Annotated in this window: 37 protein-coding genes, 1 rRNA gene and 1 pseudogene; 7 read left to right on the top strand and 32 right to left on the bottom strand. The window is 73.6% G+C overall.

Going from position 1 to position 41163, the window contains the following annotated elements; all coding sequences use genetic code 11:
* Positions 1 to 31 precede the first annotated feature (31 nt).
* The 5 genes from der to aroH all read right to left on the bottom strand — a co-directional run bounded on the left by der (position 32) and on the right by aroH (position 4452).
* Complete coding sequence (der, locus tag A4V12_RS27045; RefSeq protein WP_064072055.1) at positions 32 to 1480, bottom strand: ribosome biogenesis GTPase Der; 1449 nt, start codon at positions 1478 to 1480, stop codon at positions 32 to 34.
* A gap of 70 nt (positions 1481 to 1550) precedes the next feature.
* On the bottom strand, positions 1551 to 2195 hold the full coding sequence (locus A4V12_RS27040) for a lysophospholipid acyltransferase family protein (protein ID WP_064072054.1): 645 nt from the start codon (positions 2193 to 2195) through the stop codon (positions 1551 to 1553).
* The gene (cmk, locus tag A4V12_RS27035) at positions 2192 to 2854 is read right to left on the bottom strand and encodes a (d)CMP kinase (protein WP_064072076.1); all 663 of its coding nucleotides are present in this window, start codon (positions 2852 to 2854) and stop codon (positions 2192 to 2194) included. The genes A4V12_RS27040 and cmk overlap by 4 nt, the downstream gene beginning before the upstream one ends.
* Before the next feature lie 153 nt (positions 2855 to 3007).
* Positions 3008 to 4093, bottom strand: coding sequence for a prephenate dehydrogenase (locus tag A4V12_RS27030; protein ID WP_064072053.1), 1086 nt, complete (start codon positions 4091 to 4093; stop codon positions 3008 to 3010).
* On the bottom strand, positions 4090 to 4452 hold the full coding sequence (aroH, locus tag A4V12_RS27025; RefSeq protein ID WP_064072052.1) for a chorismate mutase: 363 nt from the start codon (positions 4450 to 4452) through the stop codon (positions 4090 to 4092). The genes A4V12_RS27030 and aroH overlap by 4 nt, the downstream gene beginning before the upstream one ends.
* A 106-nt stretch (positions 4453 to 4558) precedes the next feature.
* On the opposite strand from aroH, the gene A4V12_RS27020 reads away from it, so the two are divergent.
* From A4V12_RS27020 to A4V12_RS27010, 3 genes are read left to right on the top strand one after another with little or no spacing between them, the layout of a single operon-like run.
* The gene (locus tag A4V12_RS27020) at positions 4559 to 4891 is read left to right on the top strand and encodes a DUF952 domain-containing protein (RefSeq protein WP_064072051.1); all 333 of its coding nucleotides are present in this window, start codon (positions 4559 to 4561) and stop codon (positions 4889 to 4891) included.
* A gap of 52 nt (positions 4892 to 4943) precedes the next feature.
* Entirely contained in the window at positions 4944 to 5414 is a 471-nt protein-coding gene (locus A4V12_RS27015) for a Rieske (2Fe-2S) protein (protein WP_064072050.1), read from the top strand.
* A 10-nt stretch (positions 5415 to 5424) separates the two neighbouring features.
* Entirely contained in the window at positions 5425 to 6171 is a 747-nt protein-coding gene (locus A4V12_RS27010) for a nucleotidyltransferase domain-containing protein (RefSeq protein WP_064072049.1), read from the top strand.
* Here the strand turns inward: A4V12_RS27010 and A4V12_RS27005 are convergent.
* The 12 genes from A4V12_RS27005 to A4V12_RS26950 form a co-directional block, all read right to left on the bottom strand.
* On the bottom strand, positions 6097 to 6858 hold the full coding sequence (locus tag A4V12_RS27005; protein ID WP_064072048.1) for a nucleotidyltransferase domain-containing protein: 762 nt from the start codon (positions 6856 to 6858) through the stop codon (positions 6097 to 6099). The two genes, A4V12_RS27010 and A4V12_RS27005, sit on opposite strands and share 75 nt — an antisense overlap.
* A 4-nt stretch (positions 6859 to 6862) precedes the next feature.
* Positions 6863 to 7891, bottom strand: coding sequence for an ADP-ribosylglycohydrolase family protein (locus A4V12_RS27000; protein ID WP_064072047.1), 1029 nt, complete (start codon positions 7889 to 7891; stop codon positions 6863 to 6865).
* Positions 7888 to 8637, bottom strand: coding sequence for an NUDIX hydrolase (locus A4V12_RS26995; protein WP_064072046.1), 750 nt, complete (start codon positions 8635 to 8637; stop codon positions 7888 to 7890). The genes A4V12_RS27000 and A4V12_RS26995 overlap by 4 nt, the downstream gene beginning before the upstream one ends.
* Positions 8638 to 8882: 245 nt before the next feature.
* Positions 8883 to 10004, bottom strand: a complete 1122-nt coding sequence (locus A4V12_RS26990) for a pseudouridine synthase (RefSeq protein ID WP_064072045.1) — start codon at positions 10002 to 10004, stop codon at positions 8883 to 8885.
* Complete coding sequence (gene scpB, locus A4V12_RS26985) at positions 10004 to 10606, bottom strand: SMC-Scp complex subunit ScpB (protein ID WP_064072044.1); 603 nt, start codon at positions 10604 to 10606, stop codon at positions 10004 to 10006. The genes A4V12_RS26990 and scpB overlap by 1 nt, the downstream gene beginning before the upstream one ends.
* Positions 10606 to 11775, bottom strand: a complete 1170-nt coding sequence (locus A4V12_RS26980) for a segregation and condensation protein A (RefSeq protein ID WP_064072043.1) — start codon at positions 11773 to 11775, stop codon at positions 10606 to 10608. The genes scpB and A4V12_RS26980 overlap by 1 nt, the downstream gene beginning before the upstream one ends.
* 51 nt (positions 11776 to 11826) lie before the next feature.
* On the bottom strand, positions 11827 to 12357 hold the full coding sequence (locus tag A4V12_RS26975) for a hypothetical protein (RefSeq protein WP_064072042.1): 531 nt from the start codon (positions 12355 to 12357) through the stop codon (positions 11827 to 11829).
* Entirely contained in the window at positions 12354 to 13379 is a 1026-nt protein-coding gene (locus tag A4V12_RS26970; protein ID WP_064072041.1) for a ParA family protein, read from the bottom strand. Before A4V12_RS26970 ends, A4V12_RS26975 begins: the two co-directional genes overlap by 4 nt.
* Positions 13380 to 13821: 442 nt before the next feature.
* Entirely contained in the window at positions 13822 to 14937 is a 1116-nt protein-coding gene (ald, locus tag A4V12_RS26965) for an alanine dehydrogenase (protein ID WP_064072075.1), read from the bottom strand.
* Positions 14938 to 15079: 142 nt separating this feature from the next.
* Positions 15080 to 17137 carry an AAA family ATPase gene (locus A4V12_RS26960; RefSeq protein WP_064072040.1) on the bottom strand — a complete coding sequence of 686 codons (2058 nt, stop codon included), beginning with the start codon at positions 17135 to 17137 and terminating at the stop codon, positions 15080 to 15082.
* Positions 17138 to 17343: 206 nt separating this feature from the next.
* Positions 17344 to 17970, bottom strand: a complete 627-nt coding sequence (locus A4V12_RS26955) for an NUDIX domain-containing protein (protein WP_064072039.1) — start codon at positions 17968 to 17970, stop codon at positions 17344 to 17346.
* A 92-nt stretch (positions 17971 to 18062) separates the two neighbouring features.
* The gene (locus A4V12_RS26950; protein WP_064072038.1) at positions 18063 to 19712 is read right to left on the bottom strand and encodes a CTP synthase; all 1650 of its coding nucleotides are present in this window, start codon (positions 19710 to 19712) and stop codon (positions 18063 to 18065) included.
* Between the two features lie 494 nt (positions 19713 to 20206).
* Here A4V12_RS26950 and A4V12_RS26945 point away from each other — a divergent pair, with 494 nt between their 5' ends.
* A complete protein-coding gene (locus A4V12_RS26945; RefSeq protein ID WP_064072037.1) occupies positions 20207 to 22012 on the top strand; it encodes a glycoside hydrolase family 15 protein in 1806 nt (601 codons plus the stop codon).
* A gap of 16 nt (positions 22013 to 22028) precedes the next feature.
* Here A4V12_RS26945 and A4V12_RS26940 read toward each other — a convergent pair whose 3' ends face one another.
* Both A4V12_RS26940 and A4V12_RS26935 read right to left on the bottom strand, forming a co-directional pair.
* The gene (locus A4V12_RS26940) at positions 22029 to 23639 is read right to left on the bottom strand and encodes a flavin monoamine oxidase family protein (RefSeq protein ID WP_064072036.1); all 1611 of its coding nucleotides are present in this window, start codon (positions 23637 to 23639) and stop codon (positions 22029 to 22031) included.
* 11 nt (positions 23640 to 23650) lie between these two features.
* Positions 23651 to 25162, bottom strand: a complete 1512-nt coding sequence (locus A4V12_RS26935; RefSeq protein ID WP_064072035.1) for an APC family permease — start codon at positions 25160 to 25162, stop codon at positions 23651 to 23653.
* A 159-nt stretch (positions 25163 to 25321) separates the two neighbouring features.
* Here A4V12_RS26935 and A4V12_RS26930 point away from each other — a divergent pair, with 159 nt between their 5' ends.
* Positions 25322 to 26974: a PucR family transcriptional regulator gene (locus tag A4V12_RS26930; protein ID WP_064072074.1), complete on the top strand. Its 1653-nt coding sequence runs from the start codon at positions 25322 to 25324 to the stop codon at positions 26972 to 26974.
* A 4-nt stretch (positions 26975 to 26978) separates the two neighbouring features.
* Here A4V12_RS26930 and A4V12_RS26925 read toward each other — a convergent pair whose 3' ends face one another.
* The 6 genes from A4V12_RS26925 to A4V12_RS26900 all read right to left on the bottom strand — a co-directional run bounded on the left by A4V12_RS26925 (position 26979) and on the right by A4V12_RS26900 (position 32984).
* Entirely contained in the window at positions 26979 to 28076 is a 1098-nt protein-coding gene (locus tag A4V12_RS26925; protein ID WP_079137376.1) for a glycosyltransferase family 4 protein, read from the bottom strand.
* Between the two features lie 90 nt (positions 28077 to 28166).
* Complete coding sequence (locus A4V12_RS26920) at positions 28167 to 28907, bottom strand: hypothetical protein (protein ID WP_064072033.1); 741 nt, start codon at positions 28905 to 28907, stop codon at positions 28167 to 28169.
* Between the two features lie 66 nt (positions 28908 to 28973).
* Entirely contained in the window at positions 28974 to 30692 is a 1719-nt protein-coding gene (recN, locus tag A4V12_RS26915; RefSeq protein ID WP_064072073.1) for a DNA repair protein RecN, read from the bottom strand.
* Between the two features lie 261 nt (positions 30693 to 30953).
* A complete protein-coding gene (locus A4V12_RS26910) occupies positions 30954 to 31880 on the bottom strand; it encodes an NAD kinase (protein ID WP_064072032.1) in 927 nt (308 codons plus the stop codon).
* Positions 31877 to 32692, bottom strand: coding sequence for a TlyA family RNA methyltransferase (locus tag A4V12_RS26905; protein ID WP_064072031.1), 816 nt, complete (start codon positions 32690 to 32692; stop codon positions 31877 to 31879). The genes A4V12_RS26910 and A4V12_RS26905 overlap by 4 nt, the downstream gene beginning before the upstream one ends.
* Positions 32693 to 32699: 7 nt before the next feature.
* A complete protein-coding gene (locus tag A4V12_RS26900) occupies positions 32700 to 32984 on the bottom strand; it encodes a hypothetical protein (protein WP_199831396.1) in 285 nt (94 codons plus the stop codon).
* 42 nt (positions 32985 to 33026) lie between these two features.
* Here A4V12_RS26900 and A4V12_RS26895 point away from each other — a divergent pair, with 42 nt between their 5' ends.
* A complete protein-coding gene (locus A4V12_RS26895; RefSeq protein WP_064072030.1) occupies positions 33027 to 33374 on the top strand; it encodes an SCP2 sterol-binding domain-containing protein in 348 nt (115 codons plus the stop codon).
* Between the two features lie 55 nt (positions 33375 to 33429).
* Here the strand turns inward: A4V12_RS26895 and A4V12_RS26890 are convergent, their stop codons facing one another.
* The 4 genes from A4V12_RS26890 to A4V12_RS26875 all read right to left on the bottom strand — a co-directional run bounded on the left by A4V12_RS26890 (position 33430) and on the right by A4V12_RS26875 (position 37488).
* Positions 33430 to 34302 carry an ABC transporter ATP-binding protein gene (locus A4V12_RS26890; RefSeq protein ID WP_064072029.1) on the bottom strand — a complete coding sequence of 291 codons (873 nt, stop codon included), beginning with the start codon at positions 34300 to 34302 and terminating at the stop codon, positions 33430 to 33432.
* Positions 34299 to 35342 (bottom strand): FecCD family ABC transporter permease, encoded by a 1044-nt coding sequence (locus A4V12_RS26885; RefSeq protein WP_064072028.1) that lies wholly within the window; start codon positions 35340 to 35342, stop codon positions 34299 to 34301. The genes A4V12_RS26890 and A4V12_RS26885 overlap by 4 nt, the downstream gene beginning before the upstream one ends.
* A complete protein-coding gene (locus tag A4V12_RS26880; protein ID WP_234372349.1) occupies positions 35339 to 36337 on the bottom strand; it encodes a FecCD family ABC transporter permease in 999 nt (332 codons plus the stop codon). Before A4V12_RS26880 ends, A4V12_RS26885 begins: the two co-directional genes overlap by 4 nt.
* A 119-nt stretch (positions 36338 to 36456) precedes the next feature.
* Positions 36457 to 37488 (bottom strand): HAD-IIA family hydrolase, encoded by a 1032-nt coding sequence (locus tag A4V12_RS26875; protein ID WP_064072026.1) that lies wholly within the window; start codon positions 37486 to 37488, stop codon positions 36457 to 36459.
* Positions 37489 to 37563: 75 nt separating this feature from the next.
* Here A4V12_RS26875 and A4V12_RS26870 point away from each other — a divergent pair, with 75 nt between their 5' ends.
* The gene (locus tag A4V12_RS26870; protein ID WP_064072025.1) at positions 37564 to 38844 is read left to right on the top strand and encodes a DUF1015 family protein; all 1281 of its coding nucleotides are present in this window, start codon (positions 37564 to 37566) and stop codon (positions 38842 to 38844) included.
* Positions 38845 to 38914: 70 nt separating this feature from the next.
* Here the strand turns inward: A4V12_RS26870 and A4V12_RS39575 are convergent, their stop codons facing one another.
* From A4V12_RS39575 to rrf, 3 genes and pseudogenes are all read right to left on the bottom strand, one after another.
* The gene (locus A4V12_RS39575) at positions 38915 to 39637 is read right to left on the bottom strand and encodes a tetratricopeptide repeat protein (RefSeq protein ID WP_064072071.1); all 723 of its coding nucleotides are present in this window, start codon (positions 39635 to 39637) and stop codon (positions 38915 to 38917) included.
* Between the two features lie 339 nt (positions 39638 to 39976).
* Positions 39977 to 40549 (bottom strand): annotated as a pseudogene (locus tag A4V12_RS40035) (DEAD/DEAH box helicase); the annotation flags it as partial.
* Positions 40550 to 40936: 387 nt separating this feature from the next.
* A 5S ribosomal RNA gene (gene rrf / locus A4V12_RS26860) occupies positions 40937 to 41053 on the bottom strand.
* Positions 41054 to 41163: the final 110 nt, after the last annotated feature.

Genomic DNA, 41163 nt, shown 5'->3' with positions numbered 1-41163 from the left:
CCCCGCCGTCGTCATGCGCCGCGCGGGCGCGTCACTTCTTGCGGCCGCGCTTCTCGCGCACCCGTACCGAGATGTGGATCGGGGTGCCCTCGAAGCCGAACTCCTCGCGCAGCCGGCGCTCGACGAACCGCCGGTAGCCGTGCTCCAGGAAGCCCGAGGCGAACAGCACGAACCGCGGCGGCTTGGTGCCCGCCTGCGTACCGAACAGGATGCGGGGCTGCTTGCCGCCCCGGATGGGGTGCGGGTGGGCCGCGACCAGCTCGCCGAGGAAGGCGTTCAGCCGCCCGGTGGGGACGCGGGTCTCCCAGCCGGCCAGTGCCGTCTCGATCGCGGGGACGAGCCGGTCCATGTGGCGGCCGGTGAGGGCGGAGACGTTGACGCGCGGGGCCCAGGCCACCTGCTGCATCTCGGTCTCGATCTCGCGCTCCAGGTAGTAGCGGCGCTCCTCGTCGAGCTCGTCCCACTTGTTGTAGGCGATGACGAGGGCGCGACCCGCCTCGACGGCCATGGTGATGATCCGCTGGTCCTGGACGGAGATGGAGTCCGTCGTGTCGATCAGGACGACGGCCACCTCCGCCTTCTCCACGGCGGCGGCGGTGCGCAGCGAGGCGTAGTAGTCCGCGCCCTCCTGGAGGTGCACCTTCTTGCGGATGCCGGCGGTGTCGACGAACTTCCAGGTGGTCCCGCCGAGCTCGATGAGCTCGTCGACCGGGTCGCGGGTGGTACCGGCCATCTCGTTGACGACCACCCGCTCCTCGCCGGCGATCTTGTTGAGCAGGGACGACTTGCCGACGTTCGGGCGCCCGATGAGCGCGATGCGGCGCGGGCCGCCGACGGCGGTGCCGAAGGACTGCTCGGGGGCCTCGGGAAGGGCCTTGAGGACCTCGTCGAGCAGGTCGCCGGTGCCGCGGCCGTGCAGGGCCGAGACGGGGAACGGCTCGCCCAGGCCCAGGGACCAGAGCATGGAGGCGTCGGCCTCGCCGGAGGGGCCGTCGACCTTGTTGGCGGCCAGCACGACGGGCTTGCCGGCGCGGCGCAGCAGCTTGACGACGGCCTCGTCGGTGTCGGTGGCGCCGACGGTGGCGTCCACGACGAAGACGACCGCGTCGGCGGCCTCGATGGCGAACTCGGCCTGGGCGGCGACGGACGCGTCGATGCCGAGGACGTCCTGCTCCCAGCCGCCGGTGTCGACGACCTTGAAGCGGCGGCCGGCCCACTCCGCCTCGTAGGTGACGCGGTCGCGGGTGACGCCGGGCTTGTCCTCGACGACGGCCTCACGCCGGCCGATGATGCGGTTCACCAGGGTCGACTTGCCGACGTTCGGCCGGCCGACGACGGCGAGGACGGGGAGCGGGCCGTGCCCGGCCTCCTCGATGGCGCCTTCGACGTCCTCGACGTCGAAGCCCTCTTCGGCGGCGAGCTCCATGAACTCCGTGTACTCGGTGTCGCCGAGTGCCCCGTGGTCGTGCTGGTCGTTCATGAAGTCCGTTCCTCGTTCATCATCGTCATCGGCGGTATCGAGTGATCCGCTACTCAAGACTCAGTCTCGCTCAGCGCCCGGTGAGGCGCCTGGCGTTTTCCAGGTGGGCGGTGAGCCGTTCCTGGATGCGTACGGTGGCGTCGTCCAGCGCCTGGCGGGTGCGGCGGCCGGAGCCGTCCCCCGCCTGGAAGGCGTCGCCGAAGACGACGTCCACGCCGCTGCGCAGCGGGGGCAGCGCCTTTATCAACCGTCCGCGGCGGTCGGTGCTTCCCAGGACGGCGACCGGGACGATGGGCGCGCCGCTGCGCAGGGCGAAGTACGCGAGGCCGGCGCGGAGCGAGGCGAAGTCGCCGACGCCGCGGGTGCCCTCGGGGAAGATGCCGAGGACGCCGCCGGCCGTCAGTACGTCCAGGGCCCCGGTGATGGCGGTGCGGTCGGGTGTGCCGCGGTCCACCTTGACCTGGCCGATGCCTTCCAGGAACGGGCCCAGAGGCCCCTTGAAGGCCTCTTTTTTGATCAGGAAGTGCACGGGGCGGGGCGCGGTGCCCATCAGCATGGGGCCGTCGAGGTTGTGCGCGTGGTTGACGGCGAGGATCACGGGCCCGGCGGCCGGGACGCGCCAGGCGCCGAGGACGCGCGGATTCCACAGCCCGTACATCAGCCCGATGCCGATGCCGCGGCCGACGGCGGCGCCCTTGGGGGAGGGTGGGGTCACGCGGCGGCCCGCTTCTCCTCGACGAGCGTGACGACGCACTCGATGACCTGCTGGAGGGTGAGGTCGGTGGTGTCGACCTCGACGGCGTCGTCCGCCTTGGCGAGCGGGGACGTCTTGCGGCTGGAGTCGGCCGCGTCGCGCTTGATCAGTGCCTCGCGGGTGGCGTGGACGTCGGCGCCCTTGAGCTCGCCGGAGCGGCGGGCGGCGCGGGCCTCGGGCGAGGCGGTGAGGAAGATCTTGAGGTCGGCGTCGGGGAGGACGGTGGTGCCGATGTCCCGCCCCTCGACGACGATGCCCTGCCCGGCGCTCGCGGCGATGGACCGCTGGAGCTCGGTGATCCGCTCCCGCACCTCGGGGACGGCGCTGACGGCGCTGACCTTGGAGGTGACCTCCTGGGTGCGGATGGGGCCGGCGGCGTCCACGCCGTCGACGGTGATCGTCGGGTGGGACGGGTCGGTCCCGGAGACGATGGTGGGCTTCCCGGCGGCGGAGGCCACGGCGTCGGCGTCGTCGACGTCCACACCGTTGGTGATCATCCACCAGGTGATCGCCCGGTACTGCGCGCCGGTGTCCAGGTAGCTGAGCCCCAGCTTGGCGGCGACCGCCTTGGAGGTGCTCGACTTGCCCGTGCCGGAGGGCCCGTCGATGGCGACGATCACGGATTCCACGGTGTCGGAGACCTTCCTGGTACGCGGGAGCGGGCCGGCCGGTTGGCAAGGGGCCCTGCACAAGGTTACCGACTGCCGCCGCCACCCCTTGCACCCATTCGGGCTACGCCCCTCCCCCGGCCGCCCCGCCGGCCCCGCGCGCCCCTACTGCCGCAGTGCCCAGCCCCGCTCCCGCAGGGCGGCCGCCAGGACCGGGGCGGACGCCGGCTCGACCATCAGTTGGATGAGACCCGCCTGCTGGCCGGTGGCGTGCTCGATGCGGACGTCCTCGATGTTGACGCCCGCGCGGCCGGCGTCGGCGAAGATGCGGGCCAGCTCGCCCGGCTGGTCGCTGAGGAGGACGGCGACCGTCTCGTAGGCGACCGGGCCGCCGCCGTGCTTGCCGGGGACGCGGGCGCGGCCGGCGTTGCCGCGGCGCAGGACGTCCTCGACGCCGGTGGCGCCGTCGCGGCGCTTGTCCTCGTCGGCGGACTGGAGGGACCGCAGCGCCCGGACGGTCTCGCCGAGGTCGGCCGCCACCCCGGCGAGGACGTCCGCGACGGGGCCGGGGTTGGCCGACAGGATCTCGACCCACATGCGCGGGTCGGAGGCGGCGATGCGGGTGACGTCGCGGATGCCCTGTCCGCAGAGCCGTACCGCCGTCTCGTCGGCGTCGGCGAGCCGTGCGGCGACCATCGACGACACCAGCTGCGGGGTGTGCGACACCAGCGCGACGGCCCGGTCGTGCGCGTCCGCGTCCATGACGACCGGGACCGCCCGGCACAGGGCGACCAGCTCCAGGGCGAGGTTCAGCACCTCGGTGTCGGTGTCCCTGGTCGGGGTCAGCACCCACGGGCGGCCCTCGAACAGGTCGGCCGTGGCGGCCAGCGGACCGGACCGCTCCTTGCCGGACATCGGGTGCGTACCGATGTACCCGGACAGGTCGAGGCCCATCGCCTCCAGTTCCCGCTTGGGTCCGCCCTTGACGCTGGCGACGTCGAGGTAGCCGCGGGCGATCCCGCCGCGCATGGCGTCGGCGAGGGTGGCGGCGACGTACGCGGGCGGCACGGCGACGATCGCGAGGTCCACGGGGCCCTCGGGCGGCTCCTCGGTGCCGGCCCCGCGCGCGGCGGCGGTGCGGGCCCGGGAGGGGTCGTGGTCGGCGAGGTGGACGCGGATGCCGCGCGCGGCGAGCGCGAGGGCGGCCGAGGTGCCGATCAGCCCGGTTCCGATGACGACGGCGGTTCTCACTGGGCGATGTCCTTGCGGAGGGCGGCCGCGGCGCCGAGGTAGACGTGCGCGACGGCGGACTTGGGGAGGTCGGTCTCGATGTGGGCGAGCAGGCGTACGACGCGGGGCATCGCGCCGGCGACGTCCAGTTCCTGCGCGCAGATGAGCGGCACGTCCACGATGCCCAGCTCGCGCACCGCCGCGGCGGGGAAGTCGCTGCGCAGGTCGGGCGTGGCGGTGAACCAGACGCTGATCAGGTCGTCGGGGACGAGGCCGTTGCGTTCCAGTACGGCGGTGAGCAGCTCGCCGACCTGGTCCCGCATGTGCCCGGCGTCGTCCCGCTCCAGCTGGACGGCCCCTCGGACCGCTCGTACCGCCACGTCCCGCTCCTTCGCCTGGTGCCGCTGTGCTGTCGTTCAGCCTAGTCAGCCCGGCGGCCGCCGCCCGATCCGTCCGGCATGCAGAACGGCGGGGCAGACTGTGCGCATGCTGCTCCACATCGCACCGGCCGCCGAGTGGGCCGATCCGGAGGTCCCCTACCGCCCGGCCTCGCTGGCCTCCGAGGGGTTCGTGCACTGCTCGCCCGACGAGGAGACGGCGCTGGCCGTCGCCGAGGCCCACTACCGGGGGGTGCCGGGGCCGCTGCTGCTGGTGGACCTCGACGAGACGCTGCTCACGGCGGAGGTCCGCTGGGAGGACGCGGGAGGCCGGCTCTTCCCGCACGTGTACGGTCCGCTCGACCGGGCCGCCGTCACGGGCGTGCGGGAGGTGCGCCGTGATGCGGCCGGCCGCGTCACGGGGCTCGTCCCCTGGGGGTAACCGGCAGCGCGGTGGCTTCGCGCCCGGGGCGTGCGGCGCCAGGATGCCGCGCATGAGCGCACCCCCCACCCCCCGCCGGGCCGTCCTCGTGACCGCCGCCTCCGCCACCGCCGCCCTGGTCGCCGGGTGCGGTGACGACGGCGGCGACACCCCGGCGGCCACCGCCAGCCCGGCACCGACCGCACCGGGGACTCCCCCGGACCCGACGGACTCCGCCTCCGCCTCGGCGCCCGCGGCCGGCGAGCTGGCGCGGACGGCGGACATCCCCTCCGGCGGCGGGAAGATCTTCAAGGAGCGGAAGGTCGTGGTGACGCAGCCGCAGGACGGGGAGTTCAAGGCGTTCTCCGCGGTCTGCACCCACCAGGGGTGCGTCGTCGCCACGGTGGAGGACGGCACGATCAACTGCGCCTGCCACGGCAGCCGCTTCCGTGTCGCGGACGGCTCGGTGGCGCGCGGCCCGGCGACCCGGCCGCTGCCCGCGGAGCAGATCACCGTGACGGGGGACAGCATCCGCCTGGCATAGGGTCTGGCGCATGCCGACCCCTCATGAGCTGGTGCGCGACCACACGATCTACTCCTGTGTCATGGGGTCGCGCGCCTTCGGGCTGGCCACCGACGACAGCGACACCGACCGCCGGGGGGTGTTCCTCGCCCCCACCGCGCTCCAGTGGCGTTTCGACAAGCCGCCCACGCATGTGGAGGGCCCCGCGCAGGAGCAGTTCAGCTGGGAGCTGGAACGGTTCTGCGAGCTGGCCCTGCGGGCCAACCCCAACATCCTGGAGTGCCTGCACTCGCCCCTCGTCGAGCACGTCGACGACACGGGGCGGGAGCTGCTGGCCCTGCGCCGGGCGTTCCTCTCCCGCGAGGCCCACCGGACGTTCGTCCGGTACGCGGCCGGGCAGCGCAAGAAGCTCGACGCCGACGTCCGGCTGCACGGCGCGCCCCGCTGGAAGCACGCCATGCACCTGCTGCGGCTGCTGACGAGCTGCCGCGACCTGCTGCGCACCGGGGAGCTGGTGGTCGGCGTGGGCGACGAGCGCGAGCGGCTCCTGGCGGTCAAGCGGGGCGAGGTGCCCTGGGCGCGGGTCGAGGCGTGGATGGCCCGCCTCGCCGGCGAGGCCGACGCGGCGGTCTCCCGCTCCCCCCTCCCGCCCGGGCCGGACCGGCGGGCGGTGGAGGACTTCCTGTTCCGCACGCGGCGGGCGTCAGCCCTCCAGGCGGACCCGGACGACGAAGTCGTGGAGGGCGTCGTGGGCGGCGGGCGCGGGGGCGTCGGGTAGCGCCGACGCCGCCTGCGCCTCGTCCAGGACGGTGTGCAGCGCCTCGACGTCGGCCCGTACCCGCTCGGCGTCCACGCCGGTGGCGGGTCCGTGCTCGGCGTCGGCCTTGGCGGCGATCAGCTCGGCGACGTACTCGGGCGCCGGCACGGACCCGAGGAGGGTCGGCAGGTGGGCCACCACCTCGCCGGTGCGCATCAGGTGGATGCCGGTGAGGAGCACGCGGAAGGTGTAGAGCAGCGGCTTCAGCTCGCCGCTCTTCTCGAACAGCCGCCACTGGGTGGCGGCGAATCCGCGGTAGTGGTGGGCGTGGTGGGTGGTGAGCACACCGGGCGCGAGGGCGGCCAGCTCGCCGTGCGCGTCGGTGGTGTGGGCGACCAGCGGCGACAGCAGCTGCTCCAGGACGTAGCCGTTGCGCCGCAGCATGAGCCGCACGAACTTGCGCAGGTCGTGCGTGACCAGGTCCATCTCGACGCCGTCCCGCTCCCACATCCGGGACCTGGTCTCCTCGGGCTCGCGCAGCCCGATCAGCGCGTCCACCGGCAGCAGGTGCACCCCGCGGACGTCCACGTCGGAGTCGCGGGACGGGAAGCCGTACAGGTGCGCGCCGGAGACGGTGGCGAACAGCAGCCGGTCGGGCTGTTCGGCGACGACGGAGGCCAGGTCGGGAAGCTCCAGGAGTTCGGTCATGGCCCTAAGCGTCCCAGAGGGCCCCCAGGGTGAGCAGCTCGCTGCCGTACTCGATGCGGTCCGCCCACTCCTTCGGCCACGCCCCGGCACCCAGATGGGCCCCGGCGAAGGCGCCCGCCAGGCAGGCGATGGAGTCGGAGTCGCCCTTGGTGCAGGCGGCGCGGCGGATGGCGGTGACGGGGTCCTCGGGGAAGAGCAGGAAGCAGAGCAGGGCGCCGGTGAGCGCCTCCTCGGCGATCCAGCCGTCGCCCGTGAGCAGGCACGGGTCGGTCTCGGGGTCGGCGGTGCGCAGAGCGGTGTCGAGGGTGGCCAGGGCCTCGGCGCACTCGTCCCAGCCCCGCTGGATGAACGCCTGGGGCGTCGCGTCGTGGGAGTACGTCCACAGGTCGCCGAGCCACTGCTCGTGGTAGCGGGAGCGGTTGTCGTACGCGTACGACCGCAGGCGCCCGACCAGGCCGAGCGGTTCGGCGCCCCGCGACAGCAGGTGCACGGCCTGCGCGGTGAGGTCGGAGGCGGCCAGCGCGGTGGGGTGGCCGTGCGTGAGGGCGGCCTGGAGCTGGGCGGCGCCGGCGCGCTGTTCCTGGCTGAGTCCCGGGACGAGCCCGACGGGGGCGACCCGCATGTTGGCGCCGCAGCCCTTGGAGCCGATCTGGCTGGCCTGCTGCCAGGGCCGGCCGCCGCCGCTGTCGAGCTTCTGGCAGGCGACGAGGCAGGTGCGGCCGGGGGCGCGGTCGTTCTCCGGCGAGTGGTACCAGTCGACGAACTCCTCGCGCAGCGGGCGGGCGAGCCGGAGCGGGGCGAGTGAGCCGCGGGCGAGCGCCGTGCGGACGGCACGGGCGACCGCGAGGGTCATCTGGGTGTCGTCGGTGACGATCGCGGGCCTGGGCAGGGCCATCTCGCGCCACGGGCCGTGCGTGGCGAGGATGGACGGGACGTCCTTGAACTCGGTCGGGAAGCCCAGCGCGTCGCCGAGCGCCAGCCCGACGAGCGACCCGGTGGCCGCCTGCTTGGTGATGGTCCTCGCGGTGATCATTCCTGCCGTCCCTCCGGTCGCAGCAGTGGCGGGTGCAGGGCCGTGGCCTGTCCCGCCCGGTACAGAGCGGCCGGTTTCCCCCGTCCGCCGGTGAGGCGCGGCGGCCCTTCCACGGCCTGGACGAAGCCGGGTGTGGCGAGGACCTTGCGCCGGAAGTTGGGGCGGTCGAGCTCGACGCCCCAGACCGTCTCGTACACCTGCCGCAGCTCGCCGAGGGTGAACTCGGGCGGGCAGAAGGCGGTGGCGAGGCAGGTGTACTCGAGCTTGGCGCCGACGCGCTCGTGGGCGTCGGCGAGGATCGTGTCGTGGTCGAAGGCGAGCGGCCCGTACGAGCCGTACGGCAGCCACTGGGCGTGCTCCGCGTCGCCGCCGCCCCTGGGCTCCGGGAGGTCCGGCACCAGGGCGGTGTACGCGACGGAGACGACCCGCATCCGGGGGTCGCGGTCGGGGTCGCTGTAGGTGCGGAGCTGTTCCAGGTGCAGGCGGGCGACGGTGGTGCCGGACAGGCCGGTCTCCTCGGCGAGTTCGCGGCGGGCGGCCTGCCCGGCGGACTCCCGGGGCAGGACGAAGCCCCCGGGCAGGGCCCACGCTCCCCGGTAGGGCTCCTGTCCCCGCCGGACCAGGAGCACGTGGAGCCGTTCGTCGCGGACGGTGAAGACGGCGAGGTCCACGGTGACGGCGAAGGGCTCGAAGGCGTGCGGGTCGTATCCGTCGGGCCGCCGCGCTCCGGGGCGGGGGGCGGTCATGCCGGCCCTCCCGCGGCGCGGGTCCCCACCGCCCCCGCCGCGCGGGCGTCCGGGCCTGGTCCACCCCCGTGGGTCCAGGTCCGCCGGCCGGGCGCGGCGGAGGCGGTGAAGACGGTTCTGTCGGCGACGTGCACGCCATCCCCCTTTAAGAGTCACCTTGACTATAAAGGCGCCGGGGGGTGCCCCACAAGCGCGAAAGCCCGCAGCCTTCCGCAGGCCGCGGGCTTTCGTACGGGTTCGGACGGTTACAGACCGACTTCCTTCATCAGCATGCCCACCTCGGTGTTTGTCAGGCGGCGCAGCCAGCCGGACTTCTGGTCGCCGAGCTGGATCGGGCCGAACGCGGTCCGCACCAGCTTCTCGACCGGGAACCCGGCCTCGGCGAGCATGCGGCGCACGATGTGCTTGCGGCCCTCGTGGAGCTGCACCTCGACCAGGTAGTTCTTGCCGGTCTGCTCGACCACCCGGAAGTGGTCGGCGCGGGCGTAGCCGTCCTCCAGCTGGATGCCCTCCTTGAGCCGCTTGCCCACCTCGCGCGGGAGCGGGCCGGTGATGGCGGCCAGGTAGGTCTTCTTCACGCCGTACTTGGGGTGCGTGAGGCGGTGGGCCAGCTCACCGTGGTTGGTGAGCAGGATGATGCCCTCGGTCTCGGTGTCGAGACGCCCGACGTGGAAGAGCCGGGTCTCGCGGTTGGTGACGTAGTCGCCCAGGCACTGGCGGCCGTCGGGGTCCTCCATGGTGGAGACGACACCGGCGGGCTTGTTCAGGGCGAAGAAGAGGTACGACTGGGTCGCCACGGTCAGGCCGTCGACCTTGATCTCGTCGTTCTCCGGGTCGACGCGCGTGCCCTGCTCGATGACGATCTTGCCGTTGACCTCGACCCGGCCGGCGTCGATCAGCTCCTCGCACGCCCTGCGCGAGCCCACGCCGGCCCGCGCGAGCACCTTCTGCAGGCGCTCACCCTCCTGGTCGCCGAACGTCTTGGGCGTCTTGATCTCGGGCTTGTTCGCGTACCGCTCGCGGTTGCGCTCCTCGATCCGGGCGTCCAGCTCGCGCGGACGCGCCGGCATCGTGCGGCCGCCACCGCGCTGGGGGGACTGACGGGGGCCGCCCTTGGCGCCGCCCCTGGCCGCCGCGCCACGCCCGCGCTTGGGACCGCCCTCGCCGGGGGCGCCCACGTCGTAGCTGCGCTCCTCGGGGCGGGGGCGGCGCGGGTTGCTCCCGCCCTTGGGGCCCTGGCGGTCGTCGCGGCTGTTACCGGCACCCCGGTAATTGCCGCGGCCGCCGCTGCTGCCGCGGCCGCCGCTGTTGCCACCACGGCTCCCGCCGTTGTTTCCGCTGCTGTTCCTGCCGCTGCTGCTTCGCATCAAAGTTCCGTCTTGTCGTCTGCGTGCTCGGAATCCGGAGCGTCCGGATCGAACGACGGGACCCCTTCCTGCGTCTCGGCCTCGATCGCGTCCGCCTCGGGGAGGAAGGGCGCGAGCTCGGGGAGTTCGTCCAGGCCGCGCAGGCCCATCCGCTCCAGGAAGTAGTTCGTCGTCCTGTACAGGATCGCACCTGTTTCGGGTTCCGCGCCCGCCTCCTCGACAAGACCCCGTTGCAGGAGCGTGCGCATGACGCCGTCGCAGTTCACTCCGCGCACCGCCGAGACCCTCGACCGGCTCACCGGCTGGCGGTACGCGACCACCGCGAGCGTCTCCAGCGCGGCCTGGGTGAGCCGGGCCTGCTGCCCGTCGAGGACGAAGCTCTCGACGGCCGCCGCGTACTCGGGCCGCGTGTAGAACCGCCAGCCGCCGGCCACGAGCCGCAGCTCGAAGCCGCGCCTCTGCACCTCGTACTCGTCGGCCAGCTCGCGCAGCGCGTCGGCGACCTCCCGCCGGGGACGGTCCAGCACCTTGGCGAGGTGCTCCTCGGTGGCCGGCTCGTCCACGACCATGAGGACGGCCTCCAGGGCCGGCTTCAGCTCCATCACGATTCCTCCTGGTCGAACTCGTCCGTCACGGTCACGTCCTGCGCGCCGGTCCACCTCACGGTCAGCTCGTCCAGCGCCTCCTCCTGGTCGAGGGCGACGGCCTTCTCCCGGTACAGCTCCAGCAGGGCCAGGAACCGGGCCACGACGGTGAGCGTGTCCGGGGCGTCCCCGGCCAGCTCCCGGAAGGTCGCCTCACCGCGCTCCCGCAGCCGGGCCACCACCACCGCGGCCTGCTCGCGGACGCTGACCAGCGGGGCGTGGATGTGCTCGACGTACACCTGCGGCTCGGCCCTGGGCCGCATGGCCTTGACGGCCAGCCCGGCGAACCCCTCGGCGCCGATGCTGATGACGACGTCGGGCAGCAGCTCGGCGTGGTGCGGCTCCAGTCCGACGGTGCGGGGGTGGCGCCGCCCCTCGCTCTCCAGCCGCTCGGCGAAGATGTCGGCGACCTGCTTGTACGCGCGGTACTGCAGCAGCCGGGCGAAGAGCAGGTCACGCGCCTCCAGCAGCGCGAGGTCCGCCTCGTCCTCCACCTCGGCGGCGGGCAGCAGCCGGGCCGCCTTGAGGTCGAGCAGCGTGGCGGCGACGACGAGGAACTCGGTGGTCTGGTCGAGGTCCCAGTCCGGCCCCATGGCGCGGATGTGCGCCATGAACTCGTCGGTGACCTTCGACAGGGCGACCTCGGTGACGTCCAGCTTGTGCTTGGAGATCAGCTGGAGCAGCAGGTCGAACGGTCCCTCGAAGTTCGCCAGCCGGACGGTGAACCGCCCGTCGGACCCGGCGGGCGCTCCCCCGGCCCCACCGGCGTCCCGGGCGGTCCCGGCGGTCGCGGCGTCCGCGTCCGCGTCCGCGGCGGTCGCGGCGTCCGCGGGCTCACCGGGCGGGTGCGGCGCCGGGGGTGCTGCGGCGGGCTCCTGCGGTGCCTCAGGCGTGGACGGGGCGGGTGCCGGGGCCTGCGGGGGCTCGTCCGGCGCCGGGGGACCTGCCGGGTACGGCGGGGCGGGTGCCGGGGCCTCGTGGAGCTCCTGGGCCCCGTGAAGCTCCTGGGCCTCCTGGAGCTCCGCGGGCTCCTGGGGCGCCGCGGGGAGGGGTGCCTCCGGCCGGGCGGCCCCCGGGCCACGGCCGAGGGCGCGGCGGCGGGGCGAGGGAGCGTCGGTCGGGGGCATCGTGGTCCTGGGGCGAGACGGGGAACGGGCGGCGGCCCGCGCAGGCTACCGTCAGCGCCCGCGCAGGCGCCGCACGAGGATGCTCGCGTCGCCCCGCGACTCCAGATCGGCCAGCACCACGGCGACCGCCTCGCGGACGATGCGCCCGCGGTCGACGGCGAGGCCGTGCTCGCCGCGCAGGACCAGGCGCGCGTGCTCCAGGTCCATCAGTTCCTCGGCGGAAACGTACACCGTGATCTTCTCGTCGTGCCGCTCGCGCCCGCTGGGGCGCCGGTTCGCCGCGCGGCCCCGGCGCCGGGCCGGCGCGCCGGCCGGAGCACCGGACGCGGTGGCACCGGACGCGGCGGCCTGGGCCGTCTTCGCGGGCGGCTCCGCCTCGCGGCTGCGGGAGTCCGCGGTGTCCGCCTCGGCGGCCGCGTGCTCCTCGGGGGCCTGGGCGGGGGCGGGCACCGCCGCCCCCGGGTCGCTCTCGCCCGCCGGCGCCGGCACCCGCGGCTCGCCGTTCTGGCGGCGCGGGGTCGACGACTGCAGCGCCATGCCCCCTGTCGTACGGAACAGCTCGTCGGCACCGGGCAGACTCACTCGGCGTGACACCGGGCGAGCACCTCCCTGGCGAGCTGGCGGTAGGCGGCCGCACCGACCGAGTTCGAGGCGTACGTGGTGATCGGCTCGCCCGCGACCGTGGTCTCCGGGAAGCGCACGGTCCGGCCGATCACCGTGTGGTACACGTGGTCGTCGAAGGCCTCGACGACACGCGCGAGCACCTCCCGGCTGTGCACCGTGCGCGAGTCGTACATCGTGGCGAGGATGCCGTCGAGCTCCAGCTCCGGGTTGAGCCGCTCCTGGACCTTCTCGATGGTCTCGGTGAGCAGCGCGACACCGCGCAGCGCGAAGAACTCGCACTCCAGCGGCACTATCACCTTGTGGGCCGCCGTCAGCGCGTTCACGGTGAGCAGGCCGAGCGAGGGCTGACAGTCGATCACGATGTAGTCGTAGTCGTTCAGCAGCGGCTTGAGCGCCCGCTGGAGGGTCGACTCGCGCGCGACCTCGCTGACCAACTGCACTTCGGCGGCTGACAAATCGATATTGCTGGGCAGCAGGTCCATGTTGGGCACGGCGGTCTTCAGGAGGACCTCGTCGGCCGACATGCCCCGCTCCATGAGCAGGTTGTAGACGGTGAGGTCGAGCTCCATCGGGTTCACGCCGAGGCCGACCGACAGGGCTCCCTGCGGGTCGAAGTCGACGAGCAGGACCCGGCGTCCGTACTCCGCGAGCGCGGCACCCAGGTTGATGGTCGACGTCGTCTTGCCGACGCCGCCCTTCTGGTTGCACATCGCGATGATCTTCGCGGGACCGTGGTCGGTCAGCGGTCCCGGGATCGGGAAGTACGGCAGGGGCCGTCCGGTGGGGCCGATCCGCTCGCGGCGCTGGCGGGCAGCGTCGGGGGCGAGGGTGGCCGCGTACTCCGGATCGGGCTCGTACTCGGCGTCAGGGTCGTAGAAGTGCCCCTCGGGGACTTCGTCGTAGGCGGCGAAGTGGGTGGACTCTCGGCCACTCTCGTTGCCGGCCATGGCGTTCACGTGTTGGCCGTCCATCATCTTCATCGTGTGGGCTGTCGTCCTGTGCTGCTGGCCGCCCGCGAAGGTTCGGACAGCGACCGAGCCGGCGTCGCCGACCGTTCCCGGCTGACCACCCCCAGGAGTAAATGTCGACTCATTCACAAGTCGTCTTACCTCCTTGGATGTGACCAGGAAACTTATCGATAGGTCAGCGTGGCACCATGCCGACGGTTTGCGACTCTATGGCGTGTCACCGCTCCGCAGCAACACAATCGCCCGGACGCGGGCCGATGTGTCGGCAAAGAAACAGTCCCGTGTCAAGGGCGCACGGCCATCCATCGGCACGTGTTCCGGGTGTGCGAAACGGTTAAAGGGTTACGTTCGAGACGACTTGAGCGAGCGTCAGGGACGGCCGGACACACGTCCGGCCGGACCTCGTCGCGCAAGGTCCGGCCGGATGTGTGAGGTTGACGGCAACCGTTGACGGTCAGCCGATGAGCGAGGTCAGGTCGGTGTGCTCCAGGCCGTGGGCCTCGGCGACCTCCTTGTAGACGACCTTGCCGTCATGGGTGTTGAGGCCCTTGGCGAGCGCGGCGTCGCGGCGCAGCGCCTCGACCCAGCCGTTGTTGGCCAGCGACACGATGTAGGGCAGCGTGGCGTTGGTCAGCGCGTAGGTGGAGGTGTTCGGCACCGCGCCCGGCATGTTGGCGACGCAGTAGAAGACCGAGTTGTGGACGGGGAACGTCGGCTCGGCGTGCGTGGTGGGACGCGAGTCCTCGAAGCAGCCGCCCTGGTCGATCGCGATGTCGACAAGGACACTTCCGGGCTTCATCCGGGAGACCAGCTCGTTGGTGACCAGCTTCGGGGCCTTGGCGCCCGGGATGAGCACCGCGCCGATGACGAGGTCGGCCTCGAGGACGGCCTTCTCCAGCTCGAAGGAGTTGGACATGACGGCCTTGACCTTCGTGCCGAAGATCTTGTCGGCCTCGCGCAGCTTGTTGATGTCCCGGTCGAGCAGGGTCACGTCGAAGCCCATGCCGATGGCGATCTGCGCGGCGTTCCAGCCGGAGACGCCACCGCCGATGACGACGGCCTTGGCCGGGATCACGCCGGGGACGCCGCCGGGCAGGACGCCGCGGCCGCCGGCCGCGCGCATCAGGTGGTAGGCGCCGACCTGCGGGGCCAGCCGGCCCGCGACCTCGGACATCGGGGCGAGCAGCGGCAGCGCGCGGTTGGCGGTCTCGACCGTCTCGTACGCGATGGCGGTGGTGCCGGACTCGATCAGGGCGTCCGTGCACTCGCGGGAGGCGGCGAGGTGCAGGTAGGTGAAGAGGGTCTGGTCCTTGCGGAGGCGGTGGTACTCCTCCGCGATCGGCTCCTTGACCTTGAGCAGCAGGTCCGCGGTGGCCCACACCTCGTCGGCGGTCGGCAGGATCTGCGCGCCCGCCGCCACGTACTCGTCGTCCGTGATCGAGGAGCCGACACCGGCGTGCTGCTCGACGAAGACCTGGTGCCCGTTGCGCACGAGCTCGTGCACACCGGCGGGGGTGATGGCCACCCGGAACTCGTTGTTCTTGACCTCGCGGGGGATGCCGACCTTCACGTCGATCACGGTCCTTGGCTTTGGGGGTACGGGGGCAATGCAATACATACCCGGATGCACAGGACACACCGGGATAGACCGCGGTCAATCGCGGCTCACCCAGTCTATTGAAGGGTCTGCCGTTGTCTAGCCTTGCAAAGCATTAATCTTTGGCTGAAGCGCTGCGGATTTCGCAGGCAGGCTGGGCGGTGGAACGCCCGGTTCCCAGCAGCTGGTCGGCTGCGGCCCGGTGCAGCCGCGCCGCCGCGGGGTCGCCGAGCCGGTCCAGCGTGTCCGCCAGCCGCAGCTGGAGCGCCGCGAGAAGCCGCACGTCCTTGGCCCGGCGGGCCCACTCGACGGCCTCCTCGCAGGTGCGCAGCGACTCCTGCGGCCGTCCCGCGTACTCCTGGACCCGGGCGGCCTCGCTCAACGCCCGCGCGTGGCCCGCGAGATCGCCGAGGCGGCGATATCCGGCCGCGGCGGCCCGCCAGTTCCGCAGCGCCTCGCCGTACCGGCCCTCGTAACTGTGGACGGCACCGAGCCGGCCGTACAGCCGCGCCTGATCGGCCCGCTCGTCGCGGGCGAGACGCTGCGACAGCGCCCGCCCGTACCAGTCGGCGGCCCGCTGCCAGTCCCCCAGCTCCTGGTGGGCACCGCCTACGGATTCCATCGCGCGGCTGATCGCGTACGGATCGTTCGCCAGCCGTCCGGCGTCCAGCGCGGCCCGGTAGCGGACCAGCGCGTCGGCGGTCCGGCCGGTGCGGGCGTCCAGGTCGGCGAGGTTCAGCAGGGCGGCGGCCCGCTCGCGGTGCAGCCCCCGCCGCTCCGCGACGTCCAGGACCAGCTGGTGCAGCCCGTACAGCTCGGGCGCGGCGTTCTCGGCGCCCCGGTGCGCGGCGAGCGCCCGGACGAGGGCGGCGACCAGGCGGCGGGCGAGGGTGTCCAGCTCCCCGTCGGCGACGGCGACCCGGGCGGCGGCCAGCAGCGCGGGCTGCCGGCTGCGCAGCCACGCGGCGGCGGCCTCCGGGCCGGTGAAGCGCAGCGCCCGGGGCAGCCCGGCCAGCTTGCGCCGGGCGGGCGAGCCCTCCGGCTCGGTGACCGCGCGGCAGGAGTGGAGCAGCCGCACGGTGCGCTCCAGCATCCTCGCGCGGGCCAGCTGCACCTCGGCGGGCCGGTCCTCGGTCTCCAGCAGCTCCCGCAGCAGGGGCATCAGGCAGCCGGGCACCTCGTACTGCTCGTCGTCCGCCTCGTGCAGGAAGCCGGCGGCGGCGAAGCCCTCCAGCGCCGAGCGGGCGGCGGAGACCGAGCAGCCGGCCAGCGCGGAGGCGGTGTGGGCGTCGGCGATGCCGACCGGGGCCAGGGCCAGCAGGCGCAGGGTGCGGGCGGCGGAGGCGGGCAGCGCCTCGTACGCCACGCGGAACGCGCGGGCCAGCGGGCGGGCGGCGACCGGGCGCTCGGGCTCGTCGGTCAGGGCGCGCAGCCGCTTGGTCAGGTCGGCGACGGACGCCATGGGCCGGGCGGCGAGCCAGCCGCCGGCCAGCACGAGTGCGGCGGGCTGGCCGCCGCACAGCTCGGTGAGCGTCTCGGCGGCCTGCGGGTCGACGGTGATGCGCACCGAGCCGGTGTAGCCGTCGAGCAGTTCGATGGCGGACTTGGCGTCCAGCCCGCCGACCGTGCACGGCCGTACGCCGGGGATGCCGGTGAGCGGGCCCTGTGCGACGGCCACGACCAGGCAGTCGGGGTTGTCGGGGAGCAGCGCGTCGACCTGCTCGGCGCCCGCGGCGTCGTCCAGCAGGAGCAGGACGCGGCGCTCGGCGCAGGCCTCCCGCAGCAGCTGGGTCAGCTCGTCCTCCGCCGCGCCGGCGGGTGCGGGGACGCCGAGGCGGTCGAGCAGGCCGCGGGCGGCGCGCTCGACCGGCACCGGCTCCCCGCCGGGCTCGGTGAGGCGGGCGCGCAGGACGCCGTCGCGGTAGCCCCGGGCGAGGTCGCCGACGAGTTCCTCGGCGAGCGCGGTGCGGCCGCTGCCGGGCCGCCCGGCGACGAGCAGCACCCGGGCACGGGGGGAGGGCCGCCCGGCCAGGGTGTCGAGCCCGGCGCGGGCGATGTCGGCCCGCAGCTCCTTGAGCTCGCGCGCCCGCCCGTAGAACCGACGGCCCCCGGGCCGCGCACCGGACCGGTCCGCACCGCCCGCGCCGCCGAAGTCCACCGCCTGATCCGTCACGGGCCACGCTCCCGTCCGCTGCGCACGTGCTGATCCCGCCGGGTCCCCAGACGGGCGATCCGAGCGTAGTTCAGCCACCGTGCCCCGCCCGGCCGAGCACGGCGGACGAGTCCCCCGATCGGATCAACCGATCGTCACACCGCCGGGCCGTTCGGATCCCTGTCCGAACGGCCCACCCGGCGCACCCGCCGGGGCCTTCCGCGTCCCTACGCCTCGAACGGGCGGGCCGGCCAGGGCGCCTCGGCCGGCCGGAGGGCGTCGAGGCCGTCGCCCGCCCGCGCGGCGAGGACCGACAGGACACCCACCACCAGGCAGGTGTTGTGCAGCTCGCCCGCCAGGACCCCCCGCGCCAGCTCGTCGAGCGGCACCCGGGCCAGTTCCATGTCGGCCTCCTCCTCGGCGACCTCGAAGCGCTCGCCCTCCGCCGCCGACAGCCCGCGCGCCAGGAAGACCCGTACGGCCTCGTCGCAGCCGCCGGGCGTGGTGTACACGTCCGTGAGGACGTGCCACGTCTCCGCCTTGACGTGCGCCTCCTCGTACAGCTCGCGCACCGCCGCGTTCAGCGGGTTCTCGCCGGGCACGTCCAGCAGGCCGGCCGGGATCTCCCACAGTTTGTGCCGCACCGGGTGGCGGTACTGGCGCAGCACCAGGACCCGGTCCTCGTCGTCGAGGGCCAGGACCGCGACCGAGCCGGGGTGGACCTGGTAGTCGCGGCGCACGACGGTCCCGTCCGGCATGACCACGTCGTCGGTGCGGACACTCGTCTTGTTGCCCCGGAACGGCACGGTGGTCGCGGTGACCTGCCACTCCTCGGGCGTGTCCTTGATGGTCATGAAGACGTCCTCCCTCGTACACCACGTACACAGAAAACCGGGGCACAAGCCCTGATCAGGCCCGTACCCCGGTCAACCGTATCGCTAGCGCGTCACTTGCCCGTCTTGCGCTCCACAGCCGCCTTCACCAGGCCCGCGAAGAGCGGGTGCGGCCGGGTCGGGCGGGAGCGCAGCTCCGGGTGCGCCTGGGTGGCGACCAGGTAGGGGTGCACCTCGCGCGGGTACTCCACGTACTCGACGAGCTTGTTGTCCGGGGAGGTGCCGGAGAAGACGATGCCCGCCTTCTTCTCCAGCTCGGCGCGGTAGGCGTTGTTCACCTCGTAGCGGTGGCGGTGGCGCTCGTCGACGTACGGCTGGTCGCCGTAGACCTCGCGGACGATGGAACCCTCGGCGAGCTTCGCCGGGTACAGGCCCAGGCGCATCGTTCCGCCCAGGTCGCCGGCGCCCTCGACGTACGCCAGCTGCTCCTCCATCGTCGAGATGACGGGGTGGGAGGTGGCCGGGTCGAACTCGGTGGAGTTGGCGTCGGCGATGCCGGCCAGGTTCCGCGCGGCCTCGACCACGATGCACTGGAGGCCAAGGCACAGGCCCAGCAGCGGGATCTTGTTCTCACGGGCGTACTGGATGGCGCCGACCTTGCCGTTGACGCCGCGCTCGCCGAAGCCGCCGGGGATGACGATCGCGTCGACGTCGCCGAGCTGCTTGGCCGCGCCCGCCTGCGTCTTGCAGTCGTCGGAGGTGACCCACTTGACCTTGACTCGGGCCTTGTTGGCGAAGCCGCCGGCGCGCATGGCCTCGGTCACCGACAGGTAGGCGTCGGGCAGGTCGATGTACTTGCCGACGAGGGCGACCGTGACCTCGTGGTCGGGGTTGTGGACGCGGTCCAGCAGGTCGTCCCACGTCGTCCAGTCGACGTCGCGGAAGGGCAGGTCCAGCTTGCGCACCACGTACGCGTCCAGGCCCTCGGTGTGCAGCACCTTGGGGATGTCGTAGATCGACTTGGCGTCGATGGCCGCGACCACGGCCGCCTCGTCGACGTCGCACATCAGCGAGATCTTGCGCTTGATCGCGGTCGGTACGTCGCGGTCGGCGCGCAGCACGATGGCGTCGGGCTGGATGCCGATGTTCCGCAGGGCGGCGACCGAGTGCTGGGTCGGCTTGGTCTTCAGCTCGCCGGACGGGCCGATGTAGGGCAGCAGCGAGATGTGCACGACGAAGACGTTGTCGCGGCCGACCTCGTGGCGGACCTGGCGGACGGTCTCCAGGAACGGCAGCGACTCGATGTCGCCGACCGTACCGCCGACCTCCGTGATGACCACGTCGACGTCGTCGGCCGCCATGCGCCGGATGCGGTGCTTGATCTCGTTGGTGATGTGCGGGATGACCTGGACGGTGTCGCCGAGGTACTCGCCGCGCCGCTCCTTGGCGATGACCTGGCTGTAGACCTGGCCCGTGGTGACGTTGGCCGAGCCGTCGAGGTCGACGTCGAGGAACCGCTCGTAGTGGCCGATGTCCAGGTCGGTCTCGGCGCCGTCGTTGGTGACGAACACCTCACCGTGCTGGAACGGGTTCATGGTGCCCGGGTCGACGTTGAGGTACGGGTCGAGCTTCTGCATCGTGACCCGAAGGCCCCGGGCCTTGAGGAGCGCACCCAGGCTGGAGGCGGTCAGGCCCTTGCCGAGGGAGGACGCGACACCCCCGGTGACGAAGATGTGCTTGGTCGTCGTGGATTTGGGCGGCATGGCCAAGAGGGGGCTCCCGTGGTCGCGTTCTGGAGGTGCGTTCCGGCGTCCGTCCGGAGGGTTCCGGGGGTGCCGTCGCTGCGGTTCGGGGGCCGCCGATTCGAGGTGCGGCGCCCACCGGTCCACGGGCTACCAGGGTATCAGCGACCCGGGGCCGCCGCTTCCGGCCGCACACGCTCCCGGCCGTGGCGCGCCCCGCCGCCCGGCGGGTGCACGGAGCGCGCACGCGCGGACACCCCGGGCACACGCATGGGCCGGGGGTTTCGGGTGAGGAGAGGAGGGTCACTCGTTCTGCTCAACAGCTCTACCAGGACGATCACACGGAGGGCCGGGGGGCGTCGTATCCTGCTCGGACATCCGCTGCCGAGCCGGGCCCCCACAACGGCACCACCCCCGCCCGAAAAACGGGAACATCCGCTCGTCGGCGATCCTTGACCTTGACCCCAGTAAGCGCCCCACGGGGGCGAACGTTGCCGTTCGACTGGAGATTGCACGTGGCCGGGCGCATCGAGGACTACGCACTCATCGGAGACATGCAGACCGCCGCCCTGGTCTGCCGGGACGGCACGGCCGACTGGCTGTGCCTGCCCCGCTTCGATTCGCACGCCGTCTTCGCAGGACTCCTCGGGACCGAGGAACACGGTTTCTGGCGGATCGGGCCGGCGCACGCCGACGAGGCCGAGCCGCCCGTGGCCGACCGGCGCCGGTACGTCGGTGACTCGCTGATCCTGGAATCGGAGTGGGACACGCCCGGCCGGGGCACGGTGCGCGTGACCGACTTCATGCCGCCGCGTGACGGCGCCCCGCAGCTGGTGCGGATCGTGGAGGGCGTCAAGGGCCGGGTGCGGATGCGGTCCGCGCTGCGGATGCGGTTCTCCTACGGCCGCGTGGTGCCCTGGGTGCACCAGGTCGACGGCCGGACCGTCGCGGTGGCCGGCCCGGACTCCATCTGGCTGGACACCGAGGTCGAGACGCACGGCGAGGACCTGACGACGTACTCGGACTTCACCGTCAAGGAGGGCGACCGGGTCGCCTTCACCATCAGCTGGCAGCCCTCGCACCACGCGCCGCCGCCGCTGGCGGACCCGCTGGGCGCCCTGGAGGCCACCTCCGAGTTCTGGCGCGAGTGGGTCGAGCACTGCACCTACCGGGGCCCGTACCGGGAGGCCGTGGTCCGCTCCCTGATCACGCTGAAGGCGCTGACGTACGCCCCCACGGGCGGCATCGTCGCCGCGCCCACCACCTCCCTGCCCGAGGACATCGGCGGCGTGCGGAACTGGGACTACCGCTACACCTGGCTGCGCGACGCGGCGATCACCCTCTCCTCGCTGCTGCGCACCGGCTACCGCGAGGAGGCCCGCGCCTGGCGCGAGTGGCTGCTGCGCGCGGTCGCCGGCGACCCGGAGAACCTCCAGATCATGTACGGCATCGCCGGTGAGCGGGAGCTCGGCGAGGCCGAGCTGGACTGGCTGCCGGGGTACGAGAACTCCGCCCCGGTCCGGGTCGGCAACGGCGCCGCCAACCAGCTCCAGCTGGACGTGTACGGCGAGGTCACCGAGGCCCTGCACCTGGCGCACATGACGGGGCTGTCCCGCAACGACTACGCCTCGCTGCTCCAGCTGAAGCTGATCCGGTACCTGGAGGACCACTGGGACCAGCCCGACGAGGGCATCTGGGAGGTGCGCGGCCCGCGCCGCCACTTCGTGCACTCCAAGGTGATGGCCTGGGTCGCGGTGGACCGCACGATCAAGCTGATCGAGTCCGGGGACGCGGACGGCCCGCTGGACAAGTGGACCGAGCTGCGCGACACCATCCACCGGGACGTGTGCGAGAAGGGCTACGACCCGGAGCGCAACACCTTCACGCAGTCGTACGGCTCCAAGGAACTGGACGCCTCGCTGCTGCTGATCCCGCAGGTGGGCTTCCTGCCGCCGGACGACAAGCGGGTCATCGGCACCATCGAGGCGATCCAGCGGGAGCTGTCCACGGAGGACGGCTTCATCCTCCGCTACCCCACCGAGGGCGCGGACGAGGGCGTGGACGGCCTGCCCGGTGACGAGGGCGCGTTCCTGGCCTGTTCGTTCTGGATGGCGGACGACCTGGCGATGATCGGCCGGGTCGACGAGGCGCGCAAGCTCTTCGAGAAGCTGCTGGGGCTCCGCAACGACCTGGGGCTGCTGGCGGAGGAGTGGGATCCGCGCCTGCAGCGCCAGGTCGGCAACTTCCCGCAGGCGTTCAGCCACGTGCCGCTGATCGACACGGCACTGCGGCTGACCGCCTCGGGCGCGTACGGCGGCTGAGCGCCGTTCCGGCCGGCTAACAGGCGGCGATCACCTCCCGGGCGGCGCGCTCCCCTTCGGTCGCGCCGCCCTCCATGAAGCCCTGGAAGTCGTAGGAGCAGTGCTCGCCGCCGATGTGGACGTTGCCCTGGGCGGTGCCCTCGTAGCCGGCGTACCGGTGCAGGTAGCCGACCGGCCACATCGAGTACGCGCCGAGCGTGTGCGGGTCGAGGTGCCAGGCGGACAGCTGGGCGCGGCCGGTGAACGCCCGGGAGGTGCCGGGGAAGAACGCGTCGACGCCGCGCAGCCGGCGGGCGGCGAGGTCGCGGACGTACGGGTCGGACTCGGTGGCGAACGGCCCGGCGGGGGCGAGGTTCCTGGCGAGGGTGCCGCCGTTGTACTGGATGAGGATGCCGCCGGTGCCCGGCTGGATCTTGGTGGTGTCCCAGGTCTGCTGGACGTCGGTGTCGGTGAAGCAGTCGCCGGCCGAGACGCCCGGCCAGGGGCCGGTGCCGCGCCAGGGGCGGGTGCCGCACTGCAGGTTGAGCTTGGTGCAGTGACCCATGCGCGCGTCGCGCAGCAGGTTCCTCATGAGCGGGTCGAAGCCCGCCCGGCCGAGGTCGAGCCGCTGGAGGACGGGCAGCGGGACGCACAGCACGGTGTGGTCGGCGGTGACCGTGCGGGTGGAGCCGCCCTCGGTGAAGGTGAGCGTCTGGGTGCCGTCGGCGTTCGCGCGCAGCGCGGTGAGGGACCAGCCCATGCGGAGCGTGCCGGGGGGCAGTGACCCGGCGATGGCGTTCGGCAGTTGATCGTTGCCGCCGGTGATGTGGTAGCGCTCGTTGGACTGGCCCCAGACGTTGAAGTGGCCCGGATTGGTCTGGTAGCCCATCAGCAGGACCAGGGCGAGCGACGACTGCTCGGTGGTGTCGGCCCCGTACTCGACGTTGTACGCGACGTCGATGAACTGCCCGAGGGGTGAGGAGTGTCCGCCGGGGACCCGGCTCTCGATCCACTCGTATATCGACATGGTGTCCAGGGCGGTGCCGTGGGGCGTGCTCTGGTTCCACTTCACCTCGCCGGCTTCCTGAAGGTCCCGGTGGAGCTGCTGGAAGACGGCCTTGAAGTCCTCGTCGGCCTGGTGGCGCGGGTAGTAGGTGCCGCCGAACCAGAGGACCTCCTCGGCGCCGGTGGGGCCGCCGCCGAGGAAGTCCTCGACGGGCAGGCCGAAGCGGCGGCACAGTTCCAGGATCTTCTTGTGGCTGGTGTCGATCAGCTCACCGCCGATCTCGGAGGTCTGTCCGTACGCCCAGTGGTCGCGCTGCGTCCACATCCGGCCGCCGACCCGGGTCGGGTTCGCCTCGTACAGGGTGCAGTTCAGGCCCGCGTCCTTCAGGGTGAGGGCGGCGGTCAGGCCGGCGATCCCGGCGCCGACGACGGCGACGCGCGGGGCGGTCGCGGCGTGCGCCTTCGCCGGGCGGGCCGCCACCGCCGTGCCGGCTCCGGCGGCGAGACCGAGGGCGGCGGCGCGGCGGAGCAGGTCGCGGCGGGTGGATTCCCGGACGGCGGCGACGGGCATGCCGAGCCGGTCGGCGGCGGCGCGGTGGGCGGCGATGTCGCGCAGGGCGCGCATCAGGGGCGTACGGGGCATGGGTCTGCTCCTCACACGGTCGCGGGCTGGTGGTCTTCGTCTGCGCGCTCGGCCGCGTCCTCGAGGACGATCCGGCCGATGATCTCGTACCGTTCGGGCCGCCGGGCCTTCAGGTAGAGGCCCAGGCCCAGACCCCCGAGGAAGACGGCTCCGACGATCCACGGGATGAGGGCGAAGAAGAGGGAGTCGGCGGCGAGGCCCGCGGCGGTCTCCATGTTGAGCACCAGCAGGACGACGACGGCGGTCATGCCGATCCCGCCGAGCAGGGGTGCGGTGAGGGTGCGGAACCAGTGCCGGTCCTCGGGGTGGTTCCTGCGGAAGTAGCCGATGACGGCGAACGAGCAGAGCGTCTGGACGATGAGGATCGCCATCGTGCCGAGGATCGCCAGCAGCGTGTAGAGGTGGATGTACGGGTCCTGGCCGGTGAGCCAGAAGGCGCCGACGAGGGCGACGGCGATGGCGCTCTGCACGTAGGAGGCGATGTACGGCGAGCCGTGCCGGGTGTGCGTCCGGCCGAGCGCCGGGTGCAGGAAGCCCTCCCGGCCGATGGCGTACAGGTAGCGGGAGGCGCACTGGTGGAAGGCCATGCCGCAGGCGAAGGAGCCGGTGAGCAGCAGCCACTGGAAGGCGTCGACGGCCCAGGCGCCGAGGTACGTCCGGGTCGGGTCGAAGAACAGGTCGAGCGGGCTCGCGGAGGCGGAGACCTCCACGGCGCCGTCGAGGCCGTTGCCGGCGATGGTCATCCACGAGACGTAGATGTAGAAGAGGCCGACCCCCACGACGGAGACGAGCGTGGCGCGCGGGATGACGCGCTTGGGGTCGCGCGACTCCTCGCCGTACATCGCGGTCGACTCGAAGCCCACCCAGGACCAGAAGGCGAAGAACAGGCCCAGCCCCGCGGAGGCGCCCGTGAAGGCGTTGGCGGGGTTGACCGGTTCGAGCGGTATGCCGTCCGGGCCGCCGCCGTTCAGCAGCACGGCCGTGGCGACGGCGAACAGCACGGCGACCTCGGCGACGAGCATCACGCCGAGCGCCTTGGCGGTGAGGTTGATGTCGAAGTGCGCGAGGACGGCGGTGACGGCCAGCATGGCGGCCGCGTACACGATCCACGGCAGGTCCACGCCCAGCTGGTCGGCGACGGTCGTCCGCGTGAAATAGGCGAAGACACCGACGATGGACGCCTCGAACACGATGTAGGCGAGGACCGCCAGCATGCCGGAGGCCATGCCCGCGATGCGGCCGAGGCCATGGGAGATGTAGCCGTAGAAGGCGCCGGCCGCGGTGATGCGTTTCGCCATGGCGACGTAGCCGACGGAGAAGACGGTGAGGACGAGCGTCGCGAAGAGGTAGCCGGCCGGGGCGCCGGTGCCGTTGCCGAAGCCGACGGCGATGGGGAGGTTGCCGGTCATCGCGGTGATCGGCGCGGCGGTGGCGACGGCCATGAAGACGACGCCGACGAGCCCGACGGAGTTCGCCTTGAGCCGCTGCACCGGCCGGCCTGCGGGAGTGGGATTCTCTGCCATGGCGGGACACCATCCTCCGGTGTGACGTACGCCACAATCGACAGGCGGTCGCACAAATGGCCCGTGCGCGCGACGAGTTGTCGCCCGGTGCCGGTGTCGTCATCGTCCGGTGATGTCCCGGGAACACGGACGCGGGTACCGTCCGGCCGTATGACCTCCATGAACGAGCAGGGCGGTATCACCGTGCAGCGGGCGCTGGAGCTGCCCGGTCTGCGCGGGGGTCTCCCGGAAGTGGTCGCCGGGGCGGACCGGCTGCACCGGACGGTGCGCTGGGTGCACGCCGGTGAGGTGCCGAACATCGCCTCGCTGCTGAAGGGCGGCGAGCTGCTGCTCACGACCGGACTGGGGCTCGGTACGCGCCCGGCCGAGCAGCGGGCGTTCGTGCGGCGGCTCGCGGAGCGCGGGATCGCGGCGCTCGTCGTGGAGCTGGGACCGAGGTTCTCCCGGCTGCCCGCGACGATCGTGGAGACGGCGCGGGCGGCCGGCCTGCCGCTGGTCCAGCTGCACCGCGAGGTGCCGTTCGTGTCGGTGACCGAGGAGGTCCACACCGAGATCGTCAACGGGCACTACGCGCTGCTGCGGCAGGCCGAGGACGTGCACCGCCGGTGCACGGAGGCGGTCCTGGGGGGCGGCGGGGTGCCGCAGGTGCTGGGCATCCTCGCCGGTTTCGCCGCCAACCCGGTGTTCCTGGAGACCGCGGACGGCCGGCTGCTGTACGCCGCGGGCGGCGGCGACGGACCCGACCCGCTCCAGGTGTGGGAGGGGCTGCGCGGCCAGCGGGAGTCGCGGGAGGCGGGGCCTCCGGCGGGCGCGGTGCTGGTGGACGTGCCGGGCGGCGGACCGGGCGCGGACGCGGTGCGCGCCCGGCTCGTCCTGCTGGCGGTGTCCGGGGGGCTGCTGCCGGTGCACCGGATGGCTGCGGAGCGGGCGGCGGGCATCCTCGCGGTGGTGCTGATGCAGGCGCGCCAGGAGGAGGAGCTGGCGGCGCGCGGCCGGGGCGACTTCCTCACCGACCTCGCGGAGGGCCGCGTACCGCCGGACGACGCGCCCGCGCAGGCCCGGGTGCTGGGCTTCAGGCCGGGCGACGGCCCGCTGCTGCCGGTGGTGATGCGGCTCGGCTCGGACGTGCTGCCGTCGGGGAACTGGTCGCTGCTGGCCCGGGCCGTGCTGGAGGAGCTGTCGGCGGTGGGCGTGCCGGTCCTGCTGGGCGTGCGCCCCGTCGAGGGCCGGGTGCCGCTGCTGCTGGGCCTGCGTACCGAGTCGGAGCGGACGGCGGTGGCCGACCGGGTGGCGGCGGCGCTCCGGGCGGGTGTGGCGCGGGCGGGCCTGGTGGGCGCCCCGGCCGGCGGCTGGAGCCCATCGGGCGGGCACCCGCCGGTCGTCGTCGTGGGTGTCGCGGGCAACTGGGCGGCGGCGTCCGCGGGGCTGCGGCACGCGGCGGAGGCGGCGGCCGCGGCGCGGGGGCTGCCGGACCGGCCGTGGTACGACGCGCGGCGGCTGGACATCGACCTGCTGCTGTGGCGGCTGCGCCACCATGGCGAGGGCGCGGCCCTGACCGCGTTCGTGGACCGGGCGATCGGTCCGCTGCAGGAGCACGACCGGACGTCGCGCCCCGCGCTGCTGCCGACGCTGGAGACGTATCTGGCGCACGCGGGCCGCAAGGCGGAGACGGCACGCGAGATGCACCTCAACCGCCAGACCCTCTACAACCGCCTGGCCCGCATAGGGGAGCTGCTGGGCACGGACCTCGACGACCCGCAGACCGTCCTCGCGCTGTCCCTGGCCCTGCGGGCCCGCCGCCACGCCCCCTGACCGGTCAGGGGGTGCGGGCGCGCGGCCCGGCGCACAGCTCGTCGTAGACGCTCAGCACCTGGGCGATGGTCTCGTCCTCCGTCGGCCAGGTGGCCGCCTGCCTGCGCCCCGCCACCGCCAGCGCGGCGCGCCGCCCCGGGTCGGTGAGCAGCGCGGTCACCGCGCCGGCGAGCGCGCCCGCGTCCCCGTACGGCACCAGTTCCGCCGCGTCGCCGACGAGTTCCGGCACGCCGCCCACCGCGGTGGCGACCAGCGGCACGCCGAGCCGCAGGGCTTCCTGGGCGAGCGGGGCCCGGGCCTCCCAGCGGCTCGGCAGCAGCGCCACGTCCGCCGCCGCGAGCAGCGCGGTGACGTCGTGGCGCCGCCCGAGCAGCCGCACCGGCAGCCCCTCGGCGTCGATCCGCCGCTGGAGCGCGGACCGCTGGCGCCCCTCCCCCGCGACGGCCACCAGGGGCACCGGGTCGTGGCGGAGCCACAGCCGGGAGGCGTCGAGCAGCGTGCCGTATCCGCGGTGCGGCTCCAGCGCGCCGACCGCGACGAGCAACGGCCGGTCCATGGCGCCCAGTTCGGCCCGCGCCTTGCCGGCCTCGGACTCGGTGGTCCCGGCGTGCGGGGCGGGGACCGAGACGGGGCCGAGGCGGGCGTCGCGGGCACCCCGCCGCCGTGCGCGGTCGACCAGTTCGGAGGACGTGCCGAGCACGACGGCCGCCGCCCGTACGGTTCTGCGCTCCATGAGCCGGAGCAGCCTGCCCCGGGCGCCCTCGGCGTGCGTGCGCGTGTGCCAGGTGACCACGAGCGGTACGCGCTGCGGTCCGAGGGCCAGCCCGGCGCGCACCGAGGCGTGCAGACCGTGCGCGTGCACCACGTCCGCGCCCGCGCACGCCCCGCGCAGCGTTCCGATGGCCACCGGGTCGCCGCGGCGCGGTACGGGCACGAAGTGCGCCCCCGCGCCCAGGAAGTCGTATGCCTGGTCCAGTTCGACGGGTGCGCACACGGTCACCCGTACGCCCCTCGCCACGAGCCCGGCGGCCAATGATCTGACGTGAGCGCTGCTGCCCGCGCTGCCGCCGCCCAGCACTTGGACCGTATGCAGCTGTGTCACGCGCCCAAGGATGCCAGTCCGTACGCCAGTTCCGGCACCGTCCGGAGGAACCGGCCGTGTCGCGGGGCGTGAACCGTGGTCAGCGATCACTCATCCGGGTGAACCGGCGAGGCGGCTGACGGTGCCTCCGCACGCCGCCGCGGCGACGAGTCCGGCGGAGTGGACCGCGAGCCCCGTCCGCCCTGCGGAGGCGGCGATCGCCGTACCGAGCACCGCGCCCAGCGCGTGGGCGCCCGCGTCGCCGAGCATGGTGCGCTCGCCGAGGTCGTCGGCGGCGACGGCGGCCGCGGCGCCCATCGGCGCGGCGGCGAGCCGGCCCCGCGGCAGGCCTGCCGCCCCGACCGCGAGCACCGTGAGGACCGCCCTGCCGGGGCGTACGTCCACGAGGTTGGCGAAGTGGGCGGTCCCGGCGACCACCACGCCGGCGAGGACCCTGTCGACGGGCCGCTCCTTGAGCAGCGCGCCCGCGACGAGCCCGGCGGCACCGATCCCGAACAGCTTGACGGCCCCGCTGGTGACCTCACCGTCCCGCAGGGCGCCCAGGTGCGCCCGGAAACCCCGCCGGTGGTCGCCGTGGACGTCGTCGTACGCCCCGCAGGCCGCCGCCGCCAGACCGGCCACCACGGCGGCGCCCCGCTCCCGCCGGCCGACGGGAGCCGCCAGCGCGCCGATCACGGCGCCCGCGGCGGTGGCGGGGCCCGCGCACAGGTCGACGGTCCGCCCGGCGTGGTTGGTCCGGCGCCACCGCTCGTCACCGCGGCGCCGCAGGCCGGTGTACACCGCGCGCGTGACGCCGGCGGCGAGCCCGAGGGCCCCGACACTCCTGATCATGCCGGGCACCCTACGCGCCGGGCCGCTCGCGCCGCCGCCCCGGTGCCACCCGCACGGCCGGGGGCGTCAGGCGTCCGCCCGGGCCGTCGCCAGCAGCTCCTCCGCGTGCGCCCGGGCCGTCTCGGAGTCCTCCTGGCCGGCCAGCATCCGTGACAGCTCCCTCACCCGGTCCTCGCCCTCCAGCACCGTGACGCCCGAGCGGGTCACCGACCCGTCGCTGGTCTTCTCGACCAGCAACTGCCGGTCGGCGAAGGCCGCGACCTGCGGGAGGTGCGTGACGACCACGACCTGGGCCGTCCTGGCGAGTTTGGCCAGCCGGCGCCCGATCTCCACCGCCGCCTTGCCGCCGACACCGGCGTCGACCTCGTCGAAGAGGTACGTCGGCACCGGGTCCGTACCGGCGAAGACGACCTCGACGGCGAGCATCACGCGCGACAGCTCACCGCCCGACGCGCCCTTGGCGATCGGCCGGGGCGGCGCACCGGGGTGCGGGGCGAGCAGCAGCTCGACCTCGTCGGCGCCGGCCGGCCCGTACGCCACGGTCCGCCCGCCGACCTCCACGCCCTCCGGGTCCTCGGTCTGCCGGATCGCGAACGACACGCGCGCGTGCGGCATGGCCAGGGAGGCCAGCTCCGCGGTGACGGCGTCCGCGAACCGCGCCGCCGCCTCCGTCCGCGCGTCGGTCAGCGCCTGCGCCAGCCCGGACAGCTCGGCGCGCAGGGTGTCCCGCTCGGCCGTCAGCTCGCCGATCCGGTCGTCGTCGCCGTCCAGCTCGGTGAGCCTGGCGGCACCCTCCTCGGCCCACGCGAGGACGGCCGCGACATCGGTGCCGTACTTGCGGGTGAGCGCGGTCAGCGCCGCGCGGCGCTCCTCGACGGCGGCGAGCCGCCGGGGGTCGGCGTCCAGGTTGTCGGCGTACCCGGCGAGTTCCGTCGCCACGTCCGCGAGGAGGATCGAGATCTCCCCCATGCGGTCGGCGAGCGCGGCCAGCGCCGGGTCGTGCGCCCGGACGGCGTCCAGCGCCCGCTGCGCGCCCGCCACGAGGGTCGTGGCGTCCAGGACCTCCGGGTCCTCCGGGTTGCCCGCCAGAGCCCCGTGGGCGAGCGCGGCGGCGGACGCGAGGGCCTCGGCGTGGCCGAGCCGCTCCGCCTCCGCGGCCAGTTCGGCGTCCTCGCCGGGACGCGGCTCGACCGCCTCGATCTCGGTGAGCCCGAAGCGCAGCAGGTCCGCCTCCTGCGCCCGCTCCCGGGCGCGGGTGGTCAGCTCCTCCAGCTGTGCGCTGACCGCCCTCAGCCGCCGGTAGGCGTCGCCGTACCGGGCCAGGGGCACGGCGACGGCGTCGCCCGCGTACCGGTCCAGCGCGCCGCGCTGCCGGGCGGGCTTGAGCAGGCCCTGCTGGTCGGTCTGGCCGTGGACGGCGACCAGCTCGTCGGCCAGCTCGGCGAGCACGCCGACCGGCACGGAACGGCCGCCCAGGTGCGCCCGCGAGCGGCCCTCCGCCGAGATGGTGCGGCTGATGAGCAGCGCGCCGTCGTCGAGTTCGGCGCCCGCCTCCTCGGCCCGGACCGCGACGGCGGCGCCGGGCGGCACGCTGACGCGGCCCTCGACGACGGCGGACGGCGAACCGATCCGCACCAGGGCGGGGTCGGCGCGCCCGCCGAGCAACAGTCCGAGGCTGGTCACGACCATGGTCTTGCCCGCGCCGGTCTCACCGGTCACCGCGGTGAAACCGGGTGACAGCTCGACCACCGCGTCGTCGATTACCCCGAGCGACCGTATCCGCATCTCCTCCAGCACGGAGAAGACCTTACGAGGTCCGGGGCCCGCTGTGCGACGGCCCCCGCCCGGTGTGGCGGAACCCGCAGGTCGCGGCCCGGTCACCGCGTCCCCGCGTCACCCGCCGGAGTGGGCCCCGGGGCCGCGGACGACGCCCGGCTCGAACGGCACGACCGCCGCGCCCGGTCACGTACGGCGCCCCCGGCCCGTCGGTGCGGCGCGCCCCGCCCCGTACCGCCGGGGTCGGTGCCCCGGCCCGTACCGCCGGCGTCAGTGCGGCGCGCCCCGCCAGCCGGACACCGGCAGCGCGAACTTCGCCACCAGCCGGTCGGTGAACGAGGCGTGGTGGAGCCGTGCCAGGCGTACCGGCACCGCCCCGCGGCGGACCTCCACCCGCGCACCGGCGGGCAGCTCGATGGTGCGCCGCCCGTCGCACCACAGCACCCCGTCCGGGGTGTGCGGTTCGACCTCCACGGCGAGCACCGAGTCCGGGGTGGTCACCAGCGGCTTGGCGAACAGGGCGTGCGCCCCGATCGGCACCATCAGCAGCGCCTCCACCTCGGGCCAGACCACCGGCCCGCCCGCGGAGAAGGCGTACGCGGTGGACCCGGTGGGTGTCGCGCAGATCACGCCGTCGCAGCCGAAGCCGGTCACGGGCCGGCCGTCGATCGCCAGGACGACCTCCAGCATGCGTTCCGGCGAGACCTTCTGCACGGCGGCCTCGTTGAGCGCCCAGTCGCTGTGCAGCACGTCCCCGTTGTTGTGCACGGTGACGTCCAGGGTCATGCGCTCCTCGACCTCGTAGGCCCGGGTCACCACCCGGTCCACGACCTTGTCGAGGTCGTCCCGTTCGGCCTCGGCGAGGAAGCCGACCCGCCCGAGGTTCACCCCGAGCATCGGGACACCGGAGGCCCGCGCGAACTCGGCGCCGCGCAGCAGCGTCCCGTCGCCGCCGAGCACGATCAGCAGTTCGCACCCGTCGAGCACGTCGGGCGACGCCTCGGGCACCGTCTCCACCGTCGGCGGCAGCGGCAGGTCGACCGCCTCCGCGGCCAGGACGCGCACGCCGATGCCGTTGCGCAGCAGGCCGAGCACCACGAGTTCGGCGCTGCGGACCGCGGCCGGGCGGCCGGTGTGCGCGAGCAGGAACACGGTGCGAGGTGCAGCAGTCGTCGAAAACGCTGTCGTCGAACTCAACGGGGTCCCTCCGCCACGGCGCGTTCCACATCCGCCGGATCCAGCGCGGGCGCGCCCGCCCGCAGCCACAGAAAGTACTCGACGTTGCCGGACGGGCCGGGCAGCGGACTGGCGGTGACGCCCAGCACCCCGAGGCCCAGTTCGCCCGCCTGCCGCGCGACACCCCGCACGGCCTCGGCCCGCAGCTCCGGGCTGCGGACGACCCCGCCGCTGCCCAGCCGCTCCTTGCCCACCTCGAACTGGGGCTTCACCATCAGCACCAGGTCGGCTTCGGGCGCCGAGACGCCCGCCAGGGCGGGCAGTACCAGCCCCAGCGGGATGAACGACAGGTCGCCCACCACCAGATCCACCGGCTCTCCGTCGATCGCGTCCAACGTCAGCTCACGCACGTTGGTACGGTCCTTGACGGTCACGCGTTCATCGCTCTGCAACGACCAGGCGAGCTGCCCGTAGCCGACGTCGACGGCCACCACGTGCGCCACGCCGGCGCGCAGCAGGACGTCGGTGAAGCCGCCCGTGGACGCGCCCGCGTCGAGGGCCCGCCGCCCCTGCACCTCCAGCCCGCGCGGGACGAAGGCGGCGAGGGCGCCGGCCAGCTTGTGGCCGCCGCGCGAGACGTAGTCGGGGTCGGCGTCGTCCTGCACCACCACGATGGCGGCGGCGGTCTCGACCTGGGTGGCGGGCTTGGTGGCGGTGTTGCCGCCCACGGTGACCCGCCCCGCCGCGATCAGTTGGCTCGCGTGCTCGCGGGAGCGGGCGAGCTTCCGGCGCACCAGCTCCGCGTCCAGACGACGGCGTGCGACTCCTGCCACGTTCGGTTCAGCTCCTGTGTTCGTACGACGAGGACATCGGCGGGGCCGCCGGCGGGCGCGCGTCGAGCGCGGCCAGCGCCTCCCGCAGTCCCCGGTGTACATCCTCGTACACCTCCAGGTGCCCGTCGGCCGGGAGGTGGTCGGCGTCGGCCAGCCGCTCCAGGCCGGCGTCGACCGCCGGGTGCCCGGTCGGGACGCGGTCGACGCCGAGTGGCGCGGGCGCGGCCGGGTCGTACGGCTCCACGGGGTGGGCCCCGGCGTCCTCCGGGACCTCGGGCATCGCGTCGGTCATGCCCAGACGCTACCGCGAAGGGCTGGGGTACGGTCGGTCGCGATGGCCACGATCGATGAGTGCCGCACCGCACTCGACAGACTCGCGCAGGACCTCACGCACGCGGACGGCGCGGTGCGCGGGGCCGCCGCGCTCGACCGGACGCTGAGCTGCCACGTCACCGACCTCGACGTCACCTTCACCGGCCGTCTGGCCGGGGGCCGGCTCGAGGTGCTGGACCGGGTGGACGGCCCTCCGCCGGAACGGGCCGACGTACGGCTCGCGATGGCGGGGGACGACCTGGTGGCGGTGGTGGGCGGGGAGCTGAACTTCGCCCGGGCCTGGGCGTCGGGCCGGATCCGGCTGGAGGCCGGCTTCCGCGACCTGCTGCGCCTGCGCTCCCTGCTGTAGCCGGTCCGGGCGGCGGGCGCCGCCCGGGCCCTGGGCCGTGGCGCGGCCCGCCCGGTCAGTCCAGTGCCGCGGCCGCCGTCGCCCGGGGCGCGCGCGACCGCGCCTTGCGCGCCGCCGGGACGACCAGCGGCGTGCCCGTCTCCGGGTCGTCGATGACCTGGCAGCGCAGCCCGAACACCCGCTCCACCAGCTCGGCGGTGACCACCTCGGACGGCGGGCCCTCCGCGACGACCTCCCCGCCCCGCACGGCGATCAGGTGCGTGGCGTACCGGGCGGCGTGGTTGAGGTCGTGCAGGACGGCGACGAGCGTGCGGCCCTGCGTCTCGTGCAGTTCGGCGCACAGGTCGAGCACGTCGATCTGGTGCTGGATGTCGAGGTACGTGGTCGGCTCGTCGAGCAGCAGCAGCGGGGTCTGCTGCGCGAGGGCCATCGCGATCCACACGCGCTGGCGCTGCCCGCCGGACAGCTCGTCGACGTACCGGTCGCCCAGCTCGCCCACGCCGGTGGCGTCCATGGACTCCTGGACGATCCGCTCGTCCTCCGGCGACCACTGGCGCAGCAGCCCCTGGTGCGGGTAGCGGCCGCGGGCCACCAGGTCCGCGACGGTGATGCCGTCGGGCGCGATCGACGACTGCGGCAGCAGGCCCAGCGTCCTGGCGACCTTCTTGGCGGGCATGGAGTGGATCGCCTGCCCGTCCAGCAGGACGCGGCCCTCGGTGGGCTTCAGCATCCGGGACAGGGCCCGCAGCAGGGTGGACTTGCCGCACGCGTTGGGTCCGACGATCACCGTGAAGGAGTTGTCGGGTATCTCGACCGAAAGGTCGCGGGCGATGACCCGCTGCTCGTAGGCGAGGGTGACCGCCTCCGCGCTCAGGCGCTGCTGCATGGACGTACTCCTGGCGTTCTTCTCTTGGTTCAGGGGGGTCATATCCGGCCCGCCTTGCGTTCGGTGACGAGCAGCCACAGCAGGTAGACGCCGCCGACGACGCCGGTGACGACGCCGACCGGCAGCTCCCGCTCGCCGAAGGCGTTGGTGGCCGCCCAGTCGGCGACCAGCAGCAGCGCGGCGCCCATCAGCGCGGACGCGGCGAGGTTCGGCCCGGGCGAGCGGGTGAGCCGGCGGGCGAGCTGCGGCGCGCTCAGCGAGACGAAGGTGATGGGGCCGGCGGCGGCGGTGGCGACGGAGACCAGCAGCACCGCGGATCCCATCAGCACCAGGCGTGTCCGCTCCACCTTCACGCCGAGGGCGTACGCGGCGTCGTCGCCCATCTCCAGCATCCGCAGCGACCGCCCGTGGCCCAGCACCAGCGGCACGAGCACGGCAAACACCGCGAGCAGGGGCCAGAACTGGGACCAGTCGCGGCCGTCGAGCGTGCCGGTCATCCACAGCACGGCCCGGGTGGCGTCGATCAGGTTGGCCTTGGTGATCAGGTAATGGATGACGGCGGTCAGCATGGCGGCCGCGCCGATGCCGATGAGGACCAGCCGGAATCCGTGCACGCCCCGCTTCCAGGCGAGCAGGTAGATCAGGACGCCGGTCACGACGCCGCCCACGACGGCGCCGCCGGCCACCGCGGTGGCACTGCCGCCGAAGAGCACGATCACCGTCAGCGCGCCCACGGTGGCGCCCTGCCCGAAGCCGATGATGTCCGGGCTGCCCAGCGGGTTGCGGGAGACGGACTGGAACACGGCCCCGCCGAGCCCCAGGGACGCGCCGACCAGCACCGCCACCAGGACGCGCGGCAGGCGCAGGTCCTGGACGATGAACTCCTGCGCCATGGTGCCGTTGCCGAGCAGGGTGGCAACGACGTCGCCCGGGGCGATCGGGAAGTCGCCGCTGCCGATGAGGACGACCCCGGCCGCCACGGTCAGCGCGGTCAGCAGCACCGCGACGACGGCCGCGCGGGGCTCGTAGCGGATGGACAGGCCCCCGGGGGTCCGCAGGGCCTTGGCGGTACGTGTGCTCACAGCTGGGCCATCCTCTTGCGGCGTACGAGGTGGATGAAGACCGGCCCGCCGACCAGGGCGGTCACGATGCCGACCTGCAGTTCCGAGGGCCTGGCCACGACCCGGCCCAGCACGTCGGAACCGAGCAGCAGCACCGGCGACAGCACCGCCGCGTACGGCAGGATCCACCGCATGTCCGGGCCGGTCAGCGCGCGCACCAGATAGGGCACCATCAGGCCGATGAAGACGATCGGTCCGCACGCGGCGGTGGCGGCACCGCACAGCAGCGTCACCGACGCCATGCCCATCACCCGGGTACGGGTGAGGTGCGCGCCCAGCGCGCGGGCGGTGTCGTCGCCCATCTCCATGGCGTTCAGCGGCCGCGCGATCAGCAGGGCGAGGACGACACCCACGAGCATGAACGGCGCCACGTTGCGGACCGTCGCCATGTCGGCGTTGGCCAGCGAGCCGACGGTCCAGAACCGCAGCCGGTCCAGGGCTGCGGAATCCAGCAGCTGCACGGCGTTGACGTACCCGTAGAGCGCGGCGGTCGCCGCCGTGCCCGCCAGCGCGAGCCGTACGGGGGTGGCGCTGCGGCTGCCGCCGAGCACGTACACCACGACGGAGACGACGGCGGCGCCCAGGAACGCGAACCACACGTACCCGGTCAGCGAGGTGACGCCCAGGAAGCTGATCGCCGAGACGACCGCGGCCGCGGCCCCCGCGTTCACGCCCAGCAGGCCGGGCTCGGCCAGCGGGTTGCGGGTCAGGGCCTGCATCACCGCGCCGGACAGCCCCAGCGCGACACCGACGATCACTCCCAGGATGGTCCGGGGCACCCGCAGTTCCTGGATCAGGACGTCGTTGCCCGTACCGGAGTTGTGGAACAGGCCGTGCCACACATCGCCGAGCGGGACCGGCTTGGCCCCGACCACGATGCTCGCGACACAGATCAGCAGCAGGACACCGAAGGCGGCGAGCAGTCCGAGCGCCCGCGCCGAACGGCGGCGCACCAGGGGCTCGGCTGCGGCAGAGGGATCCGCGCTCTGTTTGGGAGGACTGTCGACCAACACCCGGTTAGGTTAGCCTACCTTTGCTTTCACGCCAGAGGTGGCCCGTTCTCCCTGTCACGGGCTCACCACCCCAGCCTGGCCAGCGCCTTCCCCGCGTCCAGCGTGCACGAACCGTCCCCCGCGTACGTCCACGCCGCCGCGCACAGCGCCCGCAGTCCGTCCAGCGCCCCGCCGTCCCCGTCCAGGGCCAGGGCGTCGCCGCGCACGGCAGCCGTCCAGCCTCCGCACCGGAAGCCCTCCTCCGCCGTCCCCCCGACCTCCGGCTGCCCGGTCAGCAGCCCCCGCAGGTCGGCGTCCACGTACGTCGGCCGGTGCTGAGGCAGGGCGGCGAGCACCTGCGCGGCGTCCGCCACCCCGGTCAGCACGAGCAGCGAGTCCACATCCCCGTTGAACGCCCCCTCGATGTCGGTGTCCAGCCGGTCCCCCACCACCAGCGGCCGCCGCGCACCGGTGCGCAGGATCGTCTCGCGGTGCATCGGGGGCAGCGGCTTGCCGGCGACCTGCGGCTCCGCGCCCGTCGCGATCCGCACCACCTCCACCGCGGCCCCGTTCCCCGGCGCGATGCCCCGGCCGCTGGGGATCGTCAGGTCGGTGTTGGACGCGAACCACGGCACCCCGCGCGCCACCGCGTACGACGCCTCCGCGAACCGCCCCCACGGCAGGTCCGGCCCGCCGTACCCCTGGACCACGGCCGCCGGATCGTCGTCGGCCGACTCCACCGGCTCCAGCCCCCGCTCGCGCAGCGCGACCCGCAGGCCCTCCCCGCCGATCACCAGCACCCGCGACCCCCGCGGCAGCTGGTCGGCGATCAGCCGGGCCACCGCCTGCGCGGAAGTGATCACGTCGGCCGCCGCGGCCGGCACCCCCAGCTCCGTCAGGTGGGCGGCGACCGCGTCCGGGGTCCGCAGCGCGTTGTTGGTGACGTACGCGAGGTGCATCCCGCCGTCCCGGGCCGCCGCGAGCGCGTCCACCGCGTTCGGGATCGCCTCCCCGCCCGCGTACACCACCCCGTCCAGGTCCAGCAGCGCCGTGTCGTACGCCTCGCTCAGCGCGCGCGCACTGCCACCCGGCCGGTTCCTGCCCCGCTGCCGCATGTCCCGAACTCCTCGCTCCGAAAACCGATCGCCCCCGATCATCGCTCATACCCCCGATCCACATACGATGCAGGGATGAACACCACAGGTTCTGCGGCCAACGGCGGTCTGCACCTGACACCTTTCCGTGGATTGCGCTATGTCCCGGAACGGGTCGGGAGCCTTGCCGCGGTGACCTCTCCCCCGTACGACGTCGTCGTACGCCCCGACGGTGTGCACCACCTGCAGTCCGCCGACCCGCACAACATCGTGCGGCTGATCCTGCCCCAGGCCCCCACCTCCGAGGCCCGCCACCGCCGAGCGGCCGACACCCTCAGGGCCTGGCTCTCCGACGGCGTCCTCGCCCCGGACGCCGAGCCCGCCCTGTACGTGTACGAGCAGCGCAAGGGCGACCTGCTCCAGCGCGGCCTGATCGGCGCCCTGGAGCTCACCACCCCCGCGGAGGGCGTGGTGCTGCCCCACGAGGACGTCATACCCCACGTCGTGGAGGACCGTGCGGCCCTGATGCGCACGACCGCCGCGAACCTCGACCCGCTGCTCCTCACCTACCGCGGCAACGGCACCGCCACCGGCGCGACCGCCGTCATCGAGCGCACCGTCCGCCGCGCGCCGCTCCTGTCGACCACGACCGAGGACGGGATGAGCCACCGGCTGTGGTCCGTCACCGACCCCGCCGCCCTCGCGGAGGTCGCGGACGACCTCGGCCGCCATCAGGCCCTCATCGCCGACGGCCACCACCGCTGGGCCACCTATCTGCGGCTGCGCGAGGAACACCCCACGCCCGGCCCCTGGAACTACGGCCTCGTGCTCCTCATCGACACCGCCCGCTACCCGCTCCAGGTGCGGGCCATCCACCGGCTCCTCAACCACCTGCCGGTCGCCGACGCGCTCACCGCCCTCGCCGGCGGCTTCCGCGTCCGCACCCTCGACGGGCCCCTCCCGGCCGCCCTGGACGCCCTCGCCGCCGCCGCCGTGGACGGCAACGCCTTCCTGCTCGCCGGGGACGGCCGCTTCCACCTCGTGGACGGCCCCGACCCGGACCTCCTGGCCCGCACGGTCCCGAGGGACCGCCCGGAAGCCTGGCGGTCCCTCGACGCCACCGTGCTGCACGCCACGCTCATCGACCACGTCTGGCGCGTCCCGGACACCCCCGAGGGCATCACCTACATCCACGACGCCGAGGCCGCCGTCGCCCAGGCCGCCCGCAGGGGCGGTACGGCCGTCCTCATGCACCCGGTGCGGGAGGACGTCGTCCGCGACCTCGCCCGCCAGGGCGTCACCATGCCGCGGAAGTCGACCTCGTTCGGCCCGAAACCCGCCACGGGCCTGGTGCTCCGCAGCCTGGAAGTCGACTGACCCCGGACGTCCGGCCCCGGACATGCGAAAGGGGCGGCACCCTCGCGGGTGCCGCCCCTTCTCACATCAGTCAGTCCTGCGGCTCGCCGTCCGCCTCGGTGACCTCGTCCTCCTCCACGGCGGCGTCGACGAACTCGACGCCGTCCAGCTCCGCGAGCCGGTCGGACGCGTCGGTCGAACCGTCCTTGTCGGCCTCCAGGGCCTTGGCGAACCACTCGCGCGCCTCGGCCTCGCGCCCCGCCTCCAGCAGCGCGTCGGCGTACGCGTACCGCAGCCGCGCGGTCCACGGCTGTACGGAGTTGGACGCCAGCTCCGGGCTCTGAAGGGTCACGATGGCGGCGTCCAGCTGCCCCATGTCCCTGCGCGCCCCGGCGGCGACCAGACGCATCTCGACCTGACCGGCCTTGTCGAGCTTCTGCACCTCGGGCTCGCCGGCCATCGCCATCGCCCGCTCCGGCCGGCCCAGGCCCCGCTCGCAGTCGGCCATCACGGGCCACAGCTCGACGCTGCCGGTCATCCGCCGGGCCGCCCGGAACTCGGCGAGCGCCTCGGCGTACTTCTGCGTCGCGTACGCGGCGAAGCCGGCGGCCTCGCGCACGGCCGCCACTCGCGAGGCCAGCCGCAGCGCGATGCGCGAGTACGCGTACGCCTTCTCCGGCTCCTCGTCGATCAGCTTGGCGACCATCACCAGGTTCCTGGCGACGTCCTCGGCGAGCGTCTTCGGCAGGCTCATCAGCTCCTGCCGCACGTCCTTGTCGATCTCGTCACCGGTGACCTCCGGCGGGATGGGCAGCCGCTTGATCGGCTCCCGCTCGCGGTCACGCCGGTCACGGTCGTCGCGCCGGAACCCACCGCGGTCGTCACGCCCGCGGTAGCCACCGCGCTCACGGTCGTCCCGCCGCGGCCCCCGGAACCCGCCCCGGTCGTCCCTGCGCTCCTCGCGCCGGGGCGCCCGGTCGTCCCTCGGGAAGCCACCCCGGTCGTCGCGCCGCTCGTCCCGGGGCCGGAAACCGCCCCGGTCGTCACGGCGGTCGTCCCGCCTGCTGGGAGAGCGCTCGTCCCGCGGGAATCCGCCACGGTCGTCACGGCGGTCGTCACGACGGGGACCGCGGTCGTCGCGGTTGAACGACGAGGGCCGGTCATCGCGGCGGAAGCCGCCACGGTTGTCGTCACGCCGGTCATCTCGACGGGGGCCACGGTCGTCACGGTTGAACGACGGCCGGTCGTCACGGCGGAACCCACCACGGTCATCGCGGCGGTCGTCACGACGAGGACCGCGGTCATCACGGTTGAACGACGGACGGTCGTCACGACGGGGACCGCGGTCGTCGCGGTTGAACGACGAGGGCCGGTCATCGCGACGGAAGCCGCCACGGTTGTCGTCACGCCGGTCGTCACGACGGGGGCCACGGTCGTCACGGTTGAACGACGGCCGGTCGTCACGGCGGAACCCACCGCCACGGTTGTCGTCACGGCGGTCATCGCGACGGGGACCGCGGTCGTCGCGGTTGAACGACGAGGGCCGGTCATCGCGACGGAAGCCGCCACGGTTGTCGTCACGCCGGTCGTCACGACGAGGACCGCGGTCGTCACGGTTGAACGACGGCCGGTCGTCGCGGCGGAAGCCGCCACCGCCACGGTTGTCGTCACGGCGGAAGCCGCCGCGGTCGGCAGGCCGGTCATCGCGGCGGTCGTCGCGGCGGAAGCCACCGCCACCACTGCCGGCAGCCGGGCGACCGCCACGGTCGTCCCGGCGGTCATCACGGCGGAAGCCGCTGCCGCCGCCGGTGGGCCGACCGCCCCGGTCATCACGGCGGTCGTCACGCCTGAAGCCGCCACCGCCGCCGCCACGGTTGTCGTCGCGACGCGGCCCACGGAAGCCGCCCCGCTCGCCACCGTCCCTGCGACGCGGCTCGCGCTCCGGACGATCGTCGGAGGAGTTGGTGGACATGGGTGGGGCTCCTGTCTTCGGGGTAACGCAGTCATTCTCGCGCAGTCGGTCGTCCGACGCGCTCCGAGAAAAGATCAAGCAAAAACAAAAAGGACCCTTGGTCCCAGCATGAACGCTGGGACCAAGGGTCCTTCAAAGATTGTTCGGCGGCGTCCTACTCTCCCACAGGGTCCCCCCTGCAGTACCATCGGCGCTGAAAGGCTTAGCTTCCGGGTTCGGAATGTAACCGGGCGTTTCCCTAACGCTATGACCACCGAAACCCTATCGGGTTCTAGCGAACAAGCACACTTTTCAATTAAGTAAGTGGAACTGGTTCAACCGGTGCGACTGTTCGCAACCCGGGAACCACACAGTGGACGCGAGCAACT

This window comes from Streptomyces noursei (assembly GCF_001646665.1).
GTDB lineage: Bacteria > Actinomycetota > Actinomycetes > Streptomycetales > Streptomycetaceae > Streptomyces > Streptomyces lavendulocolor.
Note: the sequence above shows the minus strand (reverse complement) of the source record. Positions and strands in the feature narration are given on the sequence as shown.

Bases quoted from the DNA above. Each gene is read 5' to 3' on its own strand.
- A4V12_RS26980 (WP_064072043.1), bottom strand. From the start codon at position 11,775: ATGCCCCCGACCGACGCTCCCTCGCCCCGCCGCCGCGCCCTCGGCCGT.
- A4V12_RS26875 (WP_064072026.1), bottom strand. From the start codon at position 37,488: ATGCGGCAGCGGGGCAGGAACCGGCCGGGTGGCAGTGCGCGCGCGCTG.
- A4V12_RS27010 (WP_064072049.1), top strand. From the start codon at position 5,425: ATGCCGACCCCTCATGAGCTGGTGCGCGACCACACGATCTACTCCTGT.
- A4V12_RS26940 (WP_064072036.1), bottom strand. From the start codon at position 23,639: ATGCCCCGTACGCCCCTGATGCGCGCCCTGCGCGACATCGCCGCCCAC.
- A4V12_RS26920 (WP_064072033.1), bottom strand. From the start codon at position 28,907: ATGATCAGGAGTGTCGGGGCCCTCGGGCTCGCCGCCGGCGTCACGCGC.
- der (WP_064072055.1), bottom strand. From the start codon at position 1,480: ATGAACGACCAGCACGACCACGGGGCACTCGGCGACACCGAGTACACG.
- A4V12_RS27015 (WP_064072050.1), top strand. From the start codon at position 4,944: ATGAGCGCACCCCCCACCCCCCGCCGGGCCGTCCTCGTGACCGCCGCC.
- A4V12_RS26935 (WP_064072035.1), bottom strand. From the start codon at position 25,162: ATGGCAGAGAATCCCACTCCCGCAGGCCGGCCGGTGCAGCGGCTCAAG.
- A4V12_RS26950 (WP_064072038.1), bottom strand. From the start codon at position 19,712: ATGCCGCCCAAATCCACGACGACCAAGCACATCTTCGTCACCGGGGGT.
- recN (WP_064072073.1), bottom strand. From the start codon at position 30,692: ATGCGGATACGGTCGCTCGGGGTAATCGACGACGCGGTGGTCGAGCTG.
- A4V12_RS26995 (WP_064072046.1), bottom strand. From the start codon at position 8,637: ATGACCGCCCCCCGCCCCGGAGCGCGGCGGCCCGACGGATACGACCCG.
- A4V12_RS26970 (WP_064072041.1), bottom strand. From the start codon at position 13,379: ATGAAGATGATGGACGGCCAACACGTGAACGCCATGGCCGGCAACGAG.
- A4V12_RS27020 (WP_064072051.1), top strand. From the start codon at position 4,559: ATGCTGCTCCACATCGCACCGGCCGCCGAGTGGGCCGATCCGGAGGTC.
- A4V12_RS26895 (WP_064072030.1), top strand. From the start codon at position 33,027: ATGGCCACGATCGATGAGTGCCGCACCGCACTCGACAGACTCGCGCAG.
- A4V12_RS26990 (WP_064072045.1), bottom strand. From the start codon at position 10,004: ATGCGAAGCAGCAGCGGCAGGAACAGCAGCGGAAACAACGGCGGGAGC.
- A4V12_RS26955 (WP_064072039.1), bottom strand. From the start codon at position 17,970: ATGACCATCAAGGACACGCCCGAGGAGTGGCAGGTCACCGCGACCACC.
- A4V12_RS26870 (WP_064072025.1), top strand. From the start codon at position 37,564: ATGAACACCACAGGTTCTGCGGCCAACGGCGGTCTGCACCTGACACCT.
- A4V12_RS26890 (WP_064072029.1), bottom strand. From the start codon at position 34,302: ATGACCCCCCTGAACCAAGAGAAGAACGCCAGGAGTACGTCCATGCAG.
- A4V12_RS26900 (WP_199831396.1), bottom strand. From the start codon at position 32,984: ATGACCGACGCGATGCCCGAGGTCCCGGAGGACGCCGGGGCCCACCCC.
- A4V12_RS26930 (WP_064072074.1), top strand. From the start codon at position 25,322: ATGAACGAGCAGGGCGGTATCACCGTGCAGCGGGCGCTGGAGCTGCCC.
- A4V12_RS27000 (WP_064072047.1), bottom strand. From the start codon at position 7,891: ATGATCACCGCGAGGACCATCACCAAGCAGGCGGCCACCGGGTCGCTC.
- scpB (WP_064072044.1), bottom strand. From the start codon at position 10,606: ATGGAGCTGAAGCCGGCCCTGGAGGCCGTCCTCATGGTCGTGGACGAG.
- A4V12_RS27005 (WP_064072048.1), bottom strand. From the start codon at position 6,858: ATGACCGAACTCCTGGAGCTTCCCGACCTGGCCTCCGTCGTCGCCGAA.